49 protein-coding genes and 1 pseudogene (2 of these 50 only partly in view) are annotated in these 57,333 nt (G+C 62.7%); 36 read left to right on the forward strand and 14 right to left on the reverse strand.

The window, feature by feature from the left end:
* From IEC33019_RS07590 to IEC33019_RS07640, 11 genes are all read left to right on the forward strand, one after another.
* A protein-coding gene (locus tag IEC33019_RS07590; RefSeq protein WP_070090868.1) for a response regulator crosses the window boundary here: on the forward strand, positions 1–709 show its 3' portion. It extends 8 nt beyond the left edge of the window; only the last 709 of its 717 coding nucleotides appear in the window; its start codon lies beyond the left edge, outside the window; it ends in the stop codon at positions 707–709.
* 6 nt (positions 710–715) lie between these two features.
* Entirely contained in the window at positions 716–1,489 is a 774-nt protein-coding gene (locus IEC33019_RS07595) for a substrate-binding periplasmic protein (RefSeq protein WP_070090867.1), read from the forward strand.
* Positions 1,486–3,741 carry an ATP-binding protein gene (locus IEC33019_RS07600; protein WP_070090866.1) on the forward strand — a complete coding sequence of 752 codons (2,256 nt, stop codon included), beginning with the start codon at positions 1,486–1,488 and terminating at the stop codon, positions 3,739–3,741. Before IEC33019_RS07595 ends, IEC33019_RS07600 begins: the two co-directional genes overlap by 4 nt.
* Positions 3,742–3,940: 199 nt before the next feature.
* Positions 3,941–5,353 carry an amino acid permease gene (locus IEC33019_RS07605; protein WP_070090865.1) on the forward strand — a complete coding sequence of 471 codons (1,413 nt, stop codon included), beginning with the start codon at positions 3,941–3,943 and terminating at the stop codon, positions 5,351–5,353.
* A gap of 311 nt (positions 5,354–5,664) precedes the next feature.
* A complete protein-coding gene (locus tag IEC33019_RS07610) occupies positions 5,665–6,456 on the forward strand; it encodes an enoyl-CoA hydratase/isomerase family protein (RefSeq protein ID WP_070090864.1) in 792 nt (263 codons plus the stop codon).
* A 33-nt stretch (positions 6,457–6,489) separates the two neighbouring features.
* Positions 6,490–7,650, forward strand: coding sequence for an acyl-CoA dehydrogenase family protein (locus IEC33019_RS07615; protein ID WP_070090863.1), 1,161 nt, complete (start codon positions 6,490–6,492; stop codon positions 7,648–7,650).
* Positions 7,651–7,668: 18 nt separating this feature from the next.
* Complete coding sequence (locus IEC33019_RS07620; protein WP_070090862.1) at positions 7,669–9,786, forward strand: acetate--CoA ligase family protein; 2,118 nt, start codon at positions 7,669–7,671, stop codon at positions 9,784–9,786.
* The gene (locus tag IEC33019_RS07625) at positions 9,779–11,386 is read left to right on the forward strand and encodes a 5-guanidino-2-oxopentanoate decarboxylase (RefSeq protein WP_070090861.1); all 1,608 of its coding nucleotides are present in this window, start codon (positions 9,779–9,781) and stop codon (positions 11,384–11,386) included. Before IEC33019_RS07620 ends, IEC33019_RS07625 begins: the two co-directional genes overlap by 8 nt.
* 36 nt (positions 11,387–11,422) lie before the next feature.
* Positions 11,423–12,652 carry an alanine racemase gene (alr, locus tag IEC33019_RS07630; protein ID WP_070091016.1) on the forward strand — a complete coding sequence of 410 codons (1,230 nt, stop codon included), beginning with the start codon at positions 11,423–11,425 and terminating at the stop codon, positions 12,650–12,652.
* 20 nt (positions 12,653–12,672) lie between these two features.
* Positions 12,673–13,863 carry a pyridoxal phosphate-dependent aminotransferase gene (locus IEC33019_RS07635; RefSeq protein ID WP_070090860.1) on the forward strand — a complete coding sequence of 397 codons (1,191 nt, stop codon included), beginning with the start codon at positions 12,673–12,675 and terminating at the stop codon, positions 13,861–13,863.
* Positions 13,856–15,271, forward strand: coding sequence for an aldehyde dehydrogenase family protein (locus IEC33019_RS07640; protein WP_070090859.1), 1,416 nt, complete (start codon positions 13,856–13,858; stop codon positions 15,269–15,271). The genes IEC33019_RS07635 and IEC33019_RS07640 overlap by 8 nt, the downstream gene beginning before the upstream one ends.
* A 129-nt stretch (positions 15,272–15,400) precedes the next feature.
* Here IEC33019_RS07640 and IEC33019_RS07650 read toward each other — a convergent pair whose 3' ends face one another.
* A complete protein-coding gene (locus tag IEC33019_RS07650; RefSeq protein ID WP_070094265.1) occupies positions 15,401–15,841 on the reverse strand; it encodes an RrF2 family transcriptional regulator in 441 nt (146 codons plus the stop codon).
* Positions 15,842–16,003: 162 nt separating this feature from the next.
* Here IEC33019_RS07650 and IEC33019_RS07655 point away from each other — a divergent pair, with 162 nt between their 5' ends.
* From IEC33019_RS07655 to hemB, 6 genes are all read left to right on the forward strand, one after another.
* Entirely contained in the window at positions 16,004–17,605 is a 1,602-nt protein-coding gene (locus IEC33019_RS07655) for an ABC transporter substrate-binding protein (RefSeq protein WP_070094264.1), read from the forward strand.
* Positions 17,606–17,638: 33 nt separating this feature from the next.
* Positions 17,639–18,598, forward strand: a complete 960-nt coding sequence (locus tag IEC33019_RS07660) for an ABC transporter permease (RefSeq protein ID WP_043210870.1) — start codon at positions 17,639–17,641, stop codon at positions 18,596–18,598.
* Between the two features lie 3 nt (positions 18,599–18,601).
* Positions 18,602–19,429, forward strand: a complete 828-nt coding sequence (locus tag IEC33019_RS07665) for an ABC transporter permease (protein ID WP_070094263.1) — start codon at positions 18,602–18,604, stop codon at positions 19,427–19,429.
* Between the two features lie 2 nt (positions 19,430–19,431).
* Positions 19,432–21,078 (forward strand): ABC transporter ATP-binding protein, encoded by a 1,647-nt coding sequence (locus IEC33019_RS07670; RefSeq protein WP_070094262.1) that lies wholly within the window; start codon positions 19,432–19,434, stop codon positions 21,076–21,078.
* Positions 21,075–21,779: an NAD(P)H-dependent oxidoreductase gene (locus IEC33019_RS07675; RefSeq protein ID WP_043213957.1), complete on the forward strand. Its 705-nt coding sequence runs from the start codon at positions 21,075–21,077 to the stop codon at positions 21,777–21,779. Before IEC33019_RS07670 ends, IEC33019_RS07675 begins: the two co-directional genes overlap by 4 nt.
* Before the next feature lie 159 nt (positions 21,780–21,938).
* The gene (hemB, locus tag IEC33019_RS07680; protein WP_070094261.1) at positions 21,939–22,910 is read left to right on the forward strand and encodes a porphobilinogen synthase; all 972 of its coding nucleotides are present in this window, start codon (positions 21,939–21,941) and stop codon (positions 22,908–22,910) included.
* Between the two features lie 152 nt (positions 22,911–23,062).
* On the opposite strand, the gene IEC33019_RS07685 is transcribed toward hemB, so the two are convergent.
* On the reverse strand, positions 23,063–24,175 hold the full coding sequence (locus tag IEC33019_RS07685) for a polyamine ABC transporter substrate-binding protein (RefSeq protein WP_372340647.1): 1,113 nt from the start codon (positions 24,173–24,175) through the stop codon (positions 23,063–23,065).
* Positions 24,176–24,427: 252 nt separating this feature from the next.
* Between IEC33019_RS07685 and IEC33019_RS27740 the strand changes: the two genes are divergently transcribed.
* The 9 genes from IEC33019_RS27740 (at position 24,428) to IEC33019_RS07730 (ending at position 38,148) form a co-directional block, all read left to right on the forward strand.
* Positions 24,428–25,393 carry a fimbrial protein gene (locus IEC33019_RS27740; protein WP_081337516.1) on the forward strand — a complete coding sequence of 322 codons (966 nt, stop codon included), beginning with the start codon at positions 24,428–24,430 and terminating at the stop codon, positions 25,391–25,393.
* Between the two features lie 64 nt (positions 25,394–25,457).
* Positions 25,458–28,283 carry an ATP-binding protein gene (locus tag IEC33019_RS07695; RefSeq protein WP_070094260.1) on the forward strand — a complete coding sequence of 942 codons (2,826 nt, stop codon included), beginning with the start codon at positions 25,458–25,460 and terminating at the stop codon, positions 28,281–28,283.
* Positions 28,270–29,463 carry an EAL domain-containing response regulator gene (locus IEC33019_RS07700; protein ID WP_070094259.1) on the forward strand — a complete coding sequence of 398 codons (1,194 nt, stop codon included), beginning with the start codon at positions 28,270–28,272 and terminating at the stop codon, positions 29,461–29,463. The genes IEC33019_RS07695 and IEC33019_RS07700 overlap by 14 nt, the downstream gene beginning before the upstream one ends.
* 80 nt (positions 29,464–29,543) lie before the next feature.
* The gene (locus tag IEC33019_RS07705) at positions 29,544–32,753 is read left to right on the forward strand and encodes a hybrid sensor histidine kinase/response regulator (RefSeq protein ID WP_070094258.1); all 3,210 of its coding nucleotides are present in this window, start codon (positions 29,544–29,546) and stop codon (positions 32,751–32,753) included.
* A gap of 38 nt (positions 32,754–32,791) precedes the next feature.
* Complete coding sequence (locus tag IEC33019_RS07710; protein WP_099593255.1) at positions 32,792–33,439, forward strand: response regulator; 648 nt, start codon at positions 32,792–32,794, stop codon at positions 33,437–33,439.
* Between the two features lie 102 nt (positions 33,440–33,541).
* The gene (locus IEC33019_RS07715) at positions 33,542–34,144 is read left to right on the forward strand and encodes a fimbrial protein (protein WP_070094256.1); all 603 of its coding nucleotides are present in this window, start codon (positions 33,542–33,544) and stop codon (positions 34,142–34,144) included.
* A 73-nt stretch (positions 34,145–34,217) separates the two neighbouring features.
* On the forward strand, positions 34,218–34,970 hold the full coding sequence (locus tag IEC33019_RS07720) for a fimbrial biogenesis chaperone (protein ID WP_070094255.1): 753 nt from the start codon (positions 34,218–34,220) through the stop codon (positions 34,968–34,970).
* 86 nt (positions 34,971–35,056) lie between these two features.
* Complete coding sequence (locus IEC33019_RS07725) at positions 35,057–37,588, forward strand: fimbria/pilus outer membrane usher protein (protein ID WP_070094254.1); 2,532 nt, start codon at positions 35,057–35,059, stop codon at positions 37,586–37,588.
* Positions 37,589–37,674: 86 nt separating this feature from the next.
* Positions 37,675–38,148, forward strand: a complete 474-nt coding sequence (locus tag IEC33019_RS07730) for a DUF1348 family protein (RefSeq protein ID WP_070094253.1) — start codon at positions 37,675–37,677, stop codon at positions 38,146–38,148.
* Between the two features lie 54 nt (positions 38,149–38,202).
* On the opposite strand, the gene IEC33019_RS07735 is transcribed toward IEC33019_RS07730, so the two are convergent.
* From IEC33019_RS07735 to IEC33019_RS07750, 4 genes and pseudogenes are all read right to left on the reverse strand, one after another.
* Positions 38,203–40,290, reverse strand: a complete 2,088-nt coding sequence (locus IEC33019_RS07735; protein ID WP_157765876.1) for an acyltransferase family protein — start codon at positions 40,288–40,290, stop codon at positions 38,203–38,205.
* A gap of 160 nt (positions 40,291–40,450) precedes the next feature.
* On the reverse strand, positions 40,451–41,455 hold the full coding sequence (locus tag IEC33019_RS07740) for an NAD(P)H-dependent flavin oxidoreductase (RefSeq protein WP_070094252.1): 1,005 nt from the start codon (positions 41,453–41,455) through the stop codon (positions 40,451–40,453).
* Positions 41,456–41,520: 65 nt separating this feature from the next.
* Positions 41,521–42,155, reverse strand: a pseudogene (locus IEC33019_RS07745) (hypothetical protein).
* A 137-nt stretch (positions 42,156–42,292) separates the two neighbouring features.
* Positions 42,293–42,784, reverse strand: a complete 492-nt coding sequence (locus IEC33019_RS07750; protein ID WP_070094251.1) for a DUF1543 domain-containing protein — start codon at positions 42,782–42,784, stop codon at positions 42,293–42,295.
* 176 nt (positions 42,785–42,960) lie between these two features.
* Between IEC33019_RS07750 and IEC33019_RS07755 the strand changes: the two genes are divergently transcribed.
* The 5 genes from IEC33019_RS07755 to IEC33019_RS07775 are packed head-to-tail and all read left to right on the forward strand — an operon-like array spanning position 42,961 to position 46,019.
* Complete coding sequence (locus IEC33019_RS07755) at positions 42,961–43,491, forward strand: chalcone isomerase family protein (protein ID WP_070094250.1); 531 nt, start codon at positions 42,961–42,963, stop codon at positions 43,489–43,491.
* An 11-nt stretch (positions 43,492–43,502) separates the two neighbouring features.
* Entirely contained in the window at positions 43,503–44,039 is a 537-nt protein-coding gene (locus IEC33019_RS07760; protein WP_070094249.1) for a DUF3833 domain-containing protein, read from the forward strand.
* Positions 44,036–44,341 carry a DUF6482 family protein gene (locus tag IEC33019_RS07765; RefSeq protein WP_070094248.1) on the forward strand — a complete coding sequence of 102 codons (306 nt, stop codon included), beginning with the start codon at positions 44,036–44,038 and terminating at the stop codon, positions 44,339–44,341. Before IEC33019_RS07760 ends, IEC33019_RS07765 begins: the two co-directional genes overlap by 4 nt.
* Positions 44,342–44,349: 8 nt before the next feature.
* On the forward strand, positions 44,350–45,876 hold the full coding sequence (locus IEC33019_RS07770) for a cryptochrome/photolyase family protein (RefSeq protein WP_070094247.1): 1,527 nt from the start codon (positions 44,350–44,352) through the stop codon (positions 45,874–45,876).
* Positions 45,873–46,019: a DUF2256 domain-containing protein gene (locus tag IEC33019_RS07775; RefSeq protein ID WP_081337514.1), complete on the forward strand. Its 147-nt coding sequence runs from the start codon at positions 45,873–45,875 to the stop codon at positions 46,017–46,019. Before IEC33019_RS07770 ends, IEC33019_RS07775 begins: the two co-directional genes overlap by 4 nt.
* Here IEC33019_RS07775 and IEC33019_RS07780 read toward each other — a convergent pair.
* The 7 genes from IEC33019_RS07780 to IEC33019_RS07810 form a co-directional block, all read right to left on the reverse strand.
* Positions 45,993–46,484 carry a DUF2878 domain-containing protein gene (locus tag IEC33019_RS07780; protein ID WP_070094246.1) on the reverse strand — a complete coding sequence of 164 codons (492 nt, stop codon included), beginning with the start codon at positions 46,482–46,484 and terminating at the stop codon, positions 45,993–45,995. The two genes, IEC33019_RS07775 and IEC33019_RS07780, sit on opposite strands and share 27 nt — an antisense overlap.
* A complete protein-coding gene (locus IEC33019_RS07785) occupies positions 46,481–47,743 on the reverse strand; it encodes an SAM-dependent methyltransferase (RefSeq protein ID WP_070094245.1) in 1,263 nt (420 codons plus the stop codon). Before IEC33019_RS07785 ends, IEC33019_RS07780 begins: the two co-directional genes overlap by 4 nt.
* Positions 47,718–48,527 carry a DUF1365 domain-containing protein gene (locus tag IEC33019_RS07790; RefSeq protein ID WP_070094244.1) on the reverse strand — a complete coding sequence of 270 codons (810 nt, stop codon included), beginning with the start codon at positions 48,525–48,527 and terminating at the stop codon, positions 47,718–47,720. The genes IEC33019_RS07785 and IEC33019_RS07790 overlap by 26 nt, the downstream gene beginning before the upstream one ends.
* Positions 48,524–49,771: an NAD(P)/FAD-dependent oxidoreductase gene (locus IEC33019_RS07795; protein WP_070094243.1), complete on the reverse strand. Its 1,248-nt coding sequence runs from the start codon at positions 49,769–49,771 to the stop codon at positions 48,524–48,526. The genes IEC33019_RS07790 and IEC33019_RS07795 overlap by 4 nt, the downstream gene beginning before the upstream one ends.
* Positions 49,772–49,777: 6 nt before the next feature.
* Positions 49,778–50,530: an SDR family NAD(P)-dependent oxidoreductase gene (locus IEC33019_RS07800; protein WP_070094242.1), complete on the reverse strand. Its 753-nt coding sequence runs from the start codon at positions 50,528–50,530 to the stop codon at positions 49,778–49,780.
* Entirely contained in the window at positions 50,527–50,949 is a 423-nt protein-coding gene (locus tag IEC33019_RS07805) for a nuclear transport factor 2 family protein (protein ID WP_070094241.1), read from the reverse strand. Before IEC33019_RS07805 ends, IEC33019_RS07800 begins: the two co-directional genes overlap by 4 nt.
* Before the next feature lie 104 nt (positions 50,950–51,053).
* On the reverse strand, positions 51,054–51,500 hold the full coding sequence (locus IEC33019_RS07810) for a PAS domain S-box protein (RefSeq protein ID WP_070094267.1): 447 nt from the start codon (positions 51,498–51,500) through the stop codon (positions 51,054–51,056).
* Positions 51,501–51,652: 152 nt separating this feature from the next.
* Between IEC33019_RS07810 and IEC33019_RS07815 the strand changes: the two genes are divergently transcribed.
* Entirely contained in the window at positions 51,653–52,540 is an 888-nt protein-coding gene (locus IEC33019_RS07815; RefSeq protein ID WP_070094240.1) for a MerR family transcriptional regulator, read from the forward strand.
* A 153-nt stretch (positions 52,541–52,693) separates the two neighbouring features.
* Complete coding sequence (locus IEC33019_RS07820; RefSeq protein WP_070094239.1) at positions 52,694–53,665, forward strand: sensor domain-containing diguanylate cyclase; 972 nt, start codon at positions 52,694–52,696, stop codon at positions 53,663–53,665.
* 368 nt (positions 53,666–54,033) lie between these two features.
* Here the strand turns inward: IEC33019_RS07820 and IEC33019_RS07825 are convergent, their stop codons facing one another.
* Positions 54,034–54,564 (reverse strand): flavin reductase family protein, encoded by a 531-nt coding sequence (locus IEC33019_RS07825; protein WP_081337513.1) that lies wholly within the window; start codon positions 54,562–54,564, stop codon positions 54,034–54,036.
* 216 nt (positions 54,565–54,780) lie between these two features.
* Here IEC33019_RS07825 and IEC33019_RS07830 point away from each other — a divergent pair, with 216 nt between their 5' ends.
* From IEC33019_RS07830 to IEC33019_RS07840, 3 genes are all read left to right on the forward strand, one after another.
* Positions 54,781–56,286, forward strand: a complete 1,506-nt coding sequence (locus IEC33019_RS07830; protein ID WP_070094238.1) for a 4-hydroxyphenylacetate 3-hydroxylase family protein — start codon at positions 54,781–54,783, stop codon at positions 56,284–56,286.
* 68 nt (positions 56,287–56,354) lie between these two features.
* On the forward strand, positions 56,355–57,050 hold the full coding sequence (locus IEC33019_RS07835) for a HutD family protein (protein WP_070094237.1): 696 nt from the start codon (positions 56,355–56,357) through the stop codon (positions 57,048–57,050).
* Positions 57,013–57,333: the 5' portion of a RidA family protein gene (locus IEC33019_RS07840; protein WP_070094236.1), read on the forward strand. 93 nt of this gene lie beyond the right edge of the window; 321 of the gene's 414 nt are visible here — the first part of the coding sequence; the start codon lies at positions 57,013–57,015; its stop codon lies off the right edge, out of view. The genes IEC33019_RS07835 and IEC33019_RS07840 overlap by 38 nt, the downstream gene beginning before the upstream one ends.

Here is a 57,333-nt window from a genome sequence, read left to right on the forward strand (position 1 = left end):
TCGGGTACTGATCGTCGATGACGATCCGATTATTCGCGACTTGCTGCACGCCTACCTGTCCCAGGAAGGCTATGACGTCCACTGTGCCGACACCGCCGAACAGGCCGATGCTTTCCTCACCAGCCAGGATGTCGACCTGGTGCTGCTGGACATCCGCCTGCCGGGCAAAGACGGCCTGACCTTGACTCGTGAGCTGCGGGTGCGCTCGGAGGTCGGCATCATCCTGATCACCGGCCGCAACGACGACATCGACCGCATTGTCGGCCTGGAGTGCGGCGCCGACGACTATGTGATCAAGCCCCTCAATCCACGCGAGCTGGTCTCGCGCGCCAAGAACCTGATTCGTCGCGTGCGCCATGCTCGCGTCGCCCAACCCGCGCCAGCCTGCGTGCAGTCGCTCAAGCAGTTCGCCGACTGGGCGCTGGACACCGACCGCCGCCGCCTGATCGACCCGCGCGGCGCGGAAACCTTACTGACCCATGGCGAGTTCCAGCTGCTCAGCGTGTTCCTGCGCAACAGCGGCCACACCCTGACCCGCGACCAATTGATGGACCAGATCCGCAATCGCGAATGGGTGCCCAATGACCGCTCCATCGACGTGCTCGTCGGGCGCCTGCGGCGCAAGCTGCATGACGACCCGGCCGAGCCGCACCTGATCATCACCATTCACGGCACCGGCTATTTGTTCACTGCCAGCGTGGCGGCCTGACCCCCCATGGGCCGCTTGCGCGCGCTGGCCCTGATGCTGGTGAGCCTGCACGGCGTGGCTGGCGAGCGCATCCGCTACTGCGACTACCCGGTGTACCCGCCGATCTCCTGGAGTGACGGCCGCCAGGTCCGAGGCCTGGCGCCGACCGTGGTCCGCGAACTGTTCGGGCGTCTGGGCTACGAGGTCGAGATCGTCGTGCTGGGCAACTGGAAGCGCTGCCTGATGGATGCAGCCGCAGGCCGGGTCGATGTGGTGCTGGCCTACAACAGCGATCAGCGCGACCAGGGCATGCGCTTTTCCAAGGTGCCGGTGCTGCGCGAGGAGGTGGCGGTGTTCGTCAACCAGCGCCGGCCGGTGCGCTTCGAGCGCCTGGACGATCTGGCCAGTTACCGGGGCGGGCTGCTCTATGGCGAAAGCTATGGGCCTGAGTTCGACCGTTTCGTGGCTCGGCATCAGAACATCGAATGGGTGTCTTCCAGCCAGCAGAACTTCGGCAAGCTGATCCGTGGCCGTATCGACTTCGTGATCCAGGAGCGACGCACCGGTGAGCTGTTCGTCGAGCACCTGCCCGGCGCCAAAGACATCCGCGCCTTGCCGCCGGCGCTGAGCGTGGACTATCTGCGCGTTGCGGTGTCCCGGCATTCCCCGTTGAGCCAGCGAATGGATGCCATTGATGCCCAACTGCGGCAAATGACCGAGGCCGGCGAGATCCAGCGCTGGTTGGAGCAGAGCGAAGTGACCTACCGAGACATGATCAACCTGCCGGCGGACGCGCGATGATCCGCCTGCACACCGACGGCCTGCTGCGCCGCCTGCTGCTGTTCATCTTCCTGTTCAGCTTGTGTTTCACCGTGCTGGCAAGCTCCGTCCAGTTGTACTTCGAGTACCGCCGGGAGATGCGCGATATCGAGGCGCGCATGGCGTTGATTCGCGCCGGCTACCTGGCAAGCCTGGAGCGCAGCCTGTGGGATCTGGACGAGGCGCAACTGGACGTGCAACTGCGTGGCCTGGTGGACTTTTCCGATGTGGCGCGGGTGCGGCTGATCAGCGATGACTTCAGGTTGTTGCGCGGCGAGCCCACGCCCAAGGGGCCGCTGCGCATCGAGCGTTTCGCCCTGGATTACCAGCCACCCTCGGGGCCTGCGAGGCACCTGGGGGAGCTTGAGGTGAGCATTGACCTGGGGGCGGTGCATCGGCGGTTGTTCGCCACGGGGCTGGCCAGTTTGCTCTGGATGGGTGTGTTTCTCTGCGGCCTGGCGGTGGCGTTGTCGGGGCTGTTCTACCGCCTGGTGACCCGTCACCTGCAAGTGATGGCCGAGTTCGCCCGGCGCATCGGCGCAGGGCAGTGGCAGGAGCCGTTGCGCCTGGCACGTCGCCGCTCGGCGCGCCCGGACGAGATCGACACCGTGGCCCATGCCCTGGATGACATGCGCCGGGCCATCCTCAGCGACATCGAGCGCCGCGAACTGGACCGCCTGGCCTTGCAGGACAAACGTGATGAACTGCAGGCGATGGTCGAGCGGCGCACCGCCAGCCTGGCTCGGGCCAAGGACGAGGCCGAGGCCGCCAACCTGGCCAAGTCCAGGTTCCTGGCGACCATGAGCCATGAATTGCGCACGCCGCTCAACGGCATCCTCGGCATGGCCGAGCTGCTGCGCGGTGGCAGCCTCGACCCTCGCGACCGGCAACGCCTGGAGGCGTTGTACAAGGCAGGCGAGGGGTTGCTGGCGATTCTCAACGAAGTGCTCTATTTCGCCCGCCTGGAAGAAGGCGAGAGCCGTCCGGAAAGCGTCGACTTCTCTCTGCGCCAGTTATGCCAAGAGGTCATGACCCTGCTCGAGCCCAGGGCGGTGGACAACGGCAACCGCCTGCACTGCCACATCGATGAGCGACTGGCGCAATTCCAGCATGGCGCCGAACAATACCTGCGACAGGTATTGAGCAACCTGTTGGCCAACGCCATCAAATTCACCGAACGCGGGCAGGTGACCCTGGATGTGCAGGTGCTGGCGCAGGGGGCGGATCCGCAACGGGTGCGGGTCATGGTCAGCGACGATGGCATTGGCATCGCCCCGGCGATGCAGGCGAAGATCTTCGATCGCTTCACCCAGGCCAGCGAAGCCGTGGCCAGGCGCTATGGCGGTACGGGGCTGGGTTTGGCGATCTGCAAGCACCTGGTGGAGAAACTGGGCGGGCGCATCGGGCTGGACAGCGTCGAAGGGCAGGGCAGCTGCTTCTGGTTCGAACTGGACTTGGCCTGTGGCCGGCAGCCCGAGACACAGGCGCCGGTGAGTCAGGGGCTCGCACCTTTGAAGATCCTGGTGGTCGAGGACGTGGCCCTGAACCGCGAAGTGGCCGATGGGCTGCTCACCCGGGATGGCCATCAGGTCGATTTCGCCGAGGATGCCCAACAGGCGCTTCAGGCCTGCGCCGAGCGCCGGTTCGACCTGATCCTGCTGGACGTGCATCTGCCCGGCATGAACGGGGTGGAGCTATGCCGGCTGATCCGTACCACGCCAGGGCTCAACCGCCAGACTCGCATCCTGGCTTTGACCGCCGGTGTGCAGCCAGCACAGGTACCCGGTTACCTGGAAGCCGGGATGCAAGGCGTACTGGCCAAGCCGTTGAAGCTCGATAGCCTGCGCGCAGCGTTGGCTGACGTGACGCCCGCCGTGCAAACAGTGGCGCCAGCGACGTCGATGGACTGGGCCTTGTTGCAGACCCATCGCACCTTGCTGGGCGAGCAGAAACTGCAAGGCCTGCTGATAGTACTGCGCCAGGCGATCGAACAGCATGACGCGGCGCTGGGCGAGGCGCTGAAGGCCTGCGATTGCACAGAGGTGGTCCATTTGGCCCACCGCCTGGCGGGCAGTTGCGATTCCCTGGGCTTTGCTGGGCTGGCGACGGCGCTGCGGTGCCTGGAGGACGCCGGGCTGAAGGGCGATGCGGCGGCGTTCGAGGCCTTGAACGAACCGCTGGCAGAGCAGATCCGCCAGGCCCGCGCCACTCTGGAACAGCTGATCCAGGGCTGACGTACAAAAAAGTTACGACTTTTTACATCTTCGATCCGTCCGTACAACGGCGTCTTACATCCGTTTCCAATAATCGATGGCAACCGTGCTCCACACGGTCCATGAGGCTTATTGGAGATAAGAATAATGAAATGCCGTAAAGCTGAAGTCCTCCTTGATTTATTGCCCGCCCAGCGCGCCTGCCCAGTCGAGGTGCGCCATGTCTGAAACCACCGAACGCAAAGGCATCCAACTGACCCGTGCGCTCAAGAGCCGGCACATTTTCATGCTGTCGCTGGGCGGGGTGATCGGCACCGGTCTGTTCATGGGGTCGGGGGTCACCATCAACCAAGGCGGCCCGGTGGGGGCGATCCTGGCGTACCTGGTCGCGGGCCTGCTGATGTATCTGGTGATGGTCTGCCTGGGTGAGCTGTCGGTGCAGATGCCGGTGTCCGGCTCGTTCCAGGCCCATGCCACCAAATACATCGGCCCGGCCACAGGGTTCATGATCGGCTGGGTGTACTGGATGAGCTGGGCCACCACCGTGGGCCTGGAGTTCACCGCTGCGGGCATGTTGATGACCCGGTGGTTCCCGGAGGTGCCGATCTGGTACTGGTCGGCGCTGTTCGTCGCCGTGCTGTTCGGCCTCAATGCCCTGGCCACCCGCGCCTTCGGTGAGGCCGAATACTGGTTCTCGGGCATCAAGGTCGCGACCATCCTGGGCTTTATCGTTATCGGCCTGTTGGTGATCTTCGGTGGCATCCCTCTGAGCAGCGGCGCGCCGGCACCGATGCTCGACAACTTGATTGGCGATTCGCTGTTCCCCCATGGGCTGTCGGCGGTGTTCGCTGTAATGATGACCGTGGTCTACGCCTTCCAGGGCTGCGAGATCATGGGCGTGGCGGCAGGCGAGACCGAGCATCCGGAGAAGAGCATCCCCCGTGCGGTGCGCAACGTGGTGTTCCGCGTGCTGATCTTCTATGTGCTGGCCATTGCCGTGCTGTCGGCCATCGTGCCCTACGAGCAAGCCGGCCTGATGGAAAGCCCGTTCGTGCAAGTGTTCGACATGGTCGGCATCCCCTACGCGGCGGATCTGATGAACTTCGTGATCCTCACCGCCATCCTGTCGGTGGGTAACTCCGGCCTGTATGCCTCCACGCGCATCCTCTGGGCCATGTCCAAGACCGGCATGGCGCCCAAGAGCCTGTCTCCACTGAGCAAACGCGGCGTGCCACTGCGGGCGCTGAGCATCACCCTGTGCTTCGCTTTGGTTTCGCTGATGACCAGCTTCGTCGCCGCCGACACCCTGTTCATGGTGTTGATGGCGGTGAGCGGGATGTCCGGCACCGTGACCTGGATCGTCATTGCCCTGGCCCAGTACCGCTTCCGCAAGGCCTTCCTGCGTGAGGGTGGCAAGCTTGAGGACCTCAAGTACCGTTCGCCGATGTATCCGCTGGTGCCGCTGCTGTGCATCACCCTGTGCAGTTCGCTGTTCGTGTTCCTGGCTTTGGACGAGACCCAACGCCCGTCGCTGTACTGGGGCTTTGGTTTCATTGCCTTGTGCTACGCGGCGTACTTCCTGATCAACCGTCGCCGGCAGGGGGCGTTCGAGCCTAGCGCACCTGGCGTCTGACGACGCCGTGATGTCGTACCTCTTCGCGGGTAAACCCGCTCCTACTGGGTGTTGTGCTAGCCCTGTGGGGGCGGGTTTACCCGCGAATGCTTTGGCGCTGTCAGCGAAAAATCACAGTTGTACGAAGTTGTAACAACCGACGCCTCCAAACTGATTCTCCCTAATAAAAATGCCTATAAAACAATAGGTTATTGCGATTAATTGATTTGTTACAGCAACTCAGCCCCCGATTGCCGTCTTGCTGAACACTTGTTTAGTATCTCCCTCAAGTCGTTCCCCTCATAACCACCACAACAACATCGAGGCCTCCCATGACTAGCCCGTCCTCACTGCTGAGCAAGGTCGAAGCCGGCGTTGCCTGGATCACCCTGAATCGCCCTGAGCAACGCAATGCGTTGGACATCCCCAGCCTCAAGCAACTGCACGCACTGCTGGAAGCCTTCAACACCGATCCGGCCGTGCGCGTCGTGGTGCTGACCGGCACCGGACGCAGCTTCTGCGCCGGCGCCGACCTGGCCGAATGGGCCGAGGCCGAAGCCCGCGGCGCCCTGGAAAGCTACGGCTGGACCGAGACCGCCCATGCCCTGATGCAGCGCCTGCACAGCCTGGACAAACCCACTATCGCCGCCATCAACGGCACGGCCGTCGGCGCCGGGATGGACCTTAGCCTGTGCTGCGACCTGCGCATCGCCGCAGCCTCGGCGCGCTTCAAAGCCGGTTACACCAGCATGGCCTACAGCCCCGACGCTGGCGCCAGCTGGCACCTGCCGCGGCTGATCGGCACCGAGCAGGCCAAGCGTCTGTTGTTCCTCGACGAGCTGTGGGGCGCCGAGCGCGCCTTGGCCGCCGGGCTGGTGAGCGAGGTGTGCGCCGATGAGCAACTGGCGACTGTCTCCGCCGAGCTGGCGGCTCGCCTGGCCAAGGGCCCGACCTTCGCCTACGCCCAGACCAAACGCCTGATCCGCGACGGCGCCCAGCGCACCTTGAGCGAGCAGCTGCAGGCCGAACTCGCCGCTGGGCTTTTGTGCGGACGCAGCCAGGATGGCGCCGAAGCGCTGCGAGCCTCGGTCGAAAGACGTGCACCAGAATTCGTTGGCAAATAACCCCTTACACGACCTTCTTCAGGACGATTCCAGATGAATTTCCAACTGACCCAAGAACAAGAAATGTTGGTGGAAGCGGTACGCAGCTTCGTGAACAAGGAGCTGCTGCCCTATGAGGAAGAGGTGGACCGCGCCGATGCGGTGTCGCCGGAGCTGGCGGCGCAGATCCGCGGCAAGGCGATCGCGGCGGGGTTCTATGCCTTCAACATGCCCGAGGAAGTTGGTGGCGGCGGCCTGGACTACCTGTCCCAGGCGCTGATCGAGCGTGAGCTGTCCAAGGTTTCCTGGGCCTTGCACGTGTTCGTCGCGCGCCCCTCGAAGATCCTGATGGCTTGCAAGGACGAGCAGATCAACGACTACCTGCTGCCGTGCGTGCAAGGCGAGAAGATCGACTGCTTCGCCCTGACCGAGCCGGGCGCCGGCTCCGATGCCAATGCCATCAAGACCCGCGCCGTGCGCGACGGTGACGACTTCGTCATCAATGGCAGCAAGCACTTCATCAGCCACGCCGGCCACGCCGACTTCGCCATCGTCTTCGCGGTCACCGACACCTACGAGCACAACGGCCGCAAACGCAACGCCGTGACCGCCTTGCTGGTCGACCGGGGCACCCCAGGCATGACCATCCGCCGCGGCCCCAAGTGCGTGAGCAACCGTGGTTATCACACCTATGAGCTGTTCTTCGACGACTGCCGCGTGCCAGCCAGCAAAGTGCTGGGCGAAGTGGACAAAGGCTGGGAAGTGGCCAACGCCTGGCTCACCGCAGGCCGGGTGATGGTCGCCGCCAACTGCGTGGGCCAGGCCCAGCGCGCCCTGGACCTGTCCCTGCAGTGGTCCGCCGACCGCAAGCAGTTTGGCCAGGCCATCGGCAGCTACCAAGGGGTGTCGTTCAAGCTCGCCGACATGGCCACCCAGATCCGCGCCGCGGAACTGCTGACCCTGCATACCGCCTGGAAGATGGACCAGGGCACCATGACCGACGGTGAGGCCGGCATGGCCAAGCTGTTCGCCAGTGAAGTGCTGGGCAAGGTGGCCGACGAGGCCGTGCAGATCTTCGGCGGCATGGGCCTGATGGATGAAGGGCCGGTCGAGCGCATCTGGCGTAACGCGCGGATCGAGCGGATCTGGGAAGGCACATCCGAAATCCAGCGGCACATCATTTCCCGCGAACTGCTGCGTCCGTTGCTGCGCTGATCAGCCTGGAGATTGCCCATGTCGCACTCGATTCGTGACAACCTCAAGCGCCTGCTGGCGCCAAGGCACCTGGCCTTCGTCGGCGGGCGCAGCATGGCGCGGGCGCTCAAGCGCTGCGCCGAAGGCGGCTTCACCGGCCAGATGTGGCTGGTGAACCCGCAGCATGAAAGCCTCGATGGCGTACCATGCGTGCCCAGCGTGGCCGAGCTGCCCTGCGCACCGGATGCGGTGTTCATCGCCACCAACCGTGACCTCACCCTGCAATGCGTCAAGGACCTGGCCGCGCGGGGCGCCGGTGGCGCCATCTGCTACGCCTCAGGCTTTGCCGAGAGCGGCGAGCAGGGGCGCGAGCTGCAACAACGCCTGATCGAGGCGGCCGGTTCCATGGCCTTGCTCGGCCCCAACTGCTATGGCCTGCTCGACTACCTGCATGGCGCCGCCCTGTGGCCGGTGGCCCATGGCGGCAAGCAGGTGGAGAAGGGCGTGGCGATCCTAACTCAGAGCGGTAACTTCGCCTACAACTTGTCCATGAGCGACCGCTCGCTGCCGGTGGCCTACATGGCCTCGGTGGGCAACCAGGCGCAGTTGGGCGTGGCTGAGCTGATGGACGTGTTGCTCGACGACCCACGCGTGACCGCCATCGGCTTGCACCTGGAAGGCTTGAAGAACGTACCGGGCTTTGCCCGTGCCGCGCACAAGGCGCTGGAGCAGGGCATCCCGATCATCGCCCTGAAGACTGGCGTATCGCAGATCGGCGCCGAGCTTGCGCTGAGCCATACCAGCTCGTTGTCCGGCTCCGATGCCCTGTACGACAGCCTGTTCCAGCGCCTGGGCGTGATCCGCGTGAGCGGCCCGGTGAGCTTTGCCGAAACCCTCAAGGCCGCTGCCTGCGGGCATCTGCCCAAGGACGGCCGACTGATCGCCCTGGCTTGTTCCGGTGGCGATGCCGGCCTGATCGCCGACTACGCCGAGCGCAACCACCTGGCCCTGCCCAAGCTGGAGCAAGGGCAAGTCGATGAACTGGCTCAGGTGCTGCCGGCCTATGCCAACCTGGTCAACCCACTGGACTTCACTACCGCGATCTGGGGCGATGGCGCGGCGCTGGAGCGCATGCTCGACAGCGCCCTGCGAAGCGATGCCGACGCCGCCATGCTGGTGTTGGACTACCCAGCGGAGTTCACCGGCGAGCGCAAGGAGTGCGACCTGCTGCTGGGGCTGTACTGCGATGCGTTGCAGCGCCACGGCAAGATCGGCTTCGTCACCTCCGCCTTCCCCGAACTGTTGCCGGCCAGCGCCCGCGAACGCCTGCATGCGCGTGGCATTGCCGCGTTGCAGGGGGTGGAGGATGGCCTGGCGGCCTGGGGGCGGATCGTCGCCTACCAGCGCAACCGCCAGCGTCTGTTGGCGTTGGGCGAGTCAGCCTTGGTGCCGCTGTGCCCGCAGGCACTGCCGGGCCAGACGCGGCTGCTCGATGAATGGCAGTCCAAGCAAGCGCTGCGGGCCTTTGGTCTGCCGGTGCCGGCGGGCGTGCTGAGCACGCCCGAGCAGGCGCTCGAAGATGCCGCCCGCGTCGGCTACCCGCTGGTGCTCAAAGCCGTCAGCGCGCAATTGCCGCACAAGACCGAAGCGGGCGCGGTGGCGCTCAACCTGCGCGATGCCGATGCCTTGCACGCGGCGCTCGAGCAGATGCGCGGGCGCATCGCGGCCTACGCACCAGAGGTGCCGTTCGATCAGGTGCTGCTCGAACCCATGGCCCAGGCCCCTCTGGCCGAGCTGATCGTGGGTATCAAGCGCGAAGACGACTTCGCCTTGGCCCTGGTGATCGGGGCCGGTGGTGTGCTGGTGGAGCTGCTCAAGGACAGCGTCAATCTGCTGCTGCCCACCACCGACGGCGCGATCCGCGATGCCGTGCTGGGGCTGCGCAGCGCCGCTCTGCTGCAAGGCTTCCGTGGCCGACCTTGCGCCGACCTCGACGCCCTGGTGGCGGCGATCCGCGCCGTGGCCGACTACGCCTGCGAAAACGCCAGCCAGTTGCTGGAGCTGGACGTGAACCCATTGATGGTCGGTGCCCAAGGCACCACCGCGGTCGACGCGCTGATCCGCCTCGGCCAGGCGCAAGGAGAACAACATGCATGAACGTCCTTTGACTGGCGGCCAGGCCCTGGTGCGGCTGCTGGGCAACTATGGGGTCGATACCGTGTTCGGCATCCCTGGGGTGCACACCCTGGAGCTGTACCGGGGCCTGCCGGGCAGCGGCATCCGCCATGTACTGACCCGTCATGAACAGGGTGCGGGCTTCATGGCCGATGGCTATGCGCGTGTCAGCGGCAAGCCAGGGGTGTGCTTCGTCATTACCGGCCCTGGCGTGACCAATGCCGCCACGGCCATCGGCCAGGCCTACGCCGATTCCATCCCGATGCTGGTGATTTCCAGCGTCAACCACACTGCAAGCCTGGGCAAAGGCTGGGGCTGCCTGCACGAAACCCAGGACCAGCGCGCCATGACCGCGCCGATCACCGCGTTCTCCGCCGTGGCCCTGAGCGCCGAGGACCTGCCCGAGCTGATCGCACGGGCCTGGGCGGTGTTCGACAGTGAGCGTCCGCGCCCGGTGCACATCTCGGTGCCGCTGGACGTGCTGGCCGCTCCCGTCGCCCGCGACTGGAGCCAGGACGTGGTGCGTCGCCCGGGGCGCGGCCTGCCGGATCGCGACAGCCTGGATCAAGCCGCCGTCAAGCTGGCCAACGCCAAGCGCCCGATGATCATCGCGGGCGGGGGCGCCTTGCACGCCGCGCCCGAGCTTGCGCAACTGAGCGAACGTCTGGCCGCGCCAGTGTTCACCAGCGTTGCCGGCAAGGGCTTGCTGGCCCCGCAGGCGCCGCTCAATGCCGGTGCCAGCCTGTGCGTCGAACCTGGCTGGCAGATGATCAGCGAGGCTGATGTGGTGCTGGCGGTGGGCACCGAGATGGCCGATACCGATTTCTGGCGCGAGCGCCTGCCGCTGGGCGGCGAGCTGCTGCGGGTGGATATCGACCCACGTAAGTTCAACGACTTCTACCCCTGTGCCATCGCGCTGCACGGCGATGCCCGGCAGACCTTGGCCGGCCTGCTGGAGCACCTGCCGCAGGTCTCCCGTGATGCCAGCGCGGCCATCGAGGCCGTTGAGGGACTGCGCCAGGCGATCCGGGCAGCTCATGCGCCGCTGCAGGCGATTCATCAGGCGATTCTCGACCGTATCGCCGCTGTGCTGCCAGATAACGCCTTTGTCAGCACCGATATGACCCAGCTGGCCTACACCGGCAATTACGCCTTCGCCAGTCGGGCGCCGCGCAGCTGGTTGCACCCCACCGGCTACGGCACCTTGGGCTACGGCCTGCCGGCCGGCATCGGCGGTATGTTCGCCACCGATCACCGCCCTGGCCTGGTGCTGGTGGGCGATGGCGGCTTCCTCTATACCGCGCAGGAGCTGGCCACCGCCGTCGAAGAGCTCGACCGCCCGCTGGTGGTGCTGCTGTGGAACAACGACGCCCTGGGGCAGATTCGTGACGACATGCTCGGCCTGGATATCGAGCCGATCGGTGTGCTGCCGCGCAACCCAGACTTCATCGGCCTGGCCCGTGCCTTTGGCTGCGCCGTGTGCCAGCCGCGCAGCCTGGATGAGCTGCAAGCCGACCTGACCAAGGGTTTCGCCACGCCGGGCGTGACCTTCATCGAACTCAAGCACGCCTGTGCCCGTTGATCGCACCTTCAGAACAATAAAAAGAGAACAAGCATGATGCCATTCCACCGCACCCTCCTGGCAGCTTCCCTGGCCCTGCTGGCGACCGCCCAGACCCCTCTGTACGCGGCGCCGCCGTTGTCCATGGACAACGGCGTCAACGCCATGACCATCCAGAACAGCAACGCCTGGGTCGAGATCAGCAAAGGCGCCATCGAACACAACATCCGTACCCTGCAGACGGAGCTCAACGGCAAGTCCAAGCTGTGCGCGGTGCTCAAGGCTGACGCCTATGGCCACGGCATCGGCCTGGTGATGCCCTCGATCATCGCCATGGACGTGCCCTGCGTAGCGGTGGCCAGCAACGAGGAAGCCCGCGTCGTCCGTGCCAGTGGTTTCCAAGGCCAACTGGTGCGGGTGCGCCTGGCCAGCGTGAGCGAGGTGGAAGACGCCTTGCAATACAACATGGACGAACTGGTCGGCAGCGCCGAGTTCGCCCGCCAGGTGGCGGCGATCGCCCAGCGCCACGGCAAGACCCTGCGCATCCACCTGGCCCTGAACTCCAGTGGCATGAGCCGCAACGGCGTGGAAATGGCCAGTTGGTCGGGCCGTGGCGAAGCGCTGGAAATCGCCGAACAGCCGAACCTGGAGCTGGTCGCTCTGATGACCCACTTCGCCGTCGAGGACAAAGATGATGTGCGCAAGGGGCTGGCGGCCTTCAAGGAACAGAGCGACTGGCTGATCAAGCACGCCAAGCTCGACCGCAGCAAGCTGACCCTGCACGCGGCCAACTCGTTCGCCACCCTGGAAGTACCGGAGTCACGCCTGGACATGGTCCGCACCGGCGGTGCGCTGTTCGGCGACACCGTGCCGACTCGCACCGAATACCGTCGCGCCATGCAGTTCAAGTCTCGCGTCGCTGCCGTGCACAGTTACCCGGCCGGCAATACCGTCGGCTATGACCGCACCTTCACCCTGGCCCGTGACTCGCGCCTGGCCAACATCACCGTTGGGTATTCCGACGGCTATCGCCGGGTGTTCACCAACAAAGGCCATGTGCTGATCAACGGCCATCGCGTGCCGGTGGTGGGCAAGGTGTCGATGAACACCCTGATGGTGGATGTCACTGACTTCCCTGACGTCAAGAACGGTAACGAGGCGGTGCTGTTCGGCAAGCAGGCCGGCGGTGAAATCACCCAGGGCGAAATGGAAGAAATCAACGATGCACTGCTGGCCGACCTGTACACGGTCTGGGGCAGTGCGAACCCGAAAATCCTCGTCGACTGAAGCCTTCATAGGAGACGCTCATGCGCTTTGCCAAGCTGACCCAACGCATTGCCGGCGACGGTGCCGCTGCCTGGGAGATCCACTACCGCGCCCTGGCGATGCAGGCCGAGGGCAAGGATGTCCTGCTGCTGTCGGTGGGCGACCCGGATTTCGACACGCCGGCGCCCATCGTCGAGGCGGCCATCGACAGCCTGCGCGATGGCCACACCCATTACTCCGACGTGCGCGGTAAGCTGGCCTTGCGCCAGGCGATCGCCCGTCGTCACCAGCAGCGCAGTGGCCAGGCGGTGAGCGCCGACCAGGTCACGGTGCTGGCCGGTGCGCAGTGCGCGCTGTTCTGCGTGGCTCAATGCCTGCTCGATCCGGGCGACGAGGTGATCGTCGCCGAGCCCATGTACGTGACCTACGAGGCGGTGTTCGGCGTCTGTGGCGCCACGGTGGTGCCGGTGCCGGTCAAACCGGAGAACGGCTTCCGCGTGTGCCCCGAGGATGTGGCGGCGCGCATCACCCCGCGGACTCGCGCCCTGGCGCTCAACAGCCCGCACAACCCCTCCGGCGCGAGCCTGCCGCGTGCCACCTGGGAAGCGCTGGCTGAACTGTGTATCGCCCATGACCTGTGGCTTATCTCCGATGAGGTGTACAGCGAGCTTTTGTATGACGGCGAGCATGTCAGCCCCGGCAGCCTGCCGGGCATGGCCGAGCGCACCGCGACCCTCAACAGCCTGTCCAAATCCCACGCCATGACCGGCTGGCGAGTGGGCTGGGTGGTCGGCTCTGTCGCGTTGGCCGGCCACTTGGAAAACCTCGCCCTATGCATGCTCTATGGCTCGCCCGACTTCATCCAGGACGCTGCGGTGGCGGCGCTGGAGCAGCAATTGCCGGAGCTGGAGGCCATGCGCCTGGCGTATCGCCAGCGCCGTGACCTGGTTTGCGAGCGACTGGCCGGTTGCCCGGGCATCAAGGCGCTCAAGCCTGATGGCGGCATGTTCGTGATGGTCGATATCCGTGAAACGGGCCTCAGTGCCCAGGCCTTCGCCGACCGCCTGCTGGACAGCCAGGGCGTATCGGTATTGGCGGGCGAGGCCTTCGGCCCGAGCGCCGCCGGGCATATCCGCCTTGGTCTGGTGGTGGGCGCCGAAGCACTCGAAGAGGCGTGCCGACGCATCGCTCGCTGCGCCGCTGAACTGATGAAGGAGCAGGCCCATGCGTGAGTACTCGCGGCTGTACATCGACGGCGCCTGGCAGGTGCCGAGCGGGCAGGGCATGGCCGAGGTCATCGACCCGGCCAGCGAAGTTGCCATAGGCCGCGTGCCGCTGGGCGACGAGCAGGATGTGGAGCGGGCGGTGAGCGCTGCGCGAAGGGCGTTCGTTGACTGGTCGCGCACACCATCGAGCCGGCGCGCTGGCTACATCCGTGCCTTGGCCGAGCAATTGCGTGCCCGTGCCGGGGAAATGGCCGATGTGATCACCAGCGAACTGGGTATGCCAGTGCAGTGGTGCCAGATGGTGCAGGTCGACGGGCCCATCGCAGGGCTGGAGCAGTATGTCGAACTGGCCGGCTTGATGGATGAGGTGCGCGAGGTCGGCAACTCGCTGGTGTACCGCGAGGCGGTGGGCGTGTGCGCCTTCATCAACCCCTGGAACTACCCACTGCACCAGATGATCGGCAAGCTGGCACCGGCCTTGGCGGCGGGTTGTACGGTGGTGGTAAAGCCGAGCCAGGAGACGCCGCTGCATGCCTTCTTGCTGGCCGAGATGATCGACGCCATCGGCCTGCCGGCGGGGGTGTTCAACCTGGTCAGCGGCCCGGGATCGAAGGTGGGAGAAGCGCTGGCCCGGCATCCGCAGGTGGACATGGTGTCGTTCACCGGTTCCACCGGCGCCGGGGTGCGGGTGTCCCAGGCGGCGGCACCGACGGTCAAGCGAGTGTGCCTGGAGCTGGGCGGCAAGTCGCCGCTGCTGATCACCGCCGATGCCGACCTGGAAGCGGCGGTGCGCCATGGCGTGCAGGACGTGATGATCAACTCCGGGCAGACCTGCACTGCACTGACCCGCATGCTGCTGCCGGCCGAGCGCTACGCTGAGGCCATGGAGATCGCCGTCGCCGAGACGCGTTCGCTGGTCATGGGCGATCCGCGCGATCCGCAGAGTTTTCTCGGGCCGATGTGTTCGGCAGGGCAACGACGCACGGTGCTCGACTACGTCCGCCTGGGCCAGGAAGAGGGCGCGCGGCTGTTGTGTGGTGGCGAGACCGCGCCTGGGTTCGAGCGAGGGTTTTACGTCGCGCCGACGCTGTTCGCCGATGTCGACAACCGCATGCGCATCGCCCAGGAAGAGATCTTCGGGCCGGTGCTGTGCCTGATCCCGTACGCCGATGAACAGCAGGCGATCACGATGGCCAATGACTCACCGTTCGGCTTGTCCAGCGGCGTGTGGGCGGGCAATCGCGAACGTGGGCTGGCCTTGGCCCGGCAGCTGCGCGCCGGGCAGTGTTTCGTCAATGGTGGCGGGTTCAATTATCGGGCGCCGTTTGGCGGCTACAAACAGTCCGGGAACGGGCGGGAGTGGGGCGAGGAGGGGTTGGCTGAGTTCGTCGAAGTGAAGGCGGTTCAGCTCTGAGACCGGAGGGCTGCTGTGCAGCCCATTCGCGGGCAAACCCGCTCCCACAGGAACCGCGCTGTGCTTCAGGGCAACGGTAAACCTGTAGGGGCGGGTTTACCCGCGAAGAGGACGGCGCGAAGGGAAGGGTCACTCCGCCGCTACATCCTCCACCGGCCTGTCGAACGCCACGAACAACTGATCGGCCGTGATCGCCCCCAGGTCCAGGCGCATGTTCGCCTCAAGCATGGCGAACAGGCGGGTGAACACTTCGAACACCTTGCAGTGATCCTCCATTCCTGAAAACGGGTTGTCGATCTTCTCGGCGATCAATGAACTCTCCTGCACCGCGTCATACACCTCGCGCAGGGTGATTTCGCTGGCCGGGCGGGCCAGGGTCAGGCCGCCGTGAGCGCCACGCCAGGACTTGAGAATGTCTGCCTTGACCAGTTGCGAAGCCAGGCTGCGCACGCGCGCGGGATGGACCTTGACCCACTTGGCGATGGTCTCGGTGCGCAGCTTCTGCGGTGCATTGGCGGCCACGAACGAGAGAATGTACGAGGCGGTGATCAGGCGAGTCGACTGGCTCATCGGCATAGGTCCCTGGGTAAAAACCGAAGTTTACACCCCTGTGAAAATCCGACTTGGCAGGGGCATGGCATTGAGTCTAATGTATTTGTCACGATGACAATTACAAATATCTAGTCGTCGGGCGAACAAGACCTTTCCTGGCGGTTCAACAGAGGCGATGCCATGAGCGATAACAAGAACAAGATTACTCAAGCGATGCCCGACAGCGGTCTGCCGCGTCGGGATTTCCTCAAGTACAGCGCAGCGGCGGCCACCTTCGCCGGCGCCTTCTCCCTGGGCTTGCCGATGGCAGGCTGGGCCGAGGAGGGCACCCCCAAGGCCGGTGGCGTACTGCGCATGGGCCTGGCTGGCGGCAGCACCACCGACTCGGGTGACCCAGGCTCCTGGAGCGACACTTTCACCTTCGTCGGCTTCTCGGCGGTGTACAACACCCTGAGCGAGATCAGCGTCGACGGCACGGCGATTCCGGAGTTGGCCGAGCGCTGGGAATCCAGCCCTGATGCCAAGGTCTGGACCTTCACCCTGCGCCAGGGCGTGACTTTTCACGATGGCAAGACCCTGGACGCCAACGACGTGGTCGCCTCGATCCAGCACCACCTGGGCGAGAAATCTACCTCGGCGGCCAAGACCGTGCTCGGCGATGTCGCCCAAGTCCGCGCCCAGGGCAACGATACCGTGGTGTTCGAGTTGCACTCAGGCAACGCCGACTTCGCCTATGTCGTTGCCGATTACCACTTGGTGATCATGCCGGCCAAGGACGGTGTGGCCGACTGGCGTTCCGCCAATGGCACCGGCGGCTATCGCCTCAAACGCTTCGAGCCGGGCGTGCGCATGGACCTGGAGCGCAACCCGAACTACTGGAAGCCTGGCCGCGCGCATTTCGCCAGCGCCGAACTGCTGGCCATCGCCGATGGCGCTGCGCGGGTCAACGCTCTGGTCACCGGCCAAGTGGACGTGATCAACAAGGTCGACCTCAAGACCGTGGCGCTGCTCAAGCGCAACCCGCAGTTGGTGATCGAAGAGACCAAAGGCGCCCAGCACTACACCTTCCCCATGCTCTGCGACAGTACGCAGTTCCAGAACAACGACGTGCGCCTGGCGCTCAAGTACGCCATCGACCGCCAGGCCCTGCTGACCTCGGTACTGCATGGTTATGGCCAGATCGGCAACGACCACCCGATCCAGCCCGGCAGCCGCTTCATCAACGCCGCCCTCGAACAGCGCGCCTACGACCCGGACAAAGCCCGTTTCCACCTGCGTCAGGCTGGCCTGGACGCACTCAAGGTGCGCCTGCAGGCCTCGGATGCCGCCTACACCGGCGCGGTGGACGCTTCGGTGCTGTTCAAGGAGCAGGCACGCAAGGCGGGCATCGACATCGACGTGGTGCGTGAGCCGGCCGATGGCTTCTTCACCAACGTGTGGATGAAGCAGCCGTTCACCACCTCGTTCTGGTACAGCAGCCTGACCGCCGACCGCATGTTCAGCATTGGCTATGCCAAGGGCGCGGCCTGGAACGAGACACACTGGGACAACGCCCGCTTCAACCAACTGCTCAACGCGGCCCGTGGCGAGATGAACGGGCCGCTGCGCCAAGAGATGTACAACGAAATGCAGGCCCTGTGCCGCGACGACGGAGGCGCCATCGTGCCGCTGTTCGCAAGCTCGGTGGCGGCGCGCTCGCGTCGGGTCACCCACGGTGGGGTCACCGCACCCTATGGCGAACTCGATGGCCTGCGGCTGATCGAGCGCTGGTGGCAGGCCTGATTCTTTTCGTCGTCACTGCATGAGGAGCGTACGGTGAATAGTCTTGGTTCATTACTTGCACGGCGCCTGGCCCTGGGCCTGCTGTCGTTGCTGGCCGTCTCGGTGATTATCTTCCTGGCCGTGGGCATGCTGCCTGGGGATGTCGCTCAGGCCATGCTCGGCCAAGCGGCCACGCCGGAAACCGTTGCCGCGCTGAGGGCGCAATTGGGGTTGGACATGCCGGCCTGGAGCCGCTTCGGCCACTGGGCCTGGCAGCTTCTGCACGGTGACCTGGGTGTGTCGCTGGCCAACCAGCGGCCGATCGCCGAGCTGATCGGCGCGCGATTGGGCAACACCTTCAGCCTGGCGCTGTTGGCCGCGCTGGTCTCGGTGCCCCTGGCCCTGCTGCTGGGCATGCTGGCGGCGCTGTATCGCAACAGTTGGTTCGATCGGCTGCTCAATACCAGTGCACTGACGGCGGTGTCGTTTCCGGAGTTCTTCGTCGCTTACATCCTGATCCTGGTGTTCGCGGTGAAGCTGGCTTGGCTGCCGAGCATCTCCAACCTGTCGCCTGATGCTTCACTGGGCGAAGTGCTGGAGCGCTCCTTGTTGCCGGTACTGACCCTGGCCCTGGTGGTGGTCGCGCAGATGATGCGCATGACCCGCGCCTCACTGATCAACCTGCTGGCCAGCCCCTACATCGAGATGGCCCGCCTCAAGGGCATCTCGCCGGCGCGCATCATCTTCCGCCATGCCTTGCCCAACGCCTTGGCGCCGATCATCAACGTGGTGGCGCTGAACCTGGCGTACCTGGTGGTGGGTGTGGTGGTGGTCGAGGTGGTGTTCGTTTACCCGGGGCTGGGCCAACTGCTGGTGGACTCCGTTGCCAAGCGCGACATCCCGGTGGTACAGGCCTGCAGCCTGATCTTCGCCGCCACCTACATTCTGCTCAACACCAGTGCCGATGTGCTGTCGATCGCCAGCAATCCGCGTCTGATGCATCCGAAGGGGTAGCCGATGAACCTGTTCAAGCAATTGCAGCGGGCGCCGCTGAGCGCCAAGTTCGGTTTGCTGGTGATCGTCCTGTATGTGCTGGTGGCGCTGTTCGCGCCGGTACTGGCGCCGTTCGGCGAGACCGAGGTGGTGGGCGAGGGCTTCGCACCCTGGGGCGGGCAGTTCCTGTTGGGCACCGACAACCTGGGCCGCGACATGTTCAGCCGTCTGGTCTATGGCGCGCGCAATACCTTGGGGATCGCCTTTGTGACCACCGCCTTGGCCTTTGCCGTGGGCGGCTTCTGTGGCCTGGTGGCGGCGATCAAGGGCGGCTGGATCGACCAGAGCCTTTCGCGCCTGGTCGATGTGCTCATGGCCATCCCACAACTGATCTTCGCCTTGCTGATCCTGAGCGTGGTCGGCACCACGGCCACCTCGTTGGTGCTGGTGATCGCGCTGCTCGACGCCACGCGGGTGTTCCGTCTGGCGCGGGCGGTGGCGATGACGGTGGTGGTGCAGGACTTCGTCGAGGCTGCGCGCCTGCGCGGAGAAGGGCTGTGGTGGCTGGTCAGCCGCGAGGTGCTGCCCAATGCCGCTGCGCCCCTGATCGCCGAATTCGGCCTGCGCTTCTGCTTTGTCTTCTTGTTCATCAGTGCCTTGTCGTTCCTGGGCCTGGGCATCCAGCCGCCGACCGCCGACTGGGGCAGCATGGTGCGCGACAACGCCGTGCTGATCACCTTCGGTGACGTCAGCCCGCTGCTGCCGGCGCTGGCCGTGGCGCTGATCACCGTCAGCGTGAACTTCGTCGTGGACTGGGTGCTGCACACCGCCAGCGGCCTCAAGGAGTGCTGAACATGAGCCAACCATTGCTGGAAATTCGTGACCTGCGCATCGACGGTCACCACGACGATGCCTGGCATCCGCTGATCAAGGGCATCGACCTGACCTTGGCTCGAGGCGAGGTGCTGGGGCTGATCGGAGAGTCAGGGGCAGGTAAGTCGACCCTGGGCCTGGCGGCCATGGGCTATGTGCGCGACGGCTGTCGCATCAGCGGCGGCTCGGTACGCTTCGATGGCCAGGAGCTGGTGGGCGCCGCACCCGAGACCTTGCGTCGCCTGCGCGGCCTGCGCATCGCCTATGTGGCACAGAGCGCGGCGGCGTCGTTCAACCCGGCCCATCGTTTGATCGATCAGCACATCGAGACTGCCGTGAAGAACGGCGGCATCGATCGGGCCAAGGCCGAGGCCGAAGCGGTGGAACTGTACCGGGTGCTGCGCCTGCCGGACCCCGAACGTATCGGCCAGCGCTATCCGCACCAAGTCTCCGGGGGCCAGCTGCAGCGGGTGATGACCGCCATGGCCATGGCCTGCCACCCGGACCTGATCGTGTTCGACGAACCGACCACGGCCTTGGACGTCACCACCCAGATCGAAGTGCTCACGGCCATCCGCGATGCCGTGCGCTCCTATGGCAGCGCCGCGCTGTACATCAGCCATGACCTGGCGCTGGTGGCGCAGATCGCCGATCGCATCATGGTGCTGCGTCACGGCAGCCTGGTGGAAGAAGCCCAGACCCGCACCATGCTGCAAACGCCCACCCAGGACTACACCCGCTCGCTGTGGGCCGTGCGCAGTTTCCATACCCAGCCCAAACCGCGCCCGCCACAGGCCCAGCCCTTGTTGGAAGTACGCAACGCCAACGCCAGCTATGGCGCCCAGCCGGTGTTGCACGAGGTATCGCTCACGCTGCACCGGGGCCAGACCTTGGCGGTGATCGGTGAGTCCGGCAGCGGCAAGAGCACCACCGCGCGACTGATCACCGGCCTGTTGCCAGCCAGCAGCGGGCAGGTGCTGTACGACGGCCAGGCGCTGCCGACGGACTATCGCCAACGCAGCAAGGAGCAACTGCGGCGGATCCAGATGATCTACCAGATCCCCGACACCGCCCTGAACCCGCGCCAGCGCATCGTCGACATCATCGGCCGCCCCTTGACCTTCTACCTGGGCCTCAAGGGCAAAGCCTTGCGCCAGCGGGTAGCGGAACTGCTGGAGATGATCGAACTCGACCCGGCCAAGTACATGGATCGCCAGCCCCGCGAGCTCTCCGGCGGGCAGAAGCAGCGCATCTGCATCGCCCGGGCCTTGGCCGCCGAGCCTGAGCTGATCATCTGCGACGAAGTCACTTCGGCCCTCGACCAGCTGGTGGCCGAAGGGGTGCTCAAGCTGCTCGATCGCATCCAGCGTCAACTGGGCGTTTCTTACCTGTTCATCACCCACGATGTGGCCACGGTACGTGCCATCGCCGACGAAGTGATGGTGATGCAGCGCGGCCGGGTGGTCGATCACGGCAGCCGCGAGGCCATTTTCTCGCCGCCGTACCGCGACTACACCGGGCTGCTGTTCTCCTCCGAACCGGAAATGGACCCTGACTGGCTCGACCGCCTGCTGGCCCGCCGCGCCGGACACTCCAACCTGCAATCTGTGCAAGGACAACCTTCATGAATGTACTGATCGTCCACGCTCATCCCGAGCCGCAATCCTTTACCGCCGCCCTGCGTGACCAGGCGGTGGAAACCTTCAAGGCCCAGGGGCATCAGGTGCAGGTCAGCGACCTGTACGCCATGGGCTGGAACCCGGTGGCCAGTGCCGAGGACTTCGGCAAGCGCGAAAACCCCGATTACCTGGTCTATGCCTTGGAGCAGCGCCTGGGCGTCAAGAGCGGTTCGATCGCCCCGGACATCCAGGCCGAGCTGGACAAACTGCTGTGGGCGGACCTGCTGGTGCTCAACTTCCCGATCTTCTGGTTCTCGGCGCCGGCCATGCTCAAGGGCTGGATCGACCGGGTGCTGGTGTCCGGCGTGTGCTATGGCGGCAAGCGCTTCTATGACCAAGGCGGTCTGGTGGGCAAGAAGGCCCTGGTCACCGTGACCCTCGGCGGGCGCGAGCACATGTTCGGCGAGGGCGCGATTCACGGGCCGCTGGAGGACATGCTGCGCCCGATCTTGCGCGGCACCCTGGCGTACGTGGGGCTGGAGGTGCTGCCGCCATTCGTGGCCTGGCATGTGCCCTACATCAGCGACGAAGCACGCAAGGGCTTTTTGCGCGATTACCAGCAGCGCCTGGAGCACCTGTCGGACGACCTGCCGCTCGAGTTCCCGAAGCTTTCGCAGTTCGATGAGGCACTGTACCCGCTGGCCAAATGATTGCGACCGATTGTCGCTGAGTGGGCGCCGGGGAGGGCGGTTCAGGCCGTCTGCCCCGGGGTTGTTGCCCTTCGCGCAACAGATAATCTTTGCGTCAAGACTGTTCAGTGGCGGCCCTACGACTTAAGGTGGCAGGAAGCAAAACTGTCTGGAGCTCCAATGTCGAACTTTCCCACTGTCCGCCCTCGTCGCCTGCGGCAGAACGAATCCCTGCGCACACTGTTCCAGGAGACCGAATTTCGCCTTGACGACCTGATCCTGCCGATCTTCGTCGAGGAGGGTATCGATGATTTCGTCCCGATCACCAGCATGCCGGGGGTCAACCGCATCCCCGAGAAGATGCTTGCCCGTGAGATCGAGCGTTATGCCCGTGCCGGTATCAAGTCGGTGATGACCTTCGGCGTATCGCACAACCTGGATGCCACTGGCAGCGACACCTGGAACGAGAACGGTCTGGTGGCGCGCATGGCGCGTATCTGCAAGGACACCGCGCCGGAAATGGTGGTGATGTCCGACACCTGCTTCTGCGAGTACACCAGCCACGGCCATTGCGGCGTGCTGCATGACCATGGCGTGGACAACGACGCGACACTGGCCAACCTGGGCAAGCAGGCGGTGGTGGCCGCAGCGGCCGGCGCCGACTTCATCTCGCCGTCGGCGGCGATGGATGGTCAGGTCCAGGCGATCCGCAGCGCCCTGGACGGTGCTGGCTTCCACGACACCGCGATCATGGCCTACTCGACCAAGTTCGCCTCGTCGCTCTATGGCCCGTTCCGCGAGGCCGGCGGCACCGCCCTCAAGGGTGACCGCAAGAGCTATCAGATGAACCCGATGAACCGCCGTGAGGCTGTGCGCGAGTCGCTGCTCGACGAGCAGGAAGGGGCGGACGTGCTGATGGTCAAGCCGGCGGGGGCCTACCTGGACGTTATCGCCGACATCCGCGCCGCGTCGCGCCTGCCTTTGGCGGCGTACCAGGTCAGCGGCGAGTACGCGATGATCAAGTTCGGTGGCCTGGCCGGTGCCATCGATGAAGCCCGTGTTGTGCGTGAGAGCATTGGCTCGATCAAGCGCGCCGGCGCGGACCTGATCCTGACCTACTTCGCGATGGATTTGGCACGCGACGGGATCTGAACCCTAGGCGGGGGCTGCCTTGCAGCCCACCGCAGGCTCCGAACCTCCCACAGGTTCTCGGCGTACGTGTAGGAGCGGCCTTGTGCCGCGAAGGGCTGCAAGGCAGCCCCTTTTTCGTGGGTGGCGGAAATGGCACCAGCTCTGCCGGTGCTTCAGGTTCCGTTCTTGATCTTGCTCCAGGTCCGGGTGCGCATCCGTTCGTATTTGAGTGGCAAGGTCTCCAGGGTGAACAGCGTCCCCATCACCTCGACCGGCGGATAAACCGCCGGGTCTTTCAACAGCTGTGGATCGACCAGAGGCAACGCGTCCTTGTTGCCATTGGGGTAGCCCACGTAGTCGGATGACTTGGCCACCACCTCCGGGCGCATCATGTAGTTGATGAAGGCATGCGCCTGTTCGGGGTGCGGTGCATCGTTGAGCAGCACCATGTTGTTGATCCACATGGGCGCGCCCTCGCGGGGAATGCTGTAGCTCACCTGTACGCCATTGTTGGCGCGCTCGGCCGCCTGCTTGGCGCTATACACCGAGCCGCCCCAGCCGACCACCACGCAGATGTCGCCATTGGCCAGGTCCGTGGTGAACTTCGACGAATCGAAATAGCGCACATAGGGGCGAATGCCCTGCAGCAGTTCTTCGGCCTTGCGGTAGTCGTCCGGGTTGCGACTGTTGGCGGGCAGGCCCAGGTAGTGCAGGGCGATCGGCAGGATCTCCACCGGCGCATCGAGCATGGCCACGCCACAGGCGCTGAGTTTTTCGATGTTCTCCTTGCGCAGCACCAGGTCCCAGGAGTCCACCGGCGCGTCCTTGCCCAGCAGCTGGGTCACCTTGGCCTTGTCATAGCCGATGCCAGTGGTGCCCCACATGTACGGCACGGCATAACGGTTGCCCGGGTCGTTGACGGCGAGCTTGCGCAGCACCTGCTCGTCCAGGTGCGAGCGGTTGTCCAGTTGGGCCGGGTCAAGGGGTTTGAGCACGCCGGCCTTGATGAAGTTGGGCAGCAGGTCATCGGGCACCATTACCACGTCATAACCGCTGTGGCCGGCCATCAGCTTGGTTTCCATGACTTCAGCGTTGTCGAACACATCCTGCACCAAGGTCGTGCCGGTGGCCTGCTCGAAGGCCTTGGGCGTTTCCGGTGCCAAAAAGTCCGACCAATTGTAGAAATGCACGGTGGGTGCACCGGCGGCGGCGTCGAGGCTCAGAAGCCCGGCCAAGCCGAGCATGGCCAGGCGATGGCCACGTAATGGAGGACGTTGCAGCTGCATTTTTAATCCTTGTTGTCGCGCAGTGGGTAGGGCGAATGTATGCGCGTGCCGAGCGCTTTCCTATCCCGTCGAAGGGTTAACCCCTGGGGTAGGCGCGGCTGGTCTTGCCTTCACGCAAAGTAAGCACATTAGGATTCGTCTCATGTGTCGCTGGATGGCCTGGCCCTAACCTTGAGGCTTTGATCGACGCTACCTTGAGCCGATGTATTGGCGAGCAGGAGCGACAGCGCCCATTGGGAGAGTACAGGCAGCATGAATCATGGCAATTTACCCATCAGCAAACGGGCCATAGGGGTCTTGGGGAGCGTGGCGATCATGTTCTGTGCCATGGATAAGGCTTATGCAGCCTGTTCCGGGGATGCCAAACGCTTCATTTCCTATTCAGGGCCCGCCAATATCACGATACCGCGCGACGCAACGGATGGAACGGTGCTCTATAGCGAAACCCAGGTTATGCCAAAGAGCGAGTTCCGATGCACGACCCAGCAATTATGGGGGCTCGGTCTTGCCCCTGGGCGGGGTACGCCTCCTGAGGCGACGGTGCAGGAGTTTCCGCTCGGGGCTTCCGGGCTGAAGTTTCGGATCATGGCACTGTTGGGGAATGGGCCGGCTTATCTGGCCTCGCTGGATCCACTCAGGGCTGGTAACTACAACCTCGGCGGCGACCTTGTCCTGGAAATCTTCAAAAGCGGTGTCTTGGCGCCGAGCAGCGTCGTCAAGGCGGGCGATCTGGGTACGGTGCAATACGGTACCCATATGATCGCGAGCCTCGCGTTGAGCCAAGCCATCAATGTCGTGGCCGCCTCCTGCGAGACGCCGGATGTGAGCGTGGCCATGGGCGACGATTACAAGTTGGATGATTTCGGCGGCCCAGGCTCCACCACCCGCCAGGTGCCCTTCAACCTCCAGCTGAACAATTGCCCCAAGGGGATCGCCAAGATCGATTACCAGTTGCAAGCGCTCACTCCGGTCATCGATTCCGCCCAGGGCGTCGTCGGACTTAACCCGAGCTCTACCGCTTTAGGCATCGGCCTGCAGATCAAGGACGCGAGCGGCGTGCCGGTGCCTTTGAATACGCCGCGCACGTTCAGCGGCTACGACACCAATGGCGGCAACTTCATGATCCCTTTGACCGCCAGCTATTACCGCCTGGCCACTGAGTCCCTCAGGGCAGGCTCTGCCAACACCGAGGTCACGTTCATCATGAGCTACCTGTAGCGCGGCGTGAGGATCTAAGGATCGTCTGATGTCCATTCGCCAGCTCGGATCTTAGATTCGGCGGATGAGATTAAAAAGCTACCTGTTGCAGATCAGCCCTTTGCTTTCCAGCCCCGAAGCCGTCCGCCGACTGCTTCGGGTGTTCGCGATGGTGCTGTCGGTTGGCATCCTCAGTGGTGCTTACAACTTCCTGCTGTTCACCTTCAACAACGACATTTCCCAGCGCCGTGGCTACATGAGCAGTGCGATCGCCGAGGCGCATACCTTCTTCACCACCCGTGAAGCGTTGCTCGAAAGCCTGAGCCTGTCGGCCGTACGCAAGGGCTGGCAGGCCGAGCCGCTGGTCTACCTGCCTTCTTTGGAGGAGCTCCACCTGCAAGTGGGCGATGGTGCCGGCAAACAGTGGAGCATCTGGCTGACCCGGCGCATGTGCGACTACCTCAGGGCGCAGCAGGTGAGCCTTCTGTACGTGGGGAACGGGCTGCATGACCAAGGCGTGCGCCTGTTCAGCCCTTCCAGTGCGATGCCGGCGTTGCCTCGCCGGATCCTGGAGCAACTGCAGGCGTTGCGCGACGTCGATGGAGCGCCACTGCAGGAACTGTGGCTGACCGATCAGGATCAGCAGGCCTCGCGCCTGTATATTTTCAAGCGCCTGGACGAGGAGGATGCCGATTCCGGCTGGCTGGGCCTGGAGATGGACAGCCGGGCCGTGTCCGCGGCGCTGAGCGACCAGAGTGCCGGTGAATTCATGATGCTCAACACCGACGACATGCTGGTGTTCAGCAACATGCCGGGCGCGCGCTTGAGCCGCTCACTGCTAGAGCGCCGAGGCGACAACTTTTTCGGTTTTGTCGGCGACGGCTTGTTTCCGGATCACCTGGTCATCCGCAAGAACCTGATGTCCTCGGATTGGCAGTTGGTGTACTCGATCGACCTGGTCGACGTGTTGCAGGGCCTGTGGAAGCAATTGCTCGGCACGTTGCTGTTCTGCCTGCTGAGCATCTTGTTGATCGTGCTGTTGATGCGCCGTTTCGAACAGCGCCTGATCACCCCGACCATCCACCGCATCCAGGCGCTGATCGAAAGCGAGGCGTTCAGCCGCGACGTGATTCAGGCCGCGCCGGTGGCGCTGTGCGTGCTGCGCCGCAGCGACGGCCAGATGGTGCTGGAAAACCCGTTGTCCCAGCAGTGGCTGGGCAAGGGACTGGACCGTGAGGTCCTCTGCCCGGGGTGGATCCGCCACGCGTTCGATGCCCCCGAGGCGCCCCATGACGAGACGTTCGAGACCTCCGGTGGCCGCCACCTGCACCTGAGCAGCGTGCCCACCCGCTACAAAGGGGAGGACGTGTTGCTCTGTGTGTTCAATGACGTCACCGCCAGCAAGCAGGTGGAGGCGGCGCTGGAGGCAGCGCGGCAGTCGGCGGATGCGGCCAACGAAGCCAAGACGCTGTTCCTGGCCACCATGAGCCATGAGATCCGCACGCCGTTGTATGGCGTGCTGGGTACGCTGGAACTTTTGTCGCGCACACACCTGGATGCCCAGCAGCGGGACTACCTGCAAGCGCTCGAAGGCTCGTCGGCCACCTTGTTGCAGTTGATTTGCGATGTGCTGGATGTATCGAAGATCGAAGCTGGTCAGTTGGCCCTGGAGGTCAGCGAGTTTTCCCCGCTGGAACTGGTGCACGAGGTGATCCAGGGCTACAGCGCCGCAGCCCTGGGCAAGGGGCTTGAACTCTATGCATGTCTGGATCCGCAGCTGCCGCTGCGGCTGCTGGGGGACAGGGCGCGTATCCGGCAGATTCTCAACAACCTGCTGAGCAATGCTGTGAAGTTCACCGATTATGGCCGCGTGGTGTTGCGTGTGCGGCTGTCGCACCGGGAGGCGGAGCGCTCCTGCCTGCTGTGGCAGGTCGCCGATACCGGGCGTGGTATTGCCGAGGAAGATCACCCGTTGATCTTCGACCCGTTCTACCAGACCGCAGGCAACGTCCATGTGGTGGCCGGTACTGGCCTGGGCTTGCCGATCTGCCAGCGTCTGACGCAATTGATGAACGGCCAGATGCGCATGGTCAGCGAACTGGGCCTGGGCACCAGCTTTACCTTGCTGTTGCCGCTGGAGGAATCGCTGCGCAGCGCCGAGGCTGCCTTGCCCTGCAACCTGCTGGCCGAGCGCATCCATGTGATGTCGCCGTTGCGCGAGCTGGCCGAGAGCCTGGCGGGATGGTTGCGCCGCTGGGGCGCACGGGCCCAGGTCGGGCAACCGGCGTCGATGAGCGCTGGCGGCGTGCTGCTTGAAGCGCACCCCGGCAAGCTGGACGCATCGTTGCTGCCGCAATGGCCCGGGCGGCGGGTGCTGGCCAGTGCCGACGGCTGCAGCCAGCCACGCCAGGATGGCGACTGCTGGCACGTCAACCTCAGCCACCTGGCCGCGCTCCACCAGGCCATCTGCCAGGCCCAGGGGCTGTGGATGGCGGACGGCCAGGCGCGCAGCGCAAGCCCGCGTATCCGCCATCTTGGGCTGAGCGTTCTGGTGGCCGAGGACAACATCATCAATCAGTTGATCCTGCGCGATCAGCTCGATGAGCTCGGTTGCACGGTGGTACTGGCCGGCGATGGCGAGCAGGCCCTGCGCTGCTGGGACCAGGGGGCATTCGATGTGGTGCTGAGCGACGTCAACATGCCCCGGGTCAATGGCTACGAACTGGCCAGGACCTTGCGCCGGCAAGGTTGCACCGTACCGATCATCGGCGCCACGGCCAATGCCCTGCGCGGCGAGGAGGAGTTGTGCCTGGCCGCCGGCATGAATCACTGCCTGGTCAAACCCTTCACGTTGCAAACGCTGCACCACTGTCTGGCCGCCTACCAAGGAAACGCCCATGAGAGCCTTTGAAATCCTCATCGTCGAGGACCACCCGTTCCAGTGCATGTACCTGCAGCACCTGTTCAACGAACTGGGCGAGCTGCGCGTGGACATTGCTCGGGATGGCGCCGAGGCCCTGTTGCGGCTGCAGCAACGCGACTACGACCTGATCCTCACCGATCTGCTGATGCCAGGTATGGACGGGGTGCAGTTCATCCAGCACCTGGCCGCGCTGCCAGGCAGGACGGGGCTTGCGATCATGAGCGCGGCGTCACGGCGGATGCTGATGGCGGCGAGTCTTGCGGCCAAGCACCTGGGGGTGGAGGTGGTGGGGTTGTTGTCCAAGCCAGTGACGCCCGAGGCGTTGCGCGGGGTGGTCGAGCAGCTGCGCGAGCAGCGCCGCACGCCTGTCCATGTCGCTCCACAGGCTGTCGACTATGACCGCCAGACCTTGCTCGAAGCCCTCAATAGCCGGGCGTTCCACGCCTGGTTCCAGCCCAAGAAGTCCTTGCAAAATGGCCGTATCGTCGCCGCCGAGGCCCTGGTGCGCTGGATCCATCCCGAGCACGGCGTGCTGTTGCCGGGGGCATTCCTGCCGGCGCTGCGGGCCTTCGACCTGGAGGAGCGCTTGTTGTGGTCGATGCTCAAGCAGAGCATGGATGCCCAGGCCCGGTGGCGCATGCGGGGCTATGACATTCCGGTGTCGATCAACCTGCCGACCCACCTGCTCAACAGCCACGACCTGGCCGACCGCCTGCTGGAGTTCGTGCTGCACCACGGCGGCATCCCCGCCAAGATCTGCTTCGAGCTGATGGAGTGCTCCGTCCCCGACGAAGTCAGCAACTACTACGCAGGCGCCTGCCGGTTGCGCATCAAAGGCTTCGGTCTTTCGCAGGACGATTTCGGCAAGGGCTACAGCTCGTACATGAATCTCGTCTCTACGCCGTTCACCGAACTCAAGATAGACCGCGCGTTGGTGCAGGGCTGTCACGAGAACGACAATTTGGCCTCGGCCCTGGCCAGCATTGTTGCCTTGGGCCGCCGACTGGGCCTGAACGTGGTGGCCGAGGGGGTCGAGAAGCCTGAGGAGCTGGCCTTGCTGCGCCGGCTGGAGTGCAGCCATGTGCAGGGCTTTTTGATTTCCCATGCGGTGTCGTTGGATCAGTTCCTGCACTTGCTGAAGGCCGATGGCCCGGCAATGTGCCATTAATCAGGCCTGGCGCAAGGCTAGTGCCTTTCTTCGGAGGTAAACTCCCCCCTTACACCTGCAGCTGGCCCACGGACACTTTGATGAAGCACTCCAACGCACTCCTGGAAAACCTCGCTCGCAGCTCGTCACGTCTGAGCAAAGGCATGATGGTGCTGCTTGGTGTGGCGTTGCTGCTGGTCAGCACTACCTACTGGTCTTTCCAGCGGCTGATCGAAGAGAACCACGACACGATGCGTTTTCACTTCACGCGGCTGATGGAGAACATCCATGAGCAGGAGCTGTTTCTGACCTCACTGCGTCAGCGCAGCCTGCACGGCGAGCTGCTGACCCGCGACGTTGTCCCAGTGCCTGAGATCGAGCCGCGTCCGGGGGAGGGCGATGGCGTATTCCATGGTCAGGAAAATCCATTCTCGATGCCGTTCAGTCTCAGGCTCGGCGCTCAAGCCGAGCACCTCAATGAGGCTGCCAGCGTCTCCACCCTCGCGGCGCACTTGAGCGCCTATTACAGCGCCTTCTGGTCCACCTCGCATTTCCAGTCACCCCGGGCCTTCCTGTTCAACCTGCAGGACGATTTCGATGTGGCCGTGCCCGCGAGCGGTGTGCACCGTACCGATGCGAGCAAACAGGACCCCATGAGTCAGATGCTCGATACCATTCGCGCCCAAGCGCCCCAGAACGAGGGTGCCGAGGTCAATTGGCGTGCCTACGGCAGCCCTGGCAACGGGGTGGTTGCCGCGCGCGTGCTGGCCTATATCAACCTCGACCTGAGGCCTGCACAACCGCGGGCCAAGGGGGCCGCTACCCAAGCCACGGCTGCGGTAATGCTCGACCTGGGCCAGGCCAATGATTTTCAACGCACCATGGACTGGACGGTGTACGACCGTTTCACCCTGGTCACACCCTCGGGGCAGCCTCTCTCGGGCATCCTGCGCCCGGAGGTAACCTTGCACGAGGGCGTCAACCTCAAGCCCGATGGCCTGGTGTTCAAGCTGGTCAACCATAACGGACCTGCCTGGATGGCGATCTACACCATCGGTTTCAAGAGCTTTTTCCAATATGCACTGGGCTCGCTGCTCAGCCTTGGGTTGGGGGTGGCCTGCCTGATCGCCATGGGTTGGGCGGCGAGCCGTTGGTATCGGCGCCAGGTGATCCTGCCGGCGCACCGGGCTCATGCTGCCATCGCCGAGAGCGAGGCCTTCAGCCGTGTGGTCATCGACACGGCTCCGACAGGGCTGTGCGTGGTACGCCGGACCGACCATCAAGTGCTGCTGGAAAACCAGCGTGCCAAGCAGTGGCAGGGGACCGCTGCGCTGGTGGCGTCCTTGGATCATAGCCAGGACAGTGGCGAGACCGGTGAGCACGCGCTCGAGATCGAGGGCCGTCATCTGCAGGTCGGCTTCGTGGCCACCCGCTACCAGGGGCAGGATGTGCGGCTCTATGCCTTCAATGATGTGACCCGGCATGTCGAGGATGCGCGGGCGCTGGAAGACGCCCGGCGCATGGCAGCCGCAGCCAACGAGGCGAAGACGCTGTTCCTGGCCACCATGAGCCATGAGATCCGCACGCCGCTGTATGGGGTGCTGGGGACTTTGGAACTGCTCGGGCTCACCCCGCTGGCGCCTCGTCAGCTGGCCTACCTGCAGACTATCCAACGCTCGTCGGCCACGCTGTTCCAGCTGATCAGCGATGTATTGGATGTTTCGAAGATCGAATCCGGGCAGATGGCCCTGGAGCCTGTGGCGTTCTGCCCGCTGGAGATGATCGAGGATACCCTGCGCACCTACGCCGCCTTTGCCGAGCGCAAGGGGTTGCTGCTCTATGGCTGCACCGATGCCAGGCTGCCACAGCGGCTGGTCGGCGACCCGATCCGGATCCGGCAGATCCTCAACAATCTGCTCAGCAATGCCATCAAGTTCACTGACAATGGCCGTGTGGTACTGCGCACGCGGGTGCTCGGTTGCGCCGATGGCCAGGTGCACCTGGAATGGCAGGTCGCCGATACCGGTATCGGGTTGTCCGAGTCGCAGCAGGCCAGGTTGTTCGAGCTGTTCTACCAAGTGCACGAAGCTTCCAACGAGGGCGGCGCGGGGCTGGGCCTGCCGATTTGCGGGTGGCTGAGCGAAATGATGGGCGGGCAGATGAAGGTGGTCAGCGAGCCCGGCCTGGGCAGCAGTTTCATGCTGCGCCTTACCTTGCCGGTGGTGGCGGATGCCTTGCCTGTGCCTGCTGAGCGAGAGCCGTCGGCGCTGCCGGTACTCGTTCGGGCGCCGATCCCTGAGCTGGCCCAACACTATTGCGACTGGCTCAACCGCCTTGGGCTACAGGCGCATCTGGCGTCCTCGACGCCCGCCGCAGCCCAGTCGCGAGCGGTGCTGGTCGATGTGTTGCCTGATGACACGGCGCCGGCCTGGCCGGGGCCGCGTATTTGTTGCAAGGCTACGGACTCGGCGCAAGAAGGGCGCGGCGATTGGGACTTGAGCATGCATGATGTGCTGGCCATCGCCCGGGCGGTCGGCCGGATCAGCCGGGGCCATGAGGAGCCTGCCGAACATCGTCTGGCGGGTACCGCCAACGATCTGCGCCTGCACATCCTGGTGGCCGAGGACAACCCCATCAACCAAGCGATCCTCAAAGAGCAGCTCGAGGCGCTGGGCTGCAGCGTGGTAGTGGCGCGCAATGGCGAACAAGCCTTGCAGCTTTGGCAGCCCGATGTGTTCGACTTGGTGCTGACCGATGTGAACATGCCGATCATCAATGGTTATGAGCTGGCCACCGCATTGCGTGAGCAGGACCCGGCGCTGCCAATCATCGGCGTCACCGCCAACGCGATGCGCGAGGAGGGAGCGCGTTGCCTGGAGGTGGGGATGAGTGCCTGGATCGTCAAGCCGCTGAGCCTGCAGACCTTGCGCAATCACTTGCTCAAGTTGTGCCGGCCGAACTGGCAGGGTGACATGCAGGAGCCGTCGCCGCAGCCAGCCGCCAATACGCTGGCGCTAGACGAAGATGCGCCACCAACGCTTTCACCGGCCATGGGTACTCTGTTCATCGAAACCATGACCCAGGACATCCAGACACTGCAGTCGGCCCTGGAGCAGGACGATGTACAAGCCCTGGGCCGGCAATTGCACAGCATCGCCGGCGCGCTGGGCGCGGTGCAGGCGGCCAGCCTGGCGCAGTACTGCACTGTGCTTGAAGTCCAGCTGGTCGACCAGGTGTTCGATGAGTCCATGCGCCAGCAAGTGCGACGGGTAATACAACGACTGGCGGCAATGACCGACGCGCTCAAGTAACATTACCCAGACTGTTCATTCATCCCGCCTGAGGTTATATGGAAAAACTCAAGGTCATCATTGCCGACGATCATCCCATCGTGCTGTTTGGCGTACGGGAGCTGGTCGAGCGCGACCCGCATTTTTGCGTGGTCGGAGAAGCGGTAAGTTCCAGCGCATTGATCGCGTTATTGCAACAGCAACCGGTCGATCTGGTTATCACCGATTACAACATGCCGGACGACTCACCTTATGGCGACGGCTTGAAGTTGATCGACTACCTGAAGCGGCACTATCCCACTGTCCAAGTGTTGATACTGACGATGATTTCCAATTCGATGATTCTCGAGCGCCTGCACGAGTTGGGCGTGGTGGGCGTGATCCAGAAGAATCACCTGCACACTGAAATCGAGCGCGCGCTCAAGGCGATTCGCGGCAAACGCCCGTACTTTAGCCCTCAGGCGCCCAAAGCGTCGGTGGTGGACTCCGGCCTGGACACCGATCAGCGGCTGGAAACACTGTCGCTCAAAGAGCGTGAAGTGTTGCGCTTGTTCGTGGCCGGTAAAACCGTGGGTGATATAGCCCTTAGCCTCAGCCGCAGCCCCAAGACAATCAGTGCACAAAAAGTCTCGGCCATGCGCAAACTTGAAGTCGATAATGACCAGGCACTGTTGGCCTATTGCCTGGAGCGGCGTCTGTTCAATTGACCCTTGGCAAGGCTTATCAGGATCGTCTTATGGGGGTAGGTGTCCGGGTTTATTAATGTGGTCTGGCAGTTTTCTGCAGCACATTTCAACTAGGACATCGATATGAAAAAGTATTCCCTCGCCGCCTTCGCACTCTCGGCGCTCGTCACCTCCATGGGCACCTTCGCAGAAGAGCCGCCGGCACCTGTAAAAGGTGGCAGCGGCAAGATCAGTTTCAGCGGCATCATCAACAACGACGCCTGCTCGGTCGACGGCGCCGATGCCGATCGCGTGATTTCCGTGGACATGGGCAACATTTCGATCAAGGACATGGGCACCGCTGAGGCCCCGGCCTCGGGTCGCGTTACCGGCAAGGAGTTCAACCTCAACGTCAACTGCAACCAGGGCACCAAGGTGTCCATGGTCTTCGATCCGACCATCCTCGGCGGTTCCGGCATCGTCACCGGCAAGGGCGTACTGGCGCTGACCCCAGGCAGCGGCGCAGCCAAGAACGTCGGTATCGCCTTGCTCGACAGCACCGGGGCGAAGATCGACCTCAGCAGCAAGACCACCGCCACCATCCAGAGCGGCATGCACGGCGTGGGTGCCGCTGGCGGCGATGCCACCCTGAGCTTCTCCGCTGCCTATGTGACCACGGGGACCGCTGGCACCGCGACCGCGGGCCGGGGTGATGCGACCCTGCCATTCATCCTGCAGTACGAATAAGTCGTCACCCAGGGTTCTGTACGTGCGAGGCCTCAGGGTCTCGCCGTCCGCTTAGACAGAAGGGGTGATAGCGATGTTGACTCCCAGACTCACTGCCTGCCTGGGCCTGCTGGGCATGTTCCTGGCGGCGCCGGCGGCGGCCGGCATCTCCTTGAGCGCCACGCGCGTGGTGTTCGATGGTGCCCACAAGGAAGCCAACGTGACCGTGCGAAATGGTGGCCAGGATGTGTTGATCCAGTCGTGGATCGACAGCGATGACGGCCTGAACCGCACGGTCCCGTTCGCGGTGACACCACCCTTGGCCAGGGTCGTGGCCAAGCAGCAGCAATTGCTGCGCATCCTTTATGAAGGGGCAGGCCTGCCCCAGGACCGCGAGTCGGTCGTGTGGCTCAATGTCCAGGAAATTCCGCAATCCAGCGAACAGGCCAACACGCTGCAACTGGCGGTGCGTCAGCGCATCAAGGTGTTCTTCCGACCGGCCGGGCTGCCGGGCGATGCGTTGCAGGCGCCGACCGAACTGGACTGGCGATTGATCCACGAGGGCGCCTCCACGGCCCTGTCGGTGAGCAATCCAAGCCTGTACCACGTGTCGATGGCCGACATCACGGTCACGGTCAACGGTCAGCGAACGCTGACGGCTGACTCGGCGATGATCGCGCCCGGGCAGACCCGAACCTTTGCCTTGGCCAAGGTTGCGTCCGGCGCGCCGGTGAGCCTGTCCTTTCGCAGCATCAATGACTACGGCGCGCAGAGCGAATATCGCGCGGTGTTGATGCCCAGCGTGGCTAGCAAGGCCAAGGCCGTCGAGCCCGGCACTTCTTCGTAACACCCTCAAGCACCTAGGGCGCATGCCGACGCACGCGCGGCTGCGCCGTGCCCGGTATTTGCCATGGATGAAAAAGGTTTCCAAGCATGTTTCTGCTGTTCGACACCCGGGGACGCTTCCGTGCGTCCGCGCCGCTCAAGCTCGCTGCCTTGTCCCTGGCCATCCACAGCGCGTGCGTGCACGCCGATGCAGCTTCCGAGCAAGTTGCCGACCCGCAGTTGCTCGCCTTCAATACCACCTTCCTGCAGGGCGCGGCTTCGTCGGTAGACCTGCAACTGCTGCTCGCCGGCACCCGTGTGCTGCCTGGCAACTACCGGGTCGATCTGTACAGCAACCAAGTCCTGGTCGGGCGACGAGATATCGATTTTCAACGCAACCCGGCCACTGGCCGTGTGGAGCCGTGCCTGACCCTCGCATTGCTCAGGCAACTGGGAATCGACCTGGACAAGCTGCAGGCCCAGGGCAAGCTGAGCCTGGACGACGACCAGTCCTGCCAGGACCTGCCTGCGCTGATCGATCAGGCCTCCGTAAGCTTCGATGGCAGTCGCCTGCGCCTGGATACCAGCGTCCCGCAGGTCGCCATGCAGCGTGGCCTGCGCGGCTACGTCGATCCCCAGTTGTGGGACAACGGCGTGCCAGCGGCTTTCATCAACTACCAGATGAGCACCAGCCGCAACGCAGGCGATGCCGACACCCGCTACAACACCAACCTGGGCCTGCGCAATGGCATCAACCTGGGCGGCTGGCGGCTGCGCAACGAGTCCAACTTCAGCAGCGGCACCGGCCGCCCGGATACCTTCAAGAGCAACCGCAGTTACTTGCAGCACGATGTCACGGCCCTGAAAGGGCAGTTCAGCGCCGGGGACATCTTCTCCGATGCGCAGTTGTTCGACAGCGTGCGCTACCGGGGCCTGAAGCTTGAGTCCGACGACGGCATGCGCGCTGACAGCGAGCGCGGCTACGCGCCGATCATCCGAGGTGTGGCACAGACCAACGCGACCGTGGAAATCCGCCAGGACAACTACCTGCTGTACACCACCAACGTACCGCCTGGCCCGTTCGAGATCAGCGACATCTACCCCAGTGGCTCCAACGGCGACCTGCAGATCACCGTCATCGAGGCCGACGGCAGCCGTCGGGTGACCCAGCAGGCGTTTTCCAGCTTGCCGATCATGGTCCGTGAAGGGCAGGTGCGATACAGCGTCTCGGCCGGTCGCTACAACAGCAACAGCGAAGGGCTGGCCACACCGCAGATGCTCAGCGCCAACCTGGCCTACGGCATCGACAGCAACCTGACCGGCATCGTCGGGGTGCAGGCCACCGATCAGTACAAGGCGCTGGCCGTCGGCGTGGGTCGCAATACCTCACTGGGCGCGGTGTCGCTGGACGTCACCCATTCCAGCAGCCAGGCCCAGGGCGAGCGCAAGACGGGCAACAGCCTGCGCGCCCTGTATGCCAAGACCTTCACCGGGACGGCCACCAGTTTCACCCTGGCGGCCTACCGCTATTCGACCGAGGGTTACCGCACGCTGAGCAACCACATCGAAGACCTCAGCAGCGGGCCGCTGCTGCGCTCGGGGCACTCCAAGACCCGTACCGACCTGACCATCAACCAGAGCCTGGGGGCGGATCGAAAGTTGGGCAGCCTATACCTGAACGCCAGCGACCAGCGCTACTGGAACCGCGGCGGATCGCGCAGCTTTTCGGCCGGCTATGGCAACAACTGGCGCGATACCAGCTACAACCTCACCTGGAGCCATACACAGGATTTGAGTGGCGGCGCTGGCAGCTCCGACAATCAGATCAGCCTGTCTGTGTCGTTCCCGCTCGGTGGTCGCCCACGGGCACCGCGAGCGTTCGTCACCACCAGTGCGCAGAAAAGCGGCAATAGCACTCAGGCCGGGATCAACGGCTACTTCAACGAAAGCGCCGACAGTTTCTATTCGGTGCAGGCGGGTAGCAGCGATGGTGGCGGGCGTTCGGCCTCGGCCAACGTCAGCACCCGGACATCGATGGCCGACATCAGTGTCGGCTACAGCCAGGGCAAGGGCTATGACTCGCAGAGCCTGAACGTCTCCGGGTCGGTGGTGGCTCACCCTGGGGGGATAAACCTGGGCCAGACCGTGGGCGAGACCTTTGCCCTGGTGGAGGTACCGGGCGTGCGCGGTGCCAAGGTCAGCAGCTACAGTGGCGTGGAGACTGGTCGTAACGGCTATGCGGTGGTCCCCAGCGCGCAGCCCTACCGGGTCAACTGGATCAGCCTGGACACCCGCGAACTGGGCGCCGATATCGAGATCGACAATGCCACCCAGCAACGGGTACCACGCCGTGGCGCTGTGGTGCTGGCGCGTTTCGCTGGCAAGACCGGGCGCCGTGTGCAGTTCGAGCTGTTCGACGGCCAAGGTGGCAGGATTCCATTCGGTGCTGCACTGGAAGATGCCGAGGGCAAGCAACTGGCGATCTCCGACCCCAGCGGCAAGGCATTGGCCTTGGTCGAGCAAGCGCAGGGCTGGCTGACGATTCGCTGGAGCGACCAGCAATGCCAGGCATCCTATACGTTGCCCGTACGTGACAAGGCGTTGAATTACGAACGCCTGCCATTGCGCTGCGGCGAGTAGACGAGGGTATGCCAGACGCGGCCCTTCACGCGTCGCGCATTTGAGCTATAGCTTAAGGCCTCTGCCTGCCTCTGGAGGTCATCGAAATGAGCGAATCCTCACGCCCACCCTTGCCGCCGTTCACCCTGGAAACCGCCATCGAGAAAGTCCGACGCGCCGAGGACGGTTGGAATACGCGCGACCCGGCGAAAGTGGTGCTGGCCTATACGGAAGACACCTATTGGCGCAACCGCAGCGAGTTCATCGAAGGGCGTGCCCAGGCTCAGGCGTTTCTGGAGCGCAAATGGCGCAGAGAGCTGGACTATCGCCTGATCAAGGAACTCTGGACATTCGCCGATAACCGGATCGCCGTGCGTTTCGCCTACGAATGGCACGATGATTCAGGCAGCTGGTTTCGCTCCTACGGCAACGAAAACTGGGAGTTCGGCCCGCATGGCCTGATGCAGCGGCGGTTTGCCAGTATCAATGACCTGCCAATCACCGAACAGCAGCGCAAGTACCACTGGCCTTTGGGCCGCCGTCCCGACGATCACCCAGGCTTGAGTGAACTGGGGCTCTAGCGCTTGGCTGTTCTTGGCGGAACAGCCAGATAAAACGGCTGCTCCGTCCGGGCATCAAGGGTTGGATTCAGTAAAGGGATTGCCCTTGGCCTGTAGATACATCTTGCCCATCGCTGTGGACGCGAAATCGGTGATGTGCCCGATGTCCCGGTAGATCGGCAGGCCGTCGATCGACAGCTTGCACTGGCCATCGGTGCACTGCACATCCTTGGGGTCGATCACCAGCACGTCCGGGTGTGCCTGCTTGGCCGCTTCGAACAGCTGTGCAAGCCATGGGTCTTCCTTGGGCGCCGCGACGCTCGTCGCGCAGTGGTGCTCCTCAAGCGTGCCCCTGAGCTTGATGCTGCGGTACAGGCAGTCGTTGGCGCCCTCGGGCATGACGATGTTGCTCTTGAGTAGCACCGGCCTGGCGCCGGAGCGCTCGATAATGTCGAGGCTCTTGAGCAGGGCAGCCTTCATGCGTTCGCGCGACAGGGCCTGGGAGCGTTCGTCATCGATCGACAACACCACGGCACGGCTATTGGCATAGGTTTCCCAGGTCAGACCGATGATCACATAGTCGTAATGGCTACGAGCAATCAGCCTGTGGTATTCAGCGGCCGCGTCATGGCACTTCTTGTAGAGCGTGTTCTTGTACTTCCACCAGTCGTACAGATAGACATCCGGCAGGGCCAGGCAACCTGGGCTGCCCTGGGCCATGACCGAGAGGTTGGCGTCCTTGGCCAGTACGTCCATGAAGCCCCAGAAATGGTTGGAGTAGGAATCGCCCATCAGCAGCGCGGTGGTCTTGGCGTTGGCTTGCCCAAGCAGGCATTTGCTATCGGAGCCATCACTGGCACCGCCAAGGCACGGCCCGCGCGGGGGTATTTCGCTCGCTTTCAGGCGCGGCAGGATATGCGTCTGGTCACTGCCGAAGCGCTCCATCCAGCCACCGGAAGCTTTGCCCGCCGAATGCAGTGCCGAAAAGGCGATGGCAGGAACGACCAGCAGCAAGATGAGCGTCTGGCCAACGCCCAGTCGGGTGCGGCGCAGCGGCTTTTCGATCAAATAGTACGAGGTGATGCCCAAGGCAAACGAGGCGATGAAGTAGCCGGCGAGGATGGCGGGGGTCTTTTCAAAGCCCAGGTAATCCACGATGGCGATGACTGGCCAGTGCCACAAGTACAGCGAGTAGGAAATCGTCCCGATGAATACCAAAGGTGACCACGACAGCAGCCTGGACGTGATGCCTACCTGCCCAACCTGGCCCGAAACAAGCACCGCCGTTGCCAGGCAGATCACGATGGCGGGATAGCCCGGATAGGCGGTCGTCGGTATGGATTGCGTTGCGCCATACAGGAGCACGCCAAGGGCGCCCAGGCCTACCACGGACGCGCTGACGCGGCCCAGGTGTTGGCGGTCGCTCGCATACACCGCCGCGCACGAACCGATCAACAGCTCGAAGATGCGCGCGAGGAATGCGTAATAGCTTTTGTCGGGGGATGTCTTGGCGATGAACAGCGCGACGGCAATGGCCGCGATGGTCAACATCAAGACAGCGGTTTTCAGTTGACGAGGCGCCAGGTAGCGCGTCAGAGCCATCAAACCCAGCGGGAGGAAGATGTACCACTGCCATTCGATGGCCAGCGACCAGGTGTGCAGCAGGGGCAACGTCGCCGCCTCGGCGGTGGCATAACCGTCGGTGGCCTTGGAGAAGTACTGGTTGGACAGCAGCAGGCTTGTGTACTTCTCGCTTTTCAGAAAGTCGATGAAGTCCTTGGGCAGATACAGCACGCTGGCCGCGGCGAGCGTGACGATCAACAGCGCCAGTATCGCCGGCTGCAGGCGCCACAAGCGTTTGACGTAGAACTGGCCAAGGCTGAAGTCACCTCGGGCCACCGCGCTCAGGATGATCGAGGTGGTGAGGTAGCCAGAGATCACGAAAAAGATATCGACGCCGATGAACCCAGAGGGGAACACCGCTAGCCCGCCATGGAACACCAGCACCAGCAGGACAGCAACGGCGCGTAGCCCGTCGATATCGGGGCGGTAGGAGGTCGAGTGTGCGCCGGTTCGCACCCCCTGTGCCTTGGCCCGATCGGCAGCCACGTGCGTGCGGGCGATTTCAGGTGCTTTGAATACCAGGTTCTGTTCGATTGACACGGCAAAACATCCTATCGCGTTGAGACTTCTTGGACGCGGCAGGGCTCGCGAGCAAAAGCGGCGAGTTTACCAAAGGGGCTTGGGTGTACCTCGGGCAAATTATCCGATTGACCGGGTAAGTATTGCTTAATGTTTCCGTTTGGAGGGGTGGCTCGGCCGGTCAATGAGGGACTTGGAGACGCAGTTGTCCGAGTCGCTCAAGCGCTTGCTTTGCGTCGCTCAGGATTTCATCGAAGATGCTCTGCACGGGCTTGACCGCGTCGGCAAAGACGACCGATGGGCCGACATCGAGCATGCCACGTGCGCTGTCGCCCGTCTGGTAGGCCTGCGTGGTCAGGGTGCCCATGACATGGGGGCGGTAGCGTTCGAAGTCATGAGCGCCGGCCGCATCCAGCGCGGCGACCGCCTGGGCACTGTCGTTGTTCAGTACCCGGTGATGTTGCTTGAGGGCAGTTTTCACGATGACGCTTTGCGTGCCGTCGCTGCGTACCAGCAAGTCCTTGTAGTCGCGATGAATCCAGAGTTCTTCGCTGACCAGCATGCGCGAGCCCAGAAGCACGGCATCCGCACCCATCGCCAGCGTCGCCGCCAGTTGGCGGCCTGTACCGATGCCGCCACCGATGACGATGGGTAGGTCAATCTCCATCGGTGCCTGGGCCGCCTGGACCATGCTGCTGATGCCATAAGTGCCCGGGTGTCCGCCGCAGTCGTTGCCCACCACGATGAGCGCATCCACCCCGAGCCGGGCCGCCGAGCGCGCATAGCGAATCGCGGGGACCTTGTGCAGGACCTTGATACCCGCCGAGCGAAGCTCCGGCAGAATGCACTCGGGGCTGGCGCCCGAGGTTTCGACGCACAGCACACCTTCCTCGGCCAGGATGTCCACCTGCTCGCGCAAGCGGTCCAGTGCCTCGGCCTGGCTGGAAACATAGAGGTTGACGCCGAACCCTTTGCCCGAGGTCAGCTCGCGGCAGCGGCGCAGTTCGTTGCGAAACGCGCGAGGGTCGGCAAACCCCGCCGCGACGATAAAACCCATCCCGCCTGCGTTCACGACGGCTGCTACGTACGCCGCGTCGGACACACCTGGCCCCATCCCGCCACAGAGAATAGGGTGACGGATGCCCAGCAGTTCGGTGATACGGGTGCGAAAGAGTGGATCACGCATGGAAGGGGCCTCGGCTCGGGGGAGCCTGCAGTGTATAGCTGAACGCATGTTCAATAGCAACGCGGTCAGGCTCTTGCTTCAGCGCGCGCTTGCCGGCGCAGGCGTACAGCCAACTTGGCGGCGAGCTTGAAGACGATGGCGCTGAAGATCAGTGCAAACGCCAGTGGATACCAGGACCCCATGGGAATGCGCTTGTAGAACGACACGACGAAGATCCCGGCGATCACCCAGGTACCGGTGCTGTGCAACGCCTTCCAGGTGCGTGCGCCAAGTCGCTTCACGGCGGCAGGGAACGAAGTAACGGTCAGCAGGAAAATGAAGAAGTAGCCAATCGAACCGGGGATGTTGGCAGCGGCCGTGCGGCCATGCCAGAACGTGTCGGGGAACGACTTGGCATACACGATGATCAGGACCGCATGCACCGCATGGGAAAGGCGAACGCCAATCCTAGAAACCGTCGCTCGCGCAGCAGGCTGCGTGTGAAGGCACTGGGCAGCAAGATTGCCAGGGAAGAGGCCAGAAATGTCAGGAGAAACAACAGCAAGGACGTGCGCGCGGTGACCCGAATCGCGCTGCGCAAGGCTTCCACCGTGTGCGGCTGGGCCATCAGCGCCAGCGCAGTGATGATCAGAACCGAAACAGACAGCACACAGAACAGTCGCCAGCCATGCAGGCTGGCAGGTTGAGCATGAAGGTGCATGGCGAACTCCGTCGTGGGGGGCGGCGTGCAGGGTGCCACCGCAGTCCGGAGCCAGGGTGTCCGAGGTGTTTATCTGGGATGTGTCCAGGATCGGTCTTTATGTATCGCTTTGTTGACGCAGGGCCAGGCAGACCGGTTCAGAGCAGCAGATAGTCGGCGAATTGAGCGATCCCGCTGTGTGCACCTTCGACCAGGTGCACGTAACGGCCATTCACACAGTCGATCGGCAGGCAGTCATCCACTTCCAGTACTGCGTCGGTGTGGGGTTTGAGCCAGTCGGCCTGCAGGCGCTGCTTGCCCAGTTGCTTTGCCTGTTGCTTGTTCCGAGCGACCACCAGAAGGTAGCGGTGCGCTTCACCGAAGACCGCTGGCTCGTAACCGCCAAGATTGATGAAAAACAGCTTTGGGTCGTCTGGCCCAGGAGCCAGGTGACTGAACTCGACGCGGTAGGCATCGATGCCATCGACTTCCAGCCAGCCATCGATATGCAGGCCCGCGCGGCTACCAAACCAGTCCTGACGCAATTGCGGGTAGGTCTGCTCCAGGGTTTGCGCCTGGGCGAACACTACATCATGCACCTCGATGCTGGCGCGTGGGTGGCGACCTCCGAGCATGACTACGTACAACATGAAAGCTTCCTTCTCGGTTCGCTGAGGGCCGCATTCTCAAGGTCAAGGCCCTTGTTGCCAAGGGGCAGGGTGGTGATGCGGGTCTACCATCGGACCTGAAAATATCTGTACATCAATTGATTTAAATTGTACATAAAACTAATCTTTGTACAGATATTCGGCGCTACAGGTTCGTCATGGCATACCTGGTTCGGATGGTCTGTTTCTGTTTGCTGCTAGGCACGATGTCGTCGGTCTCTGCGGACTGGCGAACGGCTGTGCCGACCGCTCAGCGGCTTGGCGAGGGGGAATTCACTTGGTTCGGTTTGCGTCTGTACAGCGCTCGGCTGTGGACCGTTGGACCGGTGCAGAACTGGAGTCAGCCTTTTGCCCTGGAGTTGACCTACTACCGTTCTCTCTCCCGAGACACGTTGGTGCAGGCCAGCCTCCAGGAAATGCGTCGCCTGAGTGGCGCCAGTGTGACGGCCCAGCAGATCGACAGCTGGACCGCAATCATGGAAGCGGCCTTCGTGGATGTGCGCCCGGGAACGCGCATCACAGGGTTGTACCTGCCGGGTGAGGGCTGCCGCTTCTATGTCGACGGAAGGCTCAGCCGTAAGGTTGCCGATCCGGCGTTCGCCCGGGCGTTCTTCGCCATCTGGCTGGATCCGCGAGCCCGGGATCCTCAATTGCGCCAGCGCCTGCTCGGCCTGGTCGCTGACAACTGAGGGAGCTGAACATGTACAGAGCACTATTGCTGATAGCCTGCCTGGCGCTGGTTAGTTGTGGCAACGTCGGCGTCGAACGGTATGCCGCTGAACAACCCTCTCTCGATCTGGCGGCCTTCTTCTCGCGTCCGGTAAAGGCCTGGGGGATGTTTCAGAAGCGTTCAGGCGAGGTGGTCAAGCGTTTCGAAGTGCGTATCGATAGCCGACGCGACGGCGAGCGGCTGATCCTGGACGAGCACTTTCTCTACAGCGATGGCACGCGTCAACAGCGTACCTGGACGTTGATGCCGGACGGCCCTGGCCGCTGGCGCGGAACAGCCGGGGATGTGATCGGCCAAGCCCGTGGCGAAGTGGCGGGCAATGCGCTGAGATGGCGTTACCAACTCGATTTGCCCGTCGATGGAAGGCGCTGGCAGGTTGACCTGGACGACTGGATGTACCTGATAGACGACGACACCCTTATCAACCGCTCGAGCATGAGCAAACTGGGCGTGGAGATCGGCCAGATCACGCTGTTCTTCCGCCGTCTGCCGGAGGGCACACCATGAACCTGAACACACTCGCCCAGCGGGTATTGGCCGGTAATGTCCACGCTCTTGAACTGCTGTCACTCGAAGGAGGGTTTTATGTCCTGCGTGCGATGTCCGACACCGGTCCCATCACGCTGAGCGATGCGAGCGGACAGGCCCTTCGATTGCGCTCGACCACTGAACTGCGCGAGCTTCTGGCCAATTTGCCACCGGTGCCGTGCACGATGGTGCAACAGGTGGTGCATGATGAAATGTGCGGACAAAGCGACGGCCCCGCCGCGCCGTTGCGGATGCCACTGACCTTGGCCAGCCAGTGGTAGCCCGTACGATGCGCCTCGGGCTGGTACTGGGAGATCAGCTGTCATTCGACCTGGCCAGCCTCGCGGCACTGGACCCCGCCCACGATGCCATCCTGATGGCGGAAGTGGCGCAGGAAGCACGCTACGTGCCGCATCACCCCCACAAGATCGTGCTCATCTTCAGTGCCATGCGCCATTTTGCGCTCGCTCTGCGAGCGCGCGGCTGGCAAGTGCATTACGTGGCGTTCGATGCGGCTGACAACAGCGGGACCATCGTTGGAGAACTGCGCCGTTGGCGACGAATGTTGGGCGCTACGCAAATACATGTGACCGAGTGCGGCGAGTGGCGCCTGGAACACGCACTACGGGATGCGGACCTCCCGCTGGTGTGGCACCGCGATACCCGCTTTCTGTGCTCACGCGAAGCCTTCGCGCGCTGGGCGCAAGGGCGGTCACGGCTGCGCATGGAGCATTTCTACCGTGGTATGCGCAAACGTTGCGGCCTGCTCCTGGAGCCAGACGGCAGCCCGGCCGGAGGCGCTTGGAATTTCGATGCTGACAATCGCAAACCATTGCCACGACGATTGCGTGGGCCGTTTCCTGCCCACTTCGAACAGGACGCCATCACGTCGGCGGTCGTGGCCTTGGTTCGCCAACATTTCAGCGACCATTACGGCGCCGTGGACGGGTTCGACTACCCAGTGACCCATGACCAGGCGCAGCAGTTGTGGCGTCATTTTCTGGATTATGGCCTGGCGGCCTTCGGGGACTATCAGGACGCCATGGCAGAGGGCGAGCCCTACCTGTTCCATGCCCGCATCAGCGCAACCCTCAATATCGGGTTGCTGGATGTGCGTCGCCTATGCGAAGACGTGAATACCGCGTGGCGTGAGGGGCGCGTGCCATTGAACGCTGCCGAAGGCTTCATTCGCCAGTTGATCGGCTGGCGTGAATATGTGCGAGGCATCTATTGGTTACGCATGCCGGCGTACGCCGAACTCAACCATCTGAACAACACCCGGCCATTGCCGGACTTCTATTGGACTGGGCATACCCGCATGCGGTGCATGGCGCAGGTTATCGAACAGACCCTGAATTTGGGCTATGCCCACCATATCCAGCGCCTGATGGTGACCGGCAACTTCGCCCTGCTCGCGGGCATCGCGCCGGCGGCTATCTGCCAGTGGTACCTGGCCGTGTACCTGGATGCGTTCGACTGGGTCGAACTACCCAACACCCTGGGCATGGTCATGCATGCTGATGGTGGCTACCTAGGGTCCAAGCCTTACTGTGCCAGTGGTCGTTACATCCAGCGGATGTCCGATCATTGCAAGGCTTGCAGTTACAAGGTCGAACAAACGGCAGAAGCTGATGCATGCCCGTTCAATGCGTTGTACTGGCACTTTCTCATCCGTCATCGTGCCCAATTCGCGCATAACCCACGCTTGGCGCTGGCCTATCGGAACCTCGATAGCATGGCGCCGGCGCGGCGGGAGGCTGTGTGGCGTCGTGGTCAGGCGTTATTGGTGCGGCTCGATACTGGGGAAAGCCTGTGAACAGGCGCTTGCTGCCGAGCAAGGTATGCGTGGTCTGTGGCCGGCCGTTCAACTGGCGCAAGCGTTGGGCTCGATGCTGGGAGCAGGTGCGATACTGCTCCGAGCGATGCCGTCGTTCAGCGCCACGCCGCGATGCGCACTAGCAACGGTAGGGCCAGCGCCCAGACCGGCGCTAGCACAAGGCCTGTCGCCAAAGGGCCCAGCGGCAAGACGACCTCGGCTAGGCGGGCGCCGCCCAGATAAGCCAAAGGACCTGCCATTGCACCGGCCAGCGCACCACGCCAGAAAGGCCAGCCTGCCCACGCCAGGCTGTGTCGCAACCCGCTGGCCAGCACCAGCCACAGCAACACCAGCCATAAGGGCAGCGGCCATGCGTCGAACCTGAATACACCCATTGCGCCCAATACGCTATCGAGGACACTGCCAGCCAGTACCGTGCGCGCCAGGGCCCTGACCTCTGCGCCGAAGTCAGGACACAGGTACAGGTGAAACGCCAGGCCAATGGGCACCATCACTAACCACCCTGGGGCTTTGGCGCCTAGCACGCAGGCCCACCAGCCGGCCTGCAACCATAGGGCATTGGCGATCAACCGGTAGCGCTTGATCATCGAAGCGCGGGCAAGGGCGCACGTCGGGCTTCAGGCGCCGCCCACAGCAACTGCGCTACGCCGATGGCCCGTTCCTCGAAGCCGCCCTGGCAATAACACAGGTAGAACTCCCACAGGCGCTGGAATGTATCGTCATAGCCCTGGGCGGCCAGTAGCGTCCGACTTTTACGCAGGTTGTCGCGCCAATGCTCCAGGGTTCGAGCATAGTCCAGGCCAAAGTCTTCCAGATGTACGAGGTTGAGCGCAGTCTGGCGGCTGGCGGTGTCCAGCAGCACGCTCAGTGAAGGGAGGGCGCCGCCGGGAAAGATGTATCGCTGAATGAAGTCAACCGAGCGCCGAGCCTGGGCGTAGCGCTGGTCACGGATGGTGATCGCCTGCAACAACATCAACCCGTCGGGCTTGAGCAACGCGGCGCACTGGCGGAAATAAACCGGCAGATAGCGGTGTCCGACAGCTTCGATCATTTCGATGGACACCAACTTGTCGAAGGTACCTTTGAGATCGCGATAATCGTCGCATAGGACTGTGACCTGTTGTTCCAGCCCAAGGGCCCGCACGCGCGCCTGAGTATAGGCATACTGCGCTTGGGACAAGGTCGTGGTGGTTACACGGCAGCCGTAATGGGTAGCGGCATGGATGGCCAGGCTGCCCCAGCCACAGCCGATCTCCAGCAGGTGATCCTGCGCACGCAGTTCCAGTTTCCGGCAGATGCACTCGAGCTTGTGCAACTGGGCCTGCTCCAGGGATTGCTCAGGGTGTTCGAACTGTGCGGCCGAATACATCATGGTCGGGTCCAGCAATTGTTCGAACAGTGCGTTGCCCAGGTCATAGTGGGCGAGGATATTGCGTCGAGCCCCGCGCCTGCTGTTCCGGTTCAAGCGGTGCAGCAGCCGCAGGGCCGGTCGCCCTAACCGCGCAAAGCCTCCTTCGAGGGCGTCCAGCACATCCAGGTTGGCCACCAACAGACGGGTCACCCGCGCAGGATCCGGGCTGCGCCAGTAACCATGGATATAGGCTTCGCCCGCGCCGATCGAACCATTACCGGCGATCAGGCTCCAGGTTGCGTCATCGAGTACTTCCACTTCGGCCTGTAAAGGGCTGGTAGCCTCTCCGAAGCTCCATTGCCGCCCATGGCTGAGCAGCCGTAGATGGCCGTGACGGAGCTTGCCCAGTTGTGCGAGCACGACCGTTCTGGCCAATGCGCCCAGTAAGGGTGCCAGGACCGTGGTCTTGCTAACGCTCAGGGTGGGATTCGACATGGTCAGGGTCCTCGCAAGGTTGGCCGAGTGCCAGGTCGCCCCGGCTGGCGGTGTGGTCATGAATGGGGGTGCGCTTCAACAACAGGCGTAGGGCTTGCCAATAGATGGCCGAGACGCTGCGCAGGCTCATCCAGGGAAAGCCCAGGAGGTAACGATGCAACGCTTTGCGATCCAGCGCTTGGCGCTGCAAAGCCAAATCGGCTTCGAACACCTTTTGGCCGCCTCGCCAGTTCTCCATGTGGATGCGCACGGACTTGAGGCTCAGGGACAACTGGAGTCGATAGTCCATCTCCAATGGCATGAAAGGCGATACATGGAAGGCCTTGGCCATTGCGAAGGTTCTGTCCAGGCGGCCTTGCACCGGCAACACATAGTGAAACCGTTCGTGCCATGGGGTGTTGCATACCTCCAACAGGATCGCCGCCAGGTGCCCGTCGTGGTCGTGACAGAAATAGAAACTCACTGGATTGAACGACACCCCCCAGCAGCGCAGCTGGGTCAACAAGTGGACCGGGCCTTCGGGCCTATGCCCCGTTGCCTGTTCGACCAGCAAGCGCGCAGCCTCGGCCAGCGGCTCCCCCTGACGGGTCAGCGCCGGCAAGTAGTCGGTCTGGCGCCAGCTCAGTGGCGACAGGCGTCCGCGCCCCAGCCAGCGAGAGAAACTCGTCAGCCAGGCTTGTTCGTCCAGGTCCAGATAGAACATTCCGATGCGGTAACGGAACGCATGGTATCGCGGGGAGAACCGGCGATGACTGAGCCACCCCAGGCAAAGACTGCTGTTCACAACGTTTCTCCAAAGTGCCGGGCCACCTGCAGCCCGCTGACCACACCGTCTTCGTGAAAGCCGTTGCCCCAGTAGGCACCACAGAAATAGCTGTGCCGGTAGCCCTGAAGTCGTGCTTGGCGTGTCTGGGCTTCAGACGCCGCGAGGCTGTACTGCGGGTGGGCGTAGCGGAACCGGGCGATGATCTGCGCAGGGTCGATGAGCGCGGTCTGGTTGAGGCTCACGCAAAACGTCACCGGTGCCTGGATACCTTGCAGGATGTTCATGTTGTAGGTCACTGCAGCTGGGGCATCCGCGGGACCGCCAAGTCGATAGTTCCAGCTGGCCCAGGCCTTCCTTCGATGTGGCAACAGGCGCTGATCGGTGTGCAGTACCACGTCATTCTGTGCATAGCCGATGGCACCGAGTACGGCGCGCTCTTGAACGCTGGGTGCTTCGAGCAACGCCAGTACCTGATCGCTGTGGCAGGCGAAGACCACACTGTCGAAGCGTTCGGTGCCGGCGGCGCTGAGCAGGGTGACGCCTCCTTCGTCGCGTCTGACCGTATGCACCTTGCAGTTCAGGCGAATACGTTCGGCGAACGGCCGGCAAAGGGGGGCGATATAACTCCGGGAGCCCCCCTGGACAACCCGCCATTGAGGCCGTCGATTGACCGAGAGCAACCCGTGGTTGCGACAGAAGCGCACGAAGAACTGCAGGGGGAAACCGAGCATCTGCGTCCGAGACATCGACCAGATCGCGGACCCCATGGGCACGATGTAGTGCTCGATGAAGCGCTGGCCATAGCCCTGTGCCTGCAGGTAGGCACCCAGGGTAGTGGCGGTATCGATCCGCCGTGCATCCAGGTCTGCCAGCGCCTGCCGGTTGAAACGCAGGATGTCGCGCAGCATCGCCCAGAACGGCGGGCTGATCAGATTACGGCGTTGAGCGAACAACGTGTTCAGGTTATGACCGTTGTATTCCAGGCCGGTGAGTGGATCATGGACAGAAAAGCTCATCTGGGTCGGCTGTGAGGCGACCTTGAGCTGATCGAGCAAGCGAATGAAGTTCGGGTAGGTCCAGTCGTTGAAGACGATGAACCCGGTGTCGATCGCATGGCGCTCGCCGTGCCAGTCCACATCGACGGTATGCGTGTGGCCGCCGATCCAGTCGCTGGCCTCGAACACTGTGATTTCGTGTCTGCGAGCCAGTAGGTGGGCACAGGTCAGGCCCGCGATACCGCTGCCAATGATCGCTATACGCATGGCGTCTCATTCCTGTTCATGACGTGCCAGACGCCTGCCCAGCGCCAGGCGGACACGTGGCGGAAGTCGACCGAGCACACGCAACACCCAGGTGAAAAGACCTGGAAAGTTGATCTCCAGCGGACGTCGGTGCAGATGCCTGACGATATGCTGTGCGGCGCGCTCGGCTGACCACAGCTGTGGCATGGGGAAGTCGTTACGACGGGTCAGGGGCGTGTCGATGAAGCCTGGGCTGACCAACGTGACATCGATGCCTTCGTGTGCCAGGTCGATGCGTTGAGACTCCACCAGATAACGCACGGCGGCCTTGGAGGCGCCATAGGCGCCTGCACGGGGCAGCGCCAGCCAGGTCACCGAACTGCCCACCACGACCCAATGAGGTTGTTTACCGGCGCGAAGCAAGGGCAGGGCGGCGGCCAGGCACTGGCTGACGCCCAAAAAGTTGGTGCGCATCACACGCTCAACCAAGGCCGGGTCAAAATGCCCAGGCTCCAGGTACTCGCACGTGCCCGCATTGAGGATCACCAAATCCAGCGCTCCCCAGGCTGCCTTGATCTGGGCTGCACTGCGAGCTATCTGGGTAGGGTCATCGAGATCGCCGATGGCCAGCAGAACCTGCCCGGGAAACCGCTCCACCAAAGGAGCAAGGCGCCGCTCGTGACGCGCGCCCAAGGCAACGTGGTGACCCTGCTCCAACAGGCATTGCGCGAGCGCGGCGCCCAGACCGCTGCTTGCTCCGGTCAGCCAGCAGCGGCTCATGCCAACCTGCCTTTGAGCCAGCGGATCGCGCTGCCCATGATCGGAAGGTGCTCGTAGAGCAGGGCACCTGCATCGAAATAGTCCTGGTGAACATGGACACGCTCACGCCACCGCAAGTAGCTGCATCCTTGCAAGCTGACCGGCCGATTGCGGGCCAGTCGAGGATTGCGAAACTGCAGGGTCCAGCGCAGGTAGCCTTGGCCGGGCAGGACTTCATGAGCGTCGCAGAAGGTATAGCGGATGTCGTGTGCGTTCTCGTACAGCTGCGCGAAATAAGCCCTCAGGGCCTCAAGGCCCTGAATCTCGTGCAAGGGATCACGAAAGGTGATGTCGTCGCTGTACAGATTTTCCAGTTCATGGAGACGATTGCTGTCGAGGCGGGCGAAGCGCTCGGCGAATTGCTGTAGATAGGCTGACATGCTGGGCTCCAGAAAAACCTGTACAACCGTGAGTCGTTGTACAGGTATAGCTGAAGCTCAATATAAAATCTATACACAGAGCGGTTGCTGTACAGTTTTTTTGATCAGGATTTGGCCTCGCCCAGTTGCCGACGCAGTTCTGCGACTTCCGCTTCCAGCTCGCGAACCCGCTCCTCAGCGAATACCTGGGCCGAGACGTCACGCTGGATGCCGATGTAATAGGTCAACTGGTCCGCCTCGTTGCGTACAGGTGTGATGGATAATTCGTTCCAGAACAGGCTGCCATCCTTGCGATAGTTGCGAAGTACCTGGCGGCAAGGCTGGCCTGCACGAATAGCCTCGCGGATCGAAGCGACGCCTGCCTGGTCATGGTCCTGACCCTGGAGGAATCGGCAGTCCTGATAAAGAATGTCATCGGCACGATAGCCGGTCAGGCGCTCGAAAGCGGGATTGGTATAGATGAGGATGCTGTCGTTGCCTTCCTGCTCGGCGACGACGATGCCATCGTTGGAATTTTCGACCATCAATTGCAAAAGCTTTGCGTTGATCATGAGCCAGTCCACCGAATCTTCATGTGCGATAAGCGCAGCGTACTTCCGTGCGTACAGTCACGGCGCGGTTCGCTGCATGATGACCTAAGGTTGCACGGCGCAGAAGGTCTGTATAGGTTTAGAGTAATCCGCCGTTCAGATGACCGCTCGCAATGACTGAGTCCATTCCAACCGATCTGCTGCCCATGCGTGATGTAGTCAGCCTGACTGGCATCAATCCGGTGACCTTGCGTGCCTGGGAACGTCGCCACGGACTGATCCACCCGCAACGCACCGAGGGCGGCCACCGCCTTTACACGGCCAAGGACGTTCAGCGAATCCGCGACATCCAGCGCTGGACATCCAATGGGTTGCCGATCAGCAAAGTGGGCGAAAGGCTTGTCGGTGTCGATGAGCCAGCCCCAGAGCAGAACAGTGTCTACCAGCAGTGGCGTGATGCCTTGGCGCGTGCAGCGCGGGCTTTTGATGGTCAGGGCCTGGAAGCCGTGCACGGCCAGTTGTGGACAGTTTTGCCCAAGTTGACCGTATTGCGTGAGGTGCTGCTGCCAGTCTGGCGTGATCTGGCTTCGGGTGACGGCTTTGGCGAACGCAGCCAATGGTTGTTTCTTGATAATTTCTTGCGCGCTCGGTTGTTGATGCGCCTTCAATTGAACCAGCCTGATGGACCACCAGTATTACTGGCAGGTCTGCAGGAACAAGCCGAGCTTGAGCTACTGTGCGCCGGCCGACTGTTGAGCAGCGAGCGACAGCGCATCGAGGTCCTCGGTTGTGGCCAACCGCTTGAAGAGCTGCCTTTGTTATGCGCAGCGCTGCAGCCAGCAGCCGTGGTAGTTGTCGTGCAGGGGGTGATAAGCCCACAGTTGGCCAAGCGACTGCGTTTGTTGCAAATGGAGATTGTATGTCCACTGGCGCTGATGGGAGAGGAACTGGACGCTTCCAAAACGTTGTTAGAGGGCATTCCTGCCTACTGGCTGAATGACCAGCGACCCGATGTCGCCCAGACACTTGAGGCCCTGATCAGAGGCGAGCTGGACTTGTGAGATCGCCCAGGTTTTCCAGGCACCTCCAAGCCCATAACGAGGCTTGGAGGTGCCGTATTTCATTGAGATGTTCTGTAGTCATTCAGTAAATCTCCACGACTTACTACTTCAGGCTAAAGTGGCTCACTACTGTGGATTTGAGGGCTATTGTGTATGTCCGATATAAACGAGTTTGTTAATGACAGTGAGGTGTACAGAACCTTGCTGGAGTCGACCAAGGCGATTCCTTGGAAGATTGATTGGAAATCGATGAAATTCGCGTATATCGGCCCTCAAATTGAGGCATTGTTGGGTTGGAGCCCTGAAAGTTGGGTGAGCGTGGAAGACTGGGCTATGCGCATGCATCCAGAAGATCGCGAATATGTGGTGAATTTCTGCGTGACCCAATCCCAGGCTGGTGTGGACCATGAGGCGGACTACCGAGCGCTGACCAAGGACAACGGCTATGTGTGGATTCGCGACGTTGTGCACGTGGTGCGCAATGACAGTGGCGAGGTCGAAGCACTGATTGGCTTCATGTTCGACATCAGCGAGCGCAAGAAGACCGAAGACCAACTGCTGAGCTTGCAGAAAGAGCTGGAGGTGCTTTCGTTCAAGGACGGTTTGACGAATATCGCCAACCGTCGCCGCTTCGATAGCTGTTTCGAGTTGGAGTGGGAGCGTGCGCGCCGCGAGCGCCTGCCACTGTCTCTGCTCTTGTTTGACGTCGATTTTTTCAAGCAATACAACGATTTGTACGGCCATATTCAAGGCGACAAATGTTTGATCGCGATTGCACAGACGCTGAGTTTGGCGCTGGATGGTCCTCGTGATCTTGTTGCTCGCTATGGCGGCGAAGAATTTGTCGCGCTGCTGCCCGAAGCCGATGCGGTGGTGGCGCGTAAAGTTGCTGAGCGCTGCCAGCGGTTAATTCAGAAGCAGGCCATCGTGCATGCACTATCGCCTCATGGCCACCGCCTCACCGTCAGCATAGGAGCAGGCTCTCTGGTGCCAGGCGAGCGGGAAAAACCTACAGACTTCATCAAGGCCGTGGACCAGCAGCTGTATGCAGCTAAAAACAATGGCCGACACCGCATTGAGTATGTGCAGTTGGGAGGGGATCAGGCTTTGTACGAAAAGCCTTGATACTCGTCTTGATAAGAAGGTCAGGCAAGGCGAAAACAGCCGAGGAATGGTCGGAGTCGCACTCGACTTTACGGCTTGTAAATGAGTATTCCGAGGCTGTTTTCAACGCAGCATCACAGAGTCATACAGCCTCTGACGTGCTGGCCTGAAGGTGCAAAGGCCACACAACACACCCTGTTGCCCTGAACCTGGCCGCAGGCTGAACAGGGTGGTGGCGCTTTGAGCCGCAATGACGATGACCTATCGGTACTGGCTCCAGCCGTTCGTCCCGAGTCAGCAGGCATCGACAGCAATGGTCGATGCGCTGATTGCGATACCCAACTGGGCAGTGTCCGGACACCGTCTAGCAATCATGAAGGCCATGATGGTTACGGAAGCCGTGCTACCAGCGAGCAGAAGCTGCGCTGGGAATACGCCACTGCGCTGCCGTCAGTGCTAGTGGCCCGCTGTACACGCCCTACAAATACGGTATGGGTGCCCAGTTCGTGCTGTTGTTCTACAACACAATCGAAGCTTGCCAGGGCGTCTTCGAGCACTGGCGCACCGGTTACTTCATTTACCCAGCTTGCGCAGCTGAAGCGATCACCGTTTTCAATCTTCACCTGGCCCGCAAAGACCTGAGCAACCTGTTGTTGATGCTCGCCGATGACATTGACCGAAAAACAGTGATTCTGATGGATGGCGGCATTCGCCAGGTTGTTGCGGTTGACACACACCAGCAGCAGTGGAGGCTCGGCAGACACGGAGCACATCGCACTGACTGTCACACCGAAACGACCAGCTGCGCCATCAGTGGCAATCACGGTCACGCCAGTGGCGCATCTGCCCATGGCTGTAATGAAGTCTTGAGTGGACATCGTCGGTTCAGTGATAGGGGCCTTGCTCGCAGTCATGCTCATCGGGACGATCCTCTTGTTTTGGTGAAGTTGACCCCATTCTGAAAGCGCGGAGCGTGTAGCCGAAAGCAGTTAATTTTTGGGCCAAGACAAGAAAATTACGTGCGCTGTACAGACCTGTTTTTCTCTTGGTCAGGTCAAGAAAAAAGCGAATATCGCCGGTGCAAAGCCTGTGAGCAGAATGTGGCCGTTCCTCAACAACAATCACTAGGAGCGAGCATGATCAGAACAGGTGACCAATATCGCGAGTCGATCCGAGATGATCGCGAGGTCTATATCAATGGCGAGCGTGTCAAGGATGTACCCTCCCACCCGGCGTTCAAGCCGCTGGTGGACGTGCGGGCACGGATCTATGACATGCAGCACGATGCGGCTACCCGCAATGTCATGAGCTATCAGGACGACCAAGGCGAGACCCACTCGGTTGGCCTGAAGTTGCCTCACACCCAACAGGACTGGTGGGACAAGCGTAACGCCACCGACGCAGTACTAAATGATATCGGTGGCGTGGTTACCCGCGTTGGAGACGAGACCGTCGGTGAGATGTGGTCGCTGTATGACGGCCAGGATGTGCTCAACGAGGTCAACCCACAGTTTGCTTCGAACATCGCCCGGCACATCGACAAGGTGCTCTACGCTGATCCATTCCACGTTTCGGCGAACACCGACCCGAAAGGCGACCGCTCCAAGCGCCCGCAGGATCAAGACCCAGACATGCTGCTGCATGTGGTCAAGGAAACCGATGCTGGCATCATCGTTCGCGGTGCGAAGTATGAAACCGCAGCGGCCTATGCCAACCAGGCGTTCACCAAGCCGACAATTGCCAACTGGGGCAATGCCGAAATGTCGAACTATGCGGTCGGCTTCATCTGCGATCTCAGTTCGCCGAACCTGAAGTTCATCTGCCGTAGCGGCTTCACCGGGCGTGGCAGCCGCGATGATTATCCACTGGCCAATCGCTTCGATGAAGTGGATGCCCTGGTGATCTTCGACAACGTGCTGATCCCTTGGGAAAACGTGCTGTTCTACCAGAACACCAAGGCTGCTTCGTTCATTCGATCGACCCTGCACCGCTACAGCGCGTTCGCGTTCGTTCAGCGCAACCTGAAAGTGGCGGACATGCTGATCGGCGCTGCACTGTTCAACGCTCGCCAGACTGGCCTGGAGCACCAGCAAGCCGTGCAGGAAAAGCTGGCGCAGTTGGCCTGCTACCGCGAGGGGATCAACGCTCACCTTACCGCGTCCATAGCCCTGGCAGAAAAGAGCCCGGGCGGCCTGCTGATGCCTAACCAGTCGCTGTTGTACACCGGGCGTGTATTGGCGACATCGCAGTTGCACAACATGACCCATATCGCCCGTGAGCTGTGCGGCGGACAGATCTGCGTCACCCCCGATGCCGCAACCTTCGCTCATCCGGAAGCCGGCAAGTGGCTGGACAAGTACTACACCATCAACGAGGACTGGGTGGCGGAGGACCGGCGCAAATTGCTGGCATTTGCCCGTGACCTCATGAACTCCGACTACGCCGGCCACCGCCTGACCTTTCAGCTGTTTGCTCAATCGCCACCCTTCGCTCACCTGGGGGCGGTATACCGCAACTTCGACTGGGATGGCCCGCTGGACTTCGTGCGCAAATCGGCCGGTTTGTCCGACCGCGTCATGGGTAGCAAGCCGGCTGCACCAAAGCCGCAGGCTGCACTGGCACGTCCGGCCGTGGTGTCGTGATCGACATCCGTACTGGCTAACCACTGCGCCTCTGGCGTCAGGTAAATCTGGAAGACAGGTGAAGCTGCATGGAAATCATCTTCGATAAAGCGGCCACCCGACGGTTCCAGTCGTGGGGTGACAATGCGGGCTTGGCCAGCGATCTGCTGGTCGTGCCGCAAGGCTCGCCACCAGGTCACTACGACCTACGCGTCGGCGCTGCGAGCATCGACAAGATTGCCAGCGACTTCACCCGTTACCCAGGCTACCTGCGCCGGCATGCGGTGCTACGTGGCCGCAGCGCATTCGCTTGTTCTGCACCCTTCAGGCGGACAGCACTTGGCCACCGTGGCTCGGTGTTTGAGTTCGATGGTTCAGAGGCGTTGCAGTGCACGCTACAAACGCCGTCGGCCTTTGCCTTGAACATCATTCATCGACCAGGAACCCGAGTGACGGATGAACTTCTCGACTTGCCGTCCTCAGGTTTTTCCTGCGCGGCACCGCTTACCGGTGGGCTACGGATCGAACTGTTCTTTTTGTTGGCTTGCAGCGCACAGGTGCGGATAGAAGGTCGGGAGCAGCCTGTTGAACTGGTCGAGCATGACGCGATGTTCCTGCTGCTGTCAGCCAGTGAGCCAACCCCTGCAGTTCGTTTTGTCAGCCCGGTGGCGGGCCAGCTTTATCACGCCACCATCACCCTTTCTTCGTTGGTTGAGCACATCAACTATTCACATTTTGGAGCACCTCATGATTCACAAGCGCCTGCGTCCGTTCAATACCCGTGACACCTACCCAGAGCAGAAACTCGACAACGACCTTTCCCAAGGTGTCGTTGCCAAAGGCACCATGGTCTTCCTGCGTGGCCAGGTCTCCCAGGACCTGGAAACCCGTGAATGTCTGCACATCGGCGACCCGATCGCCCAGACCGAGAAGACCATGCAGAACATCAAGATGCTGCTGGAGGAAGCGGGCAGTCACCTCGACCACATCTGCCGGATCGTTGTCTACGTCACCGACATCCGCTATCGCGAAGCGGTGTACCAGACGATGGGCAAATGGCTGAAAGGT

Origin of the sequence: Pseudomonas putida, assembly GCF_002741075.1 — a bacterium.
Classification (GTDB): domain Bacteria; phylum Pseudomonadota; class Gammaproteobacteria; order Pseudomonadales; family Pseudomonadaceae; genus Aquipseudomonas; species Aquipseudomonas putida_T.

What these genes read in the sequence shown, in the direction of transcription:
- IEC33019_RS07610 (WP_070090864.1), top strand. Translation starts at nt 5,665, where the DNA reads ATGACTAGCCCGTCCTCACTGCTGAGCAAGGTCGAAGCCGGCGTTGCC.
- IEC33019_RS07755 (WP_070094250.1), top strand. Translation starts at nt 42,961, where the DNA reads ATGGCATACCTGGTTCGGATGGTCTGTTTCTGTTTGCTGCTAGGCACG.
- IEC33019_RS07725 (WP_070094254.1), top strand. Translation starts at nt 35,057, where the DNA reads ATGTTTCTGCTGTTCGACACCCGGGGACGCTTCCGTGCGTCCGCGCCG.
- IEC33019_RS07625 (WP_070090861.1), top strand. Translation starts at nt 9,779, where the DNA reads ATGCATGAACGTCCTTTGACTGGCGGCCAGGCCCTGGTGCGGCTGCTG.
- IEC33019_RS07595 (WP_070090867.1), top strand. Translation starts at nt 716, where the DNA reads ATGGGCCGCTTGCGCGCGCTGGCCCTGATGCTGGTGAGCCTGCACGGC.
- IEC33019_RS07825 (WP_081337513.1), bottom strand. Translation starts at nt 54,564, where the DNA reads ATGAGCATGACTGCGAGCAAGGCCCCTATCACTGAACCGACGATGTCC.
- IEC33019_RS07665 (WP_070094263.1), top strand. Translation starts at nt 18,602, where the DNA reads ATGAACCTGTTCAAGCAATTGCAGCGGGCGCCGCTGAGCGCCAAGTTC.
- IEC33019_RS07620 (WP_070090862.1), top strand. Translation starts at nt 7,669, where the DNA reads ATGTCGCACTCGATTCGTGACAACCTCAAGCGCCTGCTGGCGCCAAGG.
- IEC33019_RS07700 (WP_070094259.1), top strand. Translation starts at nt 28,270, where the DNA reads ATGAGAGCCTTTGAAATCCTCATCGTCGAGGACCACCCGTTCCAGTGC.
- IEC33019_RS07705 (WP_070094258.1), top strand. Translation starts at nt 29,544, where the DNA reads ATGAAGCACTCCAACGCACTCCTGGAAAACCTCGCTCGCAGCTCGTCA.
- IEC33019_RS07805 (WP_070094241.1), bottom strand. Translation starts at nt 50,949, where the DNA reads ATGTCAGCCTATCTACAGCAATTCGCCGAGCGCTTCGCCCGCCTCGAC.
- IEC33019_RS07715 (WP_070094256.1), top strand. Translation starts at nt 33,542, where the DNA reads ATGAAAAAGTATTCCCTCGCCGCCTTCGCACTCTCGGCGCTCGTCACC.
- IEC33019_RS07635 (WP_070090860.1), top strand. Translation starts at nt 12,673, where the DNA reads ATGCGCTTTGCCAAGCTGACCCAACGCATTGCCGGCGACGGTGCCGCT.
- IEC33019_RS07785 (WP_070094245.1), bottom strand. Translation starts at nt 47,743, where the DNA reads ATGTCGAATCCCACCCTGAGCGTTAGCAAGACCACGGTCCTGGCACCC.
- alr (WP_070091016.1), top strand. Translation starts at nt 11,423, where the DNA reads ATGCCATTCCACCGCACCCTCCTGGCAGCTTCCCTGGCCCTGCTGGCG.
- IEC33019_RS07600 (WP_070090866.1), top strand. Translation starts at nt 1,486, where the DNA reads ATGATCCGCCTGCACACCGACGGCCTGCTGCGCCGCCTGCTGCTGTTC.
- IEC33019_RS07835 (WP_070094237.1), top strand. Translation starts at nt 56,355, where the DNA reads ATGGAAATCATCTTCGATAAAGCGGCCACCCGACGGTTCCAGTCGTGG.
- IEC33019_RS07615 (WP_070090863.1), top strand. Translation starts at nt 6,490, where the DNA reads ATGAATTTCCAACTGACCCAAGAACAAGAAATGTTGGTGGAAGCGGTA.
- IEC33019_RS07655 (WP_070094264.1), top strand. Translation starts at nt 16,004, where the DNA reads ATGAGCGATAACAAGAACAAGATTACTCAAGCGATGCCCGACAGCGGT.
- IEC33019_RS07760 (WP_070094249.1), top strand. Translation starts at nt 43,503, where the DNA reads ATGTACAGAGCACTATTGCTGATAGCCTGCCTGGCGCTGGTTAGTTGT.
- IEC33019_RS07800 (WP_070094242.1), bottom strand. Translation starts at nt 50,530, where the DNA reads ATGAGCCGCTGCTGGCTGACCGGAGCAAGCAGCGGTCTGGGCGCCGCG.
- IEC33019_RS07720 (WP_070094255.1), top strand. Translation starts at nt 34,218, where the DNA reads ATGTTGACTCCCAGACTCACTGCCTGCCTGGGCCTGCTGGGCATGTTC.
- IEC33019_RS07830 (WP_070094238.1), top strand. Translation starts at nt 54,781, where the DNA reads ATGATCAGAACAGGTGACCAATATCGCGAGTCGATCCGAGATGATCGC.
- IEC33019_RS07770 (WP_070094247.1), top strand. Translation starts at nt 44,350, where the DNA reads ATGCGCCTCGGGCTGGTACTGGGAGATCAGCTGTCATTCGACCTGGCC.
- IEC33019_RS07815 (WP_070094240.1), top strand. Translation starts at nt 51,653, where the DNA reads ATGACTGAGTCCATTCCAACCGATCTGCTGCCCATGCGTGATGTAGTC.
- IEC33019_RS07780 (WP_070094246.1), bottom strand. Translation starts at nt 46,484, where the DNA reads ATGATCAAGCGCTACCGGTTGATCGCCAATGCCCTATGGTTGCAGGCC.
- IEC33019_RS07810 (WP_070094267.1), bottom strand. Translation starts at nt 51,500, where the DNA reads ATGATCAACGCAAAGCTTTTGCAATTGATGGTCGAAAATTCCAACGAT.
- IEC33019_RS27740 (WP_081337516.1), top strand. Translation starts at nt 24,428, where the DNA reads ATGAATCATGGCAATTTACCCATCAGCAAACGGGCCATAGGGGTCTTG.
- hemB (WP_070094261.1), top strand. Translation starts at nt 21,939, where the DNA reads ATGTCGAACTTTCCCACTGTCCGCCCTCGTCGCCTGCGGCAGAACGAA.
- IEC33019_RS07675 (WP_043213957.1), top strand. Translation starts at nt 21,075, where the DNA reads ATGAATGTACTGATCGTCCACGCTCATCCCGAGCCGCAATCCTTTACC.
- IEC33019_RS07640 (WP_070090859.1), top strand. Translation starts at nt 13,856, where the DNA reads ATGCGTGAGTACTCGCGGCTGTACATCGACGGCGCCTGGCAGGTGCCG.
- IEC33019_RS07695 (WP_070094260.1), top strand. Translation starts at nt 25,458, where the DNA reads ATGAGATTAAAAAGCTACCTGTTGCAGATCAGCCCTTTGCTTTCCAGC.
- IEC33019_RS07670 (WP_070094262.1), top strand. Translation starts at nt 19,432, where the DNA reads ATGAGCCAACCATTGCTGGAAATTCGTGACCTGCGCATCGACGGTCAC.
- IEC33019_RS07820 (WP_070094239.1), top strand. Translation starts at nt 52,694, where the DNA reads ATGTCCGATATAAACGAGTTTGTTAATGACAGTGAGGTGTACAGAACC.
- IEC33019_RS07795 (WP_070094243.1), bottom strand. Translation starts at nt 49,771, where the DNA reads ATGCGTATAGCGATCATTGGCAGCGGTATCGCGGGCCTGACCTGTGCC.
- IEC33019_RS07685 (WP_372340647.1), bottom strand. Translation starts at nt 24,175, where the DNA reads ATGCAGCTGCAACGTCCTCCATTACGTGGCCATCGCCTGGCCATGCTC.
- IEC33019_RS07650 (WP_070094265.1), bottom strand. Translation starts at nt 15,841, where the DNA reads ATGAGCCAGTCGACTCGCCTGATCACCGCCTCGTACATTCTCTCGTTC.
- IEC33019_RS07730 (WP_070094253.1), top strand. Translation starts at nt 37,675, where the DNA reads ATGAGCGAATCCTCACGCCCACCCTTGCCGCCGTTCACCCTGGAAACC.
- IEC33019_RS07740 (WP_070094252.1), bottom strand. Translation starts at nt 41,455, where the DNA reads ATGCGTGATCCACTCTTTCGCACCCGTATCACCGAACTGCTGGGCATC.
- IEC33019_RS07765 (WP_070094248.1), top strand. Translation starts at nt 44,036, where the DNA reads ATGAACCTGAACACACTCGCCCAGCGGGTATTGGCCGGTAATGTCCAC.
- IEC33019_RS07710 (WP_099593255.1), top strand. Translation starts at nt 32,792, where the DNA reads ATGGAAAAACTCAAGGTCATCATTGCCGACGATCATCCCATCGTGCTG.
- IEC33019_RS07605 (WP_070090865.1), top strand. Translation starts at nt 3,941, where the DNA reads ATGTCTGAAACCACCGAACGCAAAGGCATCCAACTGACCCGTGCGCTC.
- IEC33019_RS07750 (WP_070094251.1), bottom strand. Translation starts at nt 42,784, where the DNA reads ATGTTGTACGTAGTCATGCTCGGAGGTCGCCACCCACGCGCCAGCATC.